Annotated in this window: 44 protein-coding genes and 1 pseudogene; 24 read left to right on the top strand and 21 right to left on the bottom strand. The window is 68.8% G+C overall.

Annotated features, from left to right (window positions below):
* Positions 1–161 precede the first annotated feature (161 nt).
* Complete coding sequence (locus tag VGC13_RS23805) at positions 162–1,565, bottom strand: hypothetical protein (protein ID WP_331127803.1); 1,404 nt, start codon at positions 1,563–1,565, stop codon at positions 162–164.
* A 415-nt stretch (positions 1,566–1,980) separates the two neighbouring features.
* Between VGC13_RS23805 and VGC13_RS23800 the strand changes: the two genes are divergently transcribed.
* The 3 genes from VGC13_RS23800 to VGC13_RS23790 are packed head-to-tail and all read left to right on the top strand — an operon-like array spanning position 1,981 to position 4,012.
* Positions 1,981–2,223, top strand: a complete 243-nt coding sequence (locus tag VGC13_RS23800) for a hypothetical protein (protein WP_331127802.1) — start codon at positions 1,981–1,983, stop codon at positions 2,221–2,223.
* Positions 2,224–2,239: 16 nt separating this feature from the next.
* Positions 2,240–3,334: a BF3164 family lipoprotein gene (locus VGC13_RS23795; RefSeq protein WP_331127801.1), complete on the top strand. Its 1,095-nt coding sequence runs from the start codon at positions 2,240–2,242 to the stop codon at positions 3,332–3,334.
* 27 nt (positions 3,335–3,361) lie between these two features.
* On the top strand, positions 3,362–4,012 hold the full coding sequence (locus VGC13_RS23790) for a DsbA family protein (protein WP_331127800.1): 651 nt from the start codon (positions 3,362–3,364) through the stop codon (positions 4,010–4,012).
* A gap of 500 nt (positions 4,013–4,512) precedes the next feature.
* Here the strand turns inward: VGC13_RS23790 and glmS are convergent, their stop codons facing one another.
* The 4 genes from glmS to VGC13_RS23770 all read right to left on the bottom strand — a co-directional run bounded on the left by glmS (position 4,513) and on the right by VGC13_RS23770 (position 9,766).
* A complete protein-coding gene (gene glmS / locus VGC13_RS23785; protein ID WP_331127799.1) occupies positions 4,513–6,366 on the bottom strand; it encodes a glutamine--fructose-6-phosphate transaminase (isomerizing) in 1,854 nt (617 codons plus the stop codon).
* A gap of 479 nt (positions 6,367–6,845) precedes the next feature.
* A complete protein-coding gene (gene glmM / locus VGC13_RS23780) occupies positions 6,846–8,213 on the bottom strand; it encodes a phosphoglucosamine mutase (RefSeq protein ID WP_331127798.1) in 1,368 nt (455 codons plus the stop codon).
* A gap of 85 nt (positions 8,214–8,298) precedes the next feature.
* Positions 8,299–9,300, bottom strand: a complete 1,002-nt coding sequence (yedA, locus tag VGC13_RS23775) for a drug/metabolite exporter YedA (RefSeq protein WP_331127797.1) — start codon at positions 9,298–9,300, stop codon at positions 8,299–8,301.
* Positions 9,293–9,766, bottom strand: coding sequence for an Lrp/AsnC family transcriptional regulator (locus VGC13_RS23770; RefSeq protein WP_331127796.1), 474 nt, complete (start codon positions 9,764–9,766; stop codon positions 9,293–9,295). Before VGC13_RS23770 ends, yedA begins: the two co-directional genes overlap by 8 nt.
* A 410-nt stretch (positions 9,767–10,176) precedes the next feature.
* Here VGC13_RS23770 and VGC13_RS23765 point away from each other — a divergent pair, with 410 nt between their 5' ends.
* Positions 10,177–11,343, top strand: a complete 1,167-nt coding sequence (locus VGC13_RS23765; protein WP_331127795.1) for a cystathionine gamma-synthase — start codon at positions 10,177–10,179, stop codon at positions 11,341–11,343.
* A gap of 77 nt (positions 11,344–11,420) precedes the next feature.
* Here VGC13_RS23765 and VGC13_RS23760 read toward each other — a convergent pair whose 3' ends face one another.
* Positions 11,421–11,789, bottom strand: coding sequence for a hypothetical protein (locus VGC13_RS23760; protein WP_331127794.1), 369 nt, complete (start codon positions 11,787–11,789; stop codon positions 11,421–11,423).
* A gap of 2 nt (positions 11,790–11,791) precedes the next feature.
* Positions 11,792–12,280, bottom strand: a complete 489-nt coding sequence (locus tag VGC13_RS23755; protein ID WP_331127793.1) for a hypothetical protein — start codon at positions 12,278–12,280, stop codon at positions 11,792–11,794.
* 337 nt (positions 12,281–12,617) lie between these two features.
* On the opposite strand from VGC13_RS23755, the gene purD reads away from it, so the two are divergent.
* The 3 genes from purD to VGC13_RS23740 all read left to right on the top strand — a co-directional run bounded on the left by purD (position 12,618) and on the right by VGC13_RS23740 (position 16,146).
* Positions 12,618–13,910, top strand: coding sequence for a phosphoribosylamine--glycine ligase (purD, locus tag VGC13_RS23750; protein ID WP_331127792.1), 1,293 nt, complete (start codon positions 12,618–12,620; stop codon positions 13,908–13,910).
* Positions 13,903–14,718, top strand: coding sequence for a bifunctional DNA-formamidopyrimidine glycosylase/DNA-(apurinic or apyrimidinic site) lyase (mutM, locus tag VGC13_RS23745; RefSeq protein ID WP_331127791.1), 816 nt, complete (start codon positions 13,903–13,905; stop codon positions 14,716–14,718). Before purD ends, mutM begins: the two co-directional genes overlap by 8 nt.
* A 135-nt stretch (positions 14,719–14,853) precedes the next feature.
* Entirely contained in the window at positions 14,854–16,146 is a 1,293-nt protein-coding gene (locus tag VGC13_RS23740) for a tetratricopeptide repeat protein (protein WP_331127790.1), read from the top strand.
* A 76-nt stretch (positions 16,147–16,222) separates the two neighbouring features.
* On the opposite strand, the gene VGC13_RS23735 is transcribed toward VGC13_RS23740, so the two are convergent.
* Complete coding sequence (locus tag VGC13_RS23735) at positions 16,223–16,435, bottom strand: hypothetical protein (protein WP_331127789.1); 213 nt, start codon at positions 16,433–16,435, stop codon at positions 16,223–16,225.
* A gap of 356 nt (positions 16,436–16,791) precedes the next feature.
* On the opposite strand from VGC13_RS23735, the gene VGC13_RS23730 reads away from it, so the two are divergent.
* Together VGC13_RS23730 and VGC13_RS23725 are read left to right on the top strand one after the other, a co-directional pair.
* Positions 16,792–17,871, top strand: coding sequence for a GIY-YIG nuclease family protein (locus VGC13_RS23730; RefSeq protein WP_331127788.1), 1,080 nt, complete (start codon positions 16,792–16,794; stop codon positions 17,869–17,871).
* A gap of 82 nt (positions 17,872–17,953) precedes the next feature.
* Positions 17,954–19,012 (top strand): metallophosphoesterase, encoded by a 1,059-nt coding sequence (locus VGC13_RS23725; protein WP_331127787.1) that lies wholly within the window; start codon positions 17,954–17,956, stop codon positions 19,010–19,012.
* A gap of 683 nt (positions 19,013–19,695) precedes the next feature.
* Here VGC13_RS23725 and VGC13_RS23720 read toward each other — a convergent pair.
* The 12 genes from VGC13_RS23720 to ubiE form a co-directional block, all read right to left on the bottom strand.
* A complete protein-coding gene (locus VGC13_RS23720) occupies positions 19,696–21,270 on the bottom strand; it encodes a M20/M25/M40 family metallo-hydrolase (protein ID WP_331127786.1) in 1,575 nt (524 codons plus the stop codon).
* Between the two features lie 131 nt (positions 21,271–21,401).
* On the bottom strand, positions 21,402–22,973 hold the full coding sequence (locus VGC13_RS23715; RefSeq protein ID WP_331127785.1) for a M20/M25/M40 family metallo-hydrolase: 1,572 nt from the start codon (positions 22,971–22,973) through the stop codon (positions 21,402–21,404).
* Between the two features lie 5 nt (positions 22,974–22,978).
* Positions 22,979–23,461: a metallophosphoesterase family protein gene (locus VGC13_RS23710; RefSeq protein WP_331127784.1), complete on the bottom strand. Its 483-nt coding sequence runs from the start codon at positions 23,459–23,461 to the stop codon at positions 22,979–22,981.
* A gap of 29 nt (positions 23,462–23,490) precedes the next feature.
* Positions 23,491–23,874, bottom strand: a complete 384-nt coding sequence (locus VGC13_RS23705; protein ID WP_331127783.1) for a hypothetical protein — start codon at positions 23,872–23,874, stop codon at positions 23,491–23,493.
* A 101-nt stretch (positions 23,875–23,975) separates the two neighbouring features.
* Entirely contained in the window at positions 23,976–24,335 is a 360-nt protein-coding gene (locus VGC13_RS23700) for a hypothetical protein (protein ID WP_331127782.1), read from the bottom strand.
* A 189-nt stretch (positions 24,336–24,524) separates the two neighbouring features.
* Positions 24,525–25,133: a flavin prenyltransferase UbiX gene (locus tag VGC13_RS23695; RefSeq protein ID WP_331127781.1), complete on the bottom strand. Its 609-nt coding sequence runs from the start codon at positions 25,131–25,133 to the stop codon at positions 24,525–24,527.
* Positions 25,130–26,035, bottom strand: a complete 906-nt coding sequence (locus VGC13_RS23690) for a UbiA-like polyprenyltransferase (RefSeq protein ID WP_331127780.1) — start codon at positions 26,033–26,035, stop codon at positions 25,130–25,132. The genes VGC13_RS23695 and VGC13_RS23690 overlap by 4 nt, the downstream gene beginning before the upstream one ends.
* Positions 26,022–26,390, bottom strand: a complete 369-nt coding sequence (locus tag VGC13_RS23685; RefSeq protein ID WP_331127779.1) for a DUF86 domain-containing protein — start codon at positions 26,388–26,390, stop codon at positions 26,022–26,024. Before VGC13_RS23685 ends, VGC13_RS23690 begins: the two co-directional genes overlap by 14 nt.
* The gene (locus tag VGC13_RS23680; RefSeq protein ID WP_331127778.1) at positions 26,377–26,688 is read right to left on the bottom strand and encodes a nucleotidyltransferase family protein; all 312 of its coding nucleotides are present in this window, start codon (positions 26,686–26,688) and stop codon (positions 26,377–26,379) included. The genes VGC13_RS23685 and VGC13_RS23680 overlap by 14 nt, the downstream gene beginning before the upstream one ends.
* A 137-nt stretch (positions 26,689–26,825) precedes the next feature.
* Complete coding sequence (locus VGC13_RS23675) at positions 26,826–28,313, bottom strand: menaquinone biosynthesis decarboxylase (RefSeq protein WP_331127777.1); 1,488 nt, start codon at positions 28,311–28,313, stop codon at positions 26,826–26,828.
* A 571-nt stretch (positions 28,314–28,884) separates the two neighbouring features.
* A complete protein-coding gene (locus VGC13_RS23670) occupies positions 28,885–29,154 on the bottom strand; it encodes a hypothetical protein (protein WP_331127776.1) in 270 nt (89 codons plus the stop codon).
* Positions 29,151–29,897, bottom strand: coding sequence for a bifunctional demethylmenaquinone methyltransferase/2-methoxy-6-polyprenyl-1,4-benzoquinol methylase UbiE (gene ubiE, locus VGC13_RS23665; RefSeq protein WP_331127775.1), 747 nt, complete (start codon positions 29,895–29,897; stop codon positions 29,151–29,153). The genes VGC13_RS23670 and ubiE overlap by 4 nt, the downstream gene beginning before the upstream one ends.
* A 153-nt stretch (positions 29,898–30,050) precedes the next feature.
* Here ubiE and VGC13_RS23660 point away from each other — a divergent pair, with 153 nt between their 5' ends.
* From VGC13_RS23660 to VGC13_RS23640, 5 genes are all read left to right on the top strand, one after another.
* Positions 30,051–30,644 (top strand): sigma-70 family RNA polymerase sigma factor, encoded by a 594-nt coding sequence (locus tag VGC13_RS23660; protein ID WP_331127774.1) that lies wholly within the window; start codon positions 30,051–30,053, stop codon positions 30,642–30,644.
* Between the two features lie 82 nt (positions 30,645–30,726).
* On the top strand, positions 30,727–31,371 hold the full coding sequence (locus tag VGC13_RS23655; RefSeq protein WP_331127773.1) for a hypothetical protein: 645 nt from the start codon (positions 30,727–30,729) through the stop codon (positions 31,369–31,371).
* Entirely contained in the window at positions 31,361–32,452 is a 1,092-nt protein-coding gene (locus VGC13_RS23650; protein ID WP_331127772.1) for a polymer-forming cytoskeletal protein, read from the top strand. The genes VGC13_RS23655 and VGC13_RS23650 overlap by 11 nt, the downstream gene beginning before the upstream one ends.
* Complete coding sequence (locus VGC13_RS23645; protein WP_331127771.1) at positions 32,442–33,293, top strand: toast rack family protein; 852 nt, start codon at positions 32,442–32,444, stop codon at positions 33,291–33,293. The genes VGC13_RS23650 and VGC13_RS23645 overlap by 11 nt, the downstream gene beginning before the upstream one ends.
* A 51-nt stretch (positions 33,294–33,344) precedes the next feature.
* Positions 33,345–33,596, top strand: a complete 252-nt coding sequence (locus VGC13_RS23640) for a hypothetical protein (protein ID WP_331127770.1) — start codon at positions 33,345–33,347, stop codon at positions 33,594–33,596.
* 573 nt (positions 33,597–34,169) lie between these two features.
* On the opposite strand, the gene VGC13_RS23635 is transcribed toward VGC13_RS23640, so the two are convergent.
* Positions 34,170–35,279, bottom strand: coding sequence for an Mrp/NBP35 family ATP-binding protein (locus VGC13_RS23635; protein WP_331127769.1), 1,110 nt, complete (start codon positions 35,277–35,279; stop codon positions 34,170–34,172).
* A 463-nt stretch (positions 35,280–35,742) separates the two neighbouring features.
* Between VGC13_RS23635 and VGC13_RS23630 the strand changes: the two genes are divergently transcribed.
* The 10 genes and pseudogenes from VGC13_RS23630 (at position 35,743) to VGC13_RS23585 (ending at position 49,081) form a co-directional block, all read left to right on the top strand.
* Positions 35,743–36,753, top strand: a complete 1,011-nt coding sequence (locus tag VGC13_RS23630; protein WP_331127768.1) for a hypothetical protein — start codon at positions 35,743–35,745, stop codon at positions 36,751–36,753.
* Entirely contained in the window at positions 36,729–37,061 is a 333-nt protein-coding gene (locus VGC13_RS23625; protein ID WP_331127767.1) for a hypothetical protein, read from the top strand. The genes VGC13_RS23630 and VGC13_RS23625 overlap by 25 nt, the downstream gene beginning before the upstream one ends.
* Positions 37,062–37,612: 551 nt before the next feature.
* Positions 37,613–37,903 (top strand): hypothetical protein, encoded by a 291-nt coding sequence (locus VGC13_RS23620; protein ID WP_331127766.1) that lies wholly within the window; start codon positions 37,613–37,615, stop codon positions 37,901–37,903.
* Between the two features lie 108 nt (positions 37,904–38,011).
* Positions 38,012–39,367: a protein kinase domain-containing protein gene (locus VGC13_RS23615; RefSeq protein WP_331127765.1), complete on the top strand. Its 1,356-nt coding sequence runs from the start codon at positions 38,012–38,014 to the stop codon at positions 39,365–39,367.
* Between the two features lie 14 nt (positions 39,368–39,381).
* Positions 39,382–40,767 carry an HD domain-containing protein gene (locus VGC13_RS23610; RefSeq protein WP_331127764.1) on the top strand — a complete coding sequence of 462 codons (1,386 nt, stop codon included), beginning with the start codon at positions 39,382–39,384 and terminating at the stop codon, positions 40,765–40,767.
* Between the two features lie 253 nt (positions 40,768–41,020).
* Entirely contained in the window at positions 41,021–42,652 is a 1,632-nt protein-coding gene (gene pruA / locus VGC13_RS23605; RefSeq protein WP_414683014.1) for an L-glutamate gamma-semialdehyde dehydrogenase, read from the top strand.
* 576 nt (positions 42,653–43,228) lie between these two features.
* Positions 43,229–45,835, top strand: a complete 2,607-nt coding sequence (locus VGC13_RS23600) for a vanadium-dependent haloperoxidase (protein WP_331127762.1) — start codon at positions 43,229–43,231, stop codon at positions 45,833–45,835.
* Between the two features lie 4 nt (positions 45,836–45,839).
* Positions 45,840–46,045: pseudogene (locus VGC13_RS33525) on the top strand (hypothetical protein); the annotation flags it as partial.
* Positions 46,046–46,255: 210 nt separating this feature from the next.
* Positions 46,256–46,459: a hypothetical protein gene (locus VGC13_RS23590; RefSeq protein WP_331127760.1), complete on the top strand. Its 204-nt coding sequence runs from the start codon at positions 46,256–46,258 to the stop codon at positions 46,457–46,459.
* Positions 46,460–46,783: 324 nt separating this feature from the next.
* Positions 46,784–49,081 carry a vanadium-dependent haloperoxidase gene (locus VGC13_RS23585; protein ID WP_331127759.1) on the top strand — a complete coding sequence of 766 codons (2,298 nt, stop codon included), beginning with the start codon at positions 46,784–46,786 and terminating at the stop codon, positions 49,079–49,081.
* The last annotated feature ends 100 nt before the right edge of the window (positions 49,082–49,181 follow it).

Genomic DNA, 49,181 nt, shown 5'->3' with positions numbered 1-49,181 from the left:
GAGAGCACGAACGCGTGTTCCGAACCGCTCCGATTGCGACAGGTGACCGTCAGCGTTTGCAACGGCTTAGGTGGTCACCTCGCGCAAATCCTGCGCAACTTGCGCAGGATTTCACTGGTCAGAGACTATTCCCTATTCCCTGTTCCCTATTCCCTCTCCCCCTATCCCTGTCCCTCAATCCATTCCAGCAGCTGATCGAACGACTGCGCACCCAGCCGGCGGTCGATCAGCTGACCGTCGCGAAAGAGCAGCGTCGCCGGGATCTGGTTGTGTGCCTCGGTAAGCAAGAGCTTCCGGGGCGCCAGGGGAATGCGGGGCAGCTGGATGGAATGCGTGCGGAGCAGCCGCGCGACGTCGTCCTCCCGGCTTCCCGGGTCGGTGGCGGTCAGCACGCCCACGTCGCGCGCGTGCCGGTTGAAGTGCTCGCGGGCGCGCTGCAGGTCGCTCAGCGCCGTGGGGCTGTGCGCGCTCCACGTGCTCCAGACCATCACCAGGTTCAGGCGATGGTCCGGCCGCGCCGTCTCCGGAAACACGTCGGACCACCCCCGGCGTTCAGGAAGGTGGACCAGCGAGCCCGGCAGGGGCCGCGCGGGCGCGTTCAGCACCCCGCTCGCGATGATGAAGCCGCGGTAGTCCGGACCGTCGTAGCGAAAGCAGAGCCTTCCATCGTCCGTCCAGCTGGGAAACAGGCTGGAGCCCGCCAGCTCGGCCACGGTGCGAACGGTGCGCTCCCGTGTGTCGACCACGTCGATCCGGTAGCCGCGCCCGTCCGCCTTGGGCGTGTGAAAGGCCACGTAGCGCCCGTCCGGCGAAAAGTCCGCCTTGGCGCCCGGCATGCCGGTCTGCACGACGTCTTCGCAGTCCGTGAGGTTCCGGATCACCAGGGTGCCCCGCACGAACACGCTGATGCGCCGCCCGTCCCTGGAAAGCAGCGGGCGCTCGCCGGTGCCGATGCCGTCGCACGGCTGCACCCGGGCGGGCGGCAGCGCGCGGTCCCCGTCCAGGTAGTAGTAGTTCCCCGTGATGGTGAGGATCAGGTCCCGCCCGTCGCGCACGCCCCAGCTGTAGTAGTCTCCCAGCCCGGGGGAAGCCACGTCGCGCGCGATGGCGCCGGTTTCGTGGGTGCGGATGCGCACGGTGGGCGCGGCCTCCGCAAAGCTCTGGTAGATCATCCGCCGCCCGTCCACCGACCAGTAGGGGTCGATGCCGGGCTCGGAAAAGAGCACCCGGCGCGTCGGCAGGTCCACCACGGTAACCGTCTGGACCAGACGTGCCGGCTGCGCCGGCGGGCGCGTTTCCGACGCGTAGGCCAGGGTGCGTCCATCGGGCGAGATGCGCGCGTACGCAAACACGCCCTCCTCCGGCTGCAGCGCGTAGACGCGCTCCAGGCGGGGCGCGGGCGCTGGCGGAGCACCGCCGTCGCACCCGCCGGCGCCCACCGAGAGCCATACGGCAAGGCCCAGCGAGAACCCCGCCCGCCGGCGCGACCGCTCCAGGCGCTCCAGGCGCGCCGGACGGCGGGCGGCCGGAACGGCGGCGGTGGTGGAGGGCCGCTGATTCCCCATGCGCTGACTGAATGTGATCTCTGTGCCACGCCACGCCACGTGTGTCCTCCTGATTTTTCGTTCACGATGAGCCGGGCCGTGGGAAATCCGGCAGCGAGGGTCCCTGGCCGCGCGCGTCACGCCACGTCCGTGGGAAGCCTGATTCCTTGCCAACCGCTTCAGATACCGTGTCCGTGGCCGTGAGGGGAACAGCCCCGCGGGTCAGCCCCGCAACCCCGAAGTTACCGGATTACGCCGAAAAAGAGAAAAGCCTTGCGTCCGCATTTTCTTGCGGGTACTGTATGCATAACACCGATTGCACGGCTCTACAACGTTTGTGTTCGCGGCAGGAATTCGCTACCGGCGGCAGCCGGAGTGAAGTGTTTCCGGTGGAACTCGCCACCGGTTTGTAGTACACCTGCACGAGGAGGCGGCGATGAAGAAGCGCGCGAAGCTCAACATGCTCCTGATGGCGGTCGTCGTGGCCGGGGCGCCGATCGCCCTGGCTCCGAGCTCGGCCTCGGCCGGGATCACCGAGCCGGGGGACGGCGAGGGAGATAATTCCGGGACGTGCTGCGAGGCCCTCTCTGGCTCCTGCTGGCTGAACCTGGACGGGGTGCTGATCCGGGAGAGCCCGGCCTATGCGCCGGGCAAGGGCAAGGCCTGCTCCGAAGCGTAGACAAGGAGATCGAAACGTGAGTCGCATCTCTGGACCTGCGCCTGCACGGCGGATCGGCGGCCGGGCCGGCCTGGCCCTGGTTGCGCTCACGGTGGCGGCCGGCGTGGGGGGCTGCGGCAACGCGGCCCCCCCGCCCCCTCCCCTCCGGGGGCACCTCCTCACCGACACGGTTTCCCTGGCGTTCCCCACGGGGCTGGCGCTCACCGCGGAGGGGCACGTGGTCGTCGTCGACCTGCGGGCGCCCGAGGCCGTGCGCGTGTTCGACAGCGCGGGCGCCCTGGTAGCGAAGCTTGGAAAAGAGGGATCGGGGCCGGGCGAGTTCGTGAACGCCCTGAGCGTCTTTGGCCGGCCGGGACACCCCGGCGAGTTGTGGATCCACGACACGCGCCTCGACCGCATCGTACCGGTCCAGGGCCAGGCGTTCCGCGGCGCGGCCCCCGGAGCCGGCGCGTTCGGCCCCGCCGTCACCCTCAAGCCCGGCATCGTCGTCGAGTCGCCGCGCTGGCTGGACGATACCACGCTGGTGGCGCTGAACCCCATGCTCAGCTCCGGCGAGCAGCGCTTCGTACGCTTTGGCGCGGACGGCGTCCGCCGGGCGACGGTGGGCGGACCGGCCCCGCAGGGAGCCGGAGGCGGGGGCAGCTCGTTCGTGCGCCAGCAGGCCTGGGGCGGCGAGATGGCCGTCCATCCCTCGCGCCCCGTGTTCGTGCTGGCGTCGCGCTACGCGGGGCGCCTGGAAGCGTTCGACCGCGACGGCGCGCTGCGGGTGAAGTTCCGCGTGCCGCACCCGTTCGACCCCGACTACGCCCCCGGCGACGACGGGATCAACATGGTGCGGGGCGAGGACTTTCGCTTCGGCTACCTGGACGTCGCGGCGACGGAGCAGCACGTGTACGCACTCTTTTCGGGAAGGCTGCACCGCGAGCACGGCGCCGAGGCCGAGGCCGCGGACCAGGTGCACGTCTTTGACTGGAAGGGGGACCTGCTCCAGGTGATCCGGCTCGACACGCCCATCGGGCGCCTCGCGGTCGACACGGCCCGCCGCACCCTGTACGGCATTCGCCACGACCCCTATCCGCAGGTGGTGGCGTTCCCCCTGCCCGCTTCCTGAAACGTTCTTCCCCCACGGGTTTTCACCATGAAGGATGCCGCCTCCAACCTGGTCACCGCCGTTCTGGCGCTCTGTGCGCTCGCGGTGAGCGGCGCCGCCGTCAAGCGAACGTTCTTCTCCGCGCCGGAGGGCGACCCCGTGGTGGAGGTGAAGAGCTGGCGGGAGCTGGCCCGCACCGGCAATCGCATGGGCCCCGCCGACGCGCCGGTCGTGATCGTGGAGTTCTCCGACTTCCAGTGCCCGTACTGCAAGCACGCGGCGGACCAGCTCAGGGAGCTGCGCGGGCGGTATCCCGGCAAGGTGGCCGTGGTGTACCGGCACCTTCCCCTGCGCGGGCACCGCTACGCCGACCGCGCCGCCCTCGCCTCGGAGTGCGCCGGCGAGCAGGGCGCGTTCGAAGCCTACCACGATGCGCTCTTCGCCCGGCCGGACTCCATCGGCGTGGCCGGATGGGACCGCTACGCCGAGCGCGCTGCGGTGCCGGACCTGGCGCGCTTCCGGGAATGCGTCGAGAGCCAGCGCCTGTCTCCCCGGGTGGAGGCCGACCTGCGCGCAGCCCGCCGGCTGGGCTTCAACGGCACCCCCACGTTCATCGTGAACGGAAAAAGCTTCACGGGCTCCGTGCCCGTGGAGGGATGGAACGCCTGGATCGAGCGGGCGCTGCGGGAGGCCCGCTGAAGACGCCGCGGCGCGGCACGAGGGCCTTGGGCCCGGAGCGGCGGACGGCCGCCGGGCCGCGCTGACGGCCCCGCGGGTCCAGCCCCGCCACCAGACCGGCCCCCCGGCCCGATTGTGCATTCCCCACAGGCCGTCTCATCCTCAGACCAGATCCTGAAAAGAATAATCGTACAGAGGAACAGAGTCAGACAGAGAAAGCGAGCTGAACATCATCCGGGTGTCCTCTGTCTGACTCTGTTCCTCTGTACTCATGAAGGTGTTGTTCTCCCGGATTCGGTATCACACGAAGGGCACGGAAGACACGGAGAAGACGAGAGGACCGGTTTCTCCTCCGTGCCTCCATGTAGGCAGGGTGCCAGTGGACTGCGGGATTCGGTCATCACCGCATTGAGCAGAATTCCTCCGCTCCTGCACCAATCACGTCCACTGAACGCGAACAAGGGTCCGGGGCATTTGCCCGGACCTTTGTCGTGCGCGCTCTGCGCTGCCGCCAGGCCGCCCTACTCCACCGTAACGCTCTTCGCCAGGTTGCGCGGCTGGTCCACGTTGGCGCCGCGGAGCACGGCGATGTGGTAGGCCAGCAGCTGCAGCGGCACGCTGGCCAGGATCGGCGTCAGCGCGTCGTGCGTGCGCGGAATGCGGATCACGTGGTCCACCACCGACTCCAGCTCGGTGTCGTCGTCGCTGATCACCGCGATGATGCAGCCGCCGCGCGCCTTTACCTCGTCGATGTTGCTGCGCACCTTGTCGTACACCGCGTCCCTGGGCGCGATCACCACCACCGGCATGTTCTCGTCGATCAGCGCGATGGGGCCGTGCTTCATCTCGGCCGCGGGGTACCCCTCGGCGTGGATGTAGCTGATCTCCTTGAGCTTCAGCGCGCCTTCCAGCGCCGCCGGGAAGTTGTAGCCGCGGCCCAGGTACAGGAAGTTGCGGCTGTCCTTGTACTGCTCCGCGAGCTTCTTGATCTCGTCGTCCATCTTCAGGATCTCGGCCACCTGCTCCGGCAGCGCCCGCAGCGCCTGCACGATCTCGCGGCCGCGCTCCTGGGTCAGCGTGCCCCGCAGCCGCCCCAGGTGAATGGTGATCATGGCCAGCACCACCACCTGCGACGTGAACGCCTTGGTGCTCGCCACGCCGATCTCCGGCCCCGCGTGCAGGTACACGCCCGCGTCCGTCTCGCGGGGGATGGTGCTGCCCACCGCGTTCACGATGCCCAGCGTGCGCGCGCCCTGCTTCTTGGCCTCGCGCATCGCCCACAGCGTGTCGGCCGTCTCGCCGCTCTGCGAGATGGGGATGGCGATGGTGCCGGGCTCCACCACCGCGCGGCGGTAGCGGAACTCCGACGCGTACTCCACCTCGCAGGGAATGCGGGCGATGTCCTCGAGCAGGTACTCGCCGATCACGCCGCTGTGCCAGCTGGTGCCGCACCCCAGGATCACCACCCGCTGCGCGTCGATGAGCTCCTGGTCCATCCCCGTCAGCCCGCCCAGCTTTACCCCGCCCTCCTGCTCCAGCAGGCGCCCGCGCATGGTCTCGCGCAGCGTCTCGGGCTGCTCCATGATCTCCTTGAGCATGAAGTGCGGATAGCCCCCGCGCTCCACCTCGCTCAGGTCCCAGTCCACCCGGTTGATGGGACGGTCGACGGGCCCCTGCTTGGGCCGGTGCACCGTGTAGCCGCCCTTGGTGATGGTGGCCATGTCGCCGTCGTCCAGGTAGATGACGTCGCGCGTGTGGGCGATGACCGCCGCCGCGTCGCTGGCCACGAAGGTCTCGCCGTTCTCGCCCACGCCGATCAGCAGCGGGCTGCCCAGGCGGGCGACCACGATCTTGCCGGGATCGCGCGTGCTGACCACCGCGATGCCGTACGTTCCCTCGATCTGCGTCAGCGCCGTCTCCACCGCGCGCTCCAGCGACTCGGTGGCGCGTCCCTCGCCGGTGGTGTACACCTCCTCGATCAGGTGCACCAGCACCTCGGTGTCGGTGTCCGAGGTAAAGACGTGCCCGCGCTCCTGCAGCACCTTCCGCAGCGTGTTGGCGTTCTCGATGATGCCGTTGTGCACCACCGCGAAGTCGCCGTTCTCCGACAGGTGCGGGTGCGCGTTCCGGGTGTTGGGCGGCCCGTGCGTGGCCCAGCGCGTGTGGCCGATGCCGTACCACCCCTCCAGGGGCTCGGCCTGGATCAGCTTCTCCAGCTCGGCGATCTTTCCCGCCTCCTTGCGCACCTGCAGGTGCCCGTTCTTGGAGACGACGATCCCCGCCGAGTCGTAGCCGCGGTACTCCAGCCGCTTCAGCCCCTGGATCAGCAGCGGGGTGACCTGCTGCTCACCGATGTATCCAACGATTCCGCACATGGCTCTCGGTCCTGCGTGGATGTGTGACTTCGTGGTCGTAACGGACTGAAAAGCAAGATCCGGGCGTGTCCCTCCGCTGCGCTCCTGGCTGGGCTGCGCGCGCACTAGGGCACGATACAACTGTGCCCAAGTGCGCCGAGCCCCCGGCGCTCACCAGCGACCACCCGTTCCCGCCGCGCCCGTGCACGCGCGCCGTGTTCTCGGCCCTGCGGGCGCGCATCCCTCACGCAACCGCCGAGGTGCTTCGCCGGCTCCGAGGAGCGCCCCCCCGCTCGCTTAGGCTCGCACCTCCCCCCAAAACTGCTGGGGGAGGTTGAACTTCGATCGCGCCCCCACCCCGGTGCCGGGTATCCCCTCTCCCGCTTGCGGGAGAGGGTGCGGCTCTCAGGCCGCGGGTGAGGGCCCCCGCGCGACGACCTGCGCCGATCCGCCCCCGTGCCCGTGCAGGCTATTCCCTATTCCCTGTTCCCTATTCCCTGCTACTCCGGCAGCGCCGCCCGCAGCGTCTCCACCAGCTCCGCCGCCTCGGCGCGCGTGGGCGCCTCGCAGATTACGCGGACGATGGGCTCCGTCCCCGACGGCCGCAGGTGCGCCCACTTCTTTTCGGCGCGCCAGTCCAGCCGCAGCCCGTCCTGCCGGTCCGCGTCCGCCTCGGGAAAGCGCGCCGCCAGCGCGTCGTACACCGCGTCCAGCGGCTGCGACGGGCGCGCCACCTTCTCCTTGACGATCTCGTAGCGGCCAATGCCGTCCGCCAGCGCCTGCAGCGACTCGCCCGTCTCGGCCAGCAGCTGCAGCACCAGCGCGGCGGCTACCGGCGCGTCGCGCGTCAGGTGCACGTCGGGAAGGATCACCCCGCCGTTCCCCTCGCCGCCGATGGTCGCGCCCTCGCTTTGCATCCGCCGCGCCACGTTGATCTCGCCCACCGCCGCGCGGACCAGGGAGACCCCCGCGCGCTCCGCCACGTCGTCCAGCAGGCGGCTCGTCGACAGGTTGGTCACCACCGCGCCGGGGCGGTGGCGAAGCACCAGCATGGAGGCCAGCGCCAGCGTGTAGTCCTCGCCGATCGCGCGCCCTTCGCCGGAGACCAGCGAGAGCCGGTCCACGTCCGGGTCCGTCGCCAGGCCGATCGCCGCGCCGGTGCTGCGGACCAGCGCCTCCAGCTCCTTCAGGTTCTCCGCCACCGGCTCCGGCTCACGCGGAAAGCGGCCGTCCGTCTCCATGTTGATGGCGTCGACGGTGCAGCCCAGCTCCTCGAGCAGGCGGGGGAAGATGGTGCCGCCCGCGCCGCGCACGCAGTCCAGCGCCACGTGAAAGCGCTTCGCCCGAATCGCCTCCACGTCCAGGAAAGGGATGGCCAGGATGCGCTTCAGGTGGCGCTCCACCGCGCCCTCGTCCTCGCTCCATCCGCCCAGCAGGTCCCAGGTGACGTGCGGCGTCTGGTCCACGAACGCGCGCATCTCCGCCCCCTCGGCCCCGTCCAGGAACATCCCGCTGGGGCCGATGAACTTGAGCGCGTTCCACTCGATGGGGTTGTGGCTGGCCGTCACCGCCAGCCCGCCGGCCGCGTGCAGGTCCTCCACCGCCAGCTGCACCGTCGGCGTGGGCACGATGCCCACGTTGACCACGCTGCACCCCACGGACTGCAGCGCCGCCGTCGCCGCACGCGCGAACATGGCGCCCGACACGCGCGAGTCGCGGCCCAGCACCACCGTGTTCCCGGGCCCGCGGCTGCGCACGTACGCGCCGAACGCCGCCGCGTAGGTCGCGATCACCTCCGGCGTAAGCCCGTCCCCCACCCGTCCCCGCACCCCGGAGACGCTCACCATCAACTTCGACGTATCGATCACGGGCAACCCGCTGGCTGGTTCGGCTTCGTCACACCGGCGTATCAGGCGGCCGGCATGGCAATGTCTGCGCCGCGCGGGGAGTGCGTCAAGCCGCGCTGCGGCGCCCCTGTCCCGCCCCGGCTCCCGCGCGTTCCCCGGCGGCCTTCGCGCTCTCCGCCGCCGCCACCGGGGCCGCCTGCGGGCGCTTTCCCATGGTGATCACCGCCACCGCCGCCACGATGATCGCCGCCGCGCCCAGCACGCGGGCGCCCAGAGGCTCGTCCAGCAGCGCCCACCCCAGCAGCACGGCCACGACCGGGTTCACGTACGCGTAGGTGCTCACCCGCGCCGGCGTGGTCACGCCCAGCAGCCAGATGTACGCCGTAAAGCCGATCAGCGAGCCAAAGACCACCAGGTACAGAAAGGCCAGCACCGACCGGGTGGTGAACGCCGAGGGGTCCACCGCGCCCCACTCGCCCAGCACCGTTGCCGCCAGCACCAGCCACACCCCGCCCCACATCATCTCCATCCCCGTCGCCAGAAAGGCGCTCTTCGGCAGCGCCGCCCCGCGCGAGTAGATGGACCCCGCCGCCCACGCCAGCGACCCCACCAGCACCAGCCCGGCGCCAAGGGGATCCACCCGGTCCCCGCCCACGAACCCGCCGGGCCCCACCAGCAGCACCATCCCCGCGAACCCGATCACCAGGCCGATGATCGTGCGCCCCGTGGGCCGGGTGCCGCCGCGGCGCAGCCACTCCAGCAGCACCATCCACATGGGCACCATGGCCACCAGCAGCGCCGCCACGCCGGACGGCACCGTGCGCTCCGCCATCACCACCGCGCCGTTGCCGAACAGCAGCAGCAGCAGGCCGATGAGCGCCGTCGACGTCCAGTGCCGGCGCTCCGGCGCGGGCACGCCGCGCAAACGCATGAATGCGTACAGCAGCGTGCCCGCAAGCAGGAATCGCGCCCCCGCCATCAGCAGCGGCGGCAGCGTTTCGATGGCGATGCGGATGGCCAGGTAGGTGCTTCCCCACACCACGTACACCGCGGCGAACGCCGCCAGGATCCTGGCGGCCGAGGGCCGTACCGCGCTCGTCTCAGGCATCTTCGTCTCCCCTGGCGGGGCGCGGCAGCACCCCGCTCTCCTTGACCGTGTCCAGCACGATGGTGGACCGCGTGGAGCGGATGGTCTCGATCGCCCCGAACTTCTTCTGCAGCAGCTCCCCCAGCGCCCGGGGGTTGGCGACGCGCACCTTGGCCAAAAAGCAGTCCTCTCCCGCCACGTGGTGCACCTCCTGCACTTCGGGGAACTCCGCCATGCGGTCCGCCGTCATGGGCGCCCCCGCCCGCTCGTCCGCGCGCACGAAGACGTACGCCGTCAGCCCCAGCCCGTACGCCTCGGGGTTGATGCGGGCCGCGTATCCCTGGATCACCCCGCGCTCCTCCAGCTTGCGGATGCGCTCCAGGATGGCGGACGGCGCCATCCCCACCTGCCGCGCGATCTCGGCGTTGGCCGTGCGGGCGTTCTGCTGAAGGATCTCTAGGATCCGGATGTCGATTTCGTCGATCATTCTTGCGTTCTCCTCTCCCGCAGACGATAATTCCCCCATGAGAGCATGTCAACGCCCTTCGTTCTCCGTATCGGTGGCGTGGCAGAACACTTGTCTCTCTCTGCCACCGTTCGCCGAAGCAGCCGCGGGGAGACGGTGGATCCGCCGCAGAGGGACACGACGCAGTTCTCCCCTCTCGGCGAGGAACGAGCGGGGAGGGGCCGGGGGGAGGGGCACCCCGCGGACGCAGTTCGAAGCGGATCGAATCCTCGTCTCCCCAATGCAGTTCGTGGGAGAGACGAAGCCCGGGAAGGAACCGGGCCAGGAAGGCCCACGTTGCTCCGCCACGAGGGGCCGGACTATCTTGCCGGCCCTGCTCCGCGGGCGTCCGCGGCCGGGCCGGAGCGCCAACACCGCACACGTACGGACCGATGAAAGACGAGACCAACACCGCCGGCCTGCGCATGGGCACCCTGGCCGTCCACGCCGGACAGCAGCCGGAGCCCGTGACCGGCGCCATCATGACGCCCGTCTTCCAGACCAGCACCTACGTGCAGCCGGAGCTGGGGCGGCACCTGGGCTACGAGTACGCGCGCACGCAGAACCCCACGCGCGAGGCGCTGGAGCGCAACGTGGCCGCGCTGGAGGGCGGCGCCTACGGCATCGCCTTCGCCAGCGGGCTGGCGGCGCACGACACCATGATCAAGATGTTCTCGGCCGACGACCACATCGTCTGCGGCGAGGGCGTGTACGGCGGCACCTTCCGGCTGTTCAGCAAGGTGATCGCGCGGATGGGGCTGCACTTCACCTTCGTCGACAGCAGCAGCTTGGACGAGATCCGCGCCGCCATCCGGCCCAACACGAAGCTGGTCCACGTCGAGACGCCCACCAACCCCATGATGGGGCTTACGGACATCGCCGCCGCGGCCGAGATCGCGCACGCCGCGGGCGCGTGGCTCAGCGTCGACAACACCTTCGCCTCGCCGTACAACCAGCAGCCGCTGGCGCTGGGCGCCGACCTGGTGCTGCACTCCACCACCAAGTACATCAACGGCCACAGCGACATGGTGGGCGGGATGGCGGTGATGAACAGCCCCGAGATCCACGAGCAGTACCGCTTTCTGCAGAACGCCGCCGGCGCCGTTCCCGGCCCGTGGGACTGCTGGCTGGCGCTGCGCGGCACCAAGACGCTGCACCTGCGCATGCAGGCCCACAACGCCAACGGCCTGCGGATCGCGCAGTGGCTCGAGACGCACGACAAGGTCGAGCGCGTCTACTATCCCGGCCTTCCCTCGCACCCGCAGCACGCGCTGGCGCAGCGGCAGATGAAGGGCTTTACAGGGATGATCTCCATCGAGACCGGCTCGCTGGAGAACGCCACGAAGCTGGTGAACAACACCCGCATCTTCGCCCTGGCCGAGTCGCTGGGCGGCGTGGAAAGCCTCATCGGCCACCCCGCCATGATGACGCACGCCTCCGTCCCCGTGGACCGGCGCCAGGCCATGGGCCTTTCCGACGGCCTGGTCCGCCTTTCCTGCGGCGTCGAAGACGTCGAAGACCTCATCGCCGACCTCGACCAGGCGCTCGCGAAGGTCTGACGCGACTGGCGACGATGAACGAAGCCGCTCCGGAGCCCGTGCTCCGGAGCGGCTTTGTCGTCTGCGGGCGCCTGGCGTTACGCCAGCGCGTGCACGTAGCCCTCCCCATACCTGCGATGCAGATCGGCAAGGATACGCTCCCCCACGGCCGGATCAGGCGGGATTTCCCGGTCGTATCGCTCCCGCATCACTCCGCGGGCTACTTCCCAGATCGGCTCTACTTCCGCGTCCGTGAGCTCGGAGAGGGGTTTTCCCGCCAGCGACTCGACCTCCTCGATCAATTGCGCGGCACAGTCCACCGACTCACGATACGTCGGGTCTCCCGGACGCAGAGGAAGCCAGCGCCGCCAATCCGGATAACGGGCTCGTTCGCGGATTCGCAGGCCAGCGAAGTAGATGGCCTCCGTCGCCACTCCACGTGGCACCTCGTTCAGCAGGTCGAACATGGTCACACCTTCAGTTCGAGCATGTCGAAGCAGTCACGCGGCAGCGGGTTTACCTTGTACTCGACGGATGACGGATGCGCACGCTCTTCGACCGGAGCCTCAACAACCGTGCCCCTGACCCGGTCGTACGGGATCAAGTACAGCACTGGCCTGAAGTCATTCAGCGGCGACGTCTCAACCGTTCGTCGTATCTGATCGAATTCGGCATCGCCAATCACCCCCTCTTTCAGGCGCGCCTCGGCTCCGCGGAGAAGCCCTTCGAGTTTACCCGCCAGAACAGAGCTGTGCTGTTCCCCCCGCTGCACCTCGTCCAGCAAGAGCCGGTAGATGTCGGCGGGACTCGAACTCGGCGGAATGTTGACGTGTGCATCGGCCTTGGCTCCATCGTACACCGGGCTGCACCAGGCGAAATGTACGCCGCCGTAGTACCGCTCCGCGATGGCGTAAGCCAGCCAGGTGTTGGTCGAATAGAGGAGGAGAGGGTCTCGCATACGCTCCTGGATGTGAGGTCCGTCATGCGTGTGCCGCCTTCGTCAACGTGAACGGAATATACAACGATCCATTCATCCCCTCCAAACCGCGACCCGCCAACACGCGTACCTGCTTTCCGACACCCTCGGCGGCGGCCCCGCATCATCGAAAATCCTTGCCGCGCCAGGGGATTGGGAACTCCGGGCACTCCGTCGGCCCTGTGTGAGACGCGCGTTTTCAGCGCCTGACGATGGGGAACCGCTCCCGACGCGCCTCGTGGCCTCTGGTTGATCCCGGATGCCTGTGCGCGTATCATCCCGGTTCCGGGCGCGTGTACCAGTGGAGACGGGGCATCGGTTGAAGATCCTGGTGGTGGGCAACGGGGGGCGCGAGCACGCGCTGCTGTGGAAGCTGCGGCGCGACGCGCCGGAGGCGGAGCTGTTCGTCACCCGCGCCAATGGGGGGATGGAGGGGCTGGCCACCTCCATCCCGCTGGCGCCCGGCGAGATCCAGGCGCTGGCCGGCTGGGCCGAGCAGAACGCCATCGACCTTACCGTGGTGGGTCCCGAGGCGCCGCTGGCCGAGGGGATCGTGGACCACTTCACCGCCCACGGCCTCTGCGCGTTCGGCCCCACCAGGGCGGCCGCGCAGATCGAGGCGTCCAAGGCGTTCGCCAAGGGGGTGATGCAGCGCCACGGCATTCCCACCGCCGCCTTCCAGGTGTTCGACGACCGCGCCGCCGCCGAAGCGTACGTCCGCGAGCTGGGCGGCCCCGTGGTGGTCAAGGCGTCGGGGCTGGCCGCCGGCAAGGGCGTGGTGGTGTGCGACGACACCGCCCAGGCCCTCGCCGCCATCGCCGGCATGATGGAGGGCGCCGCCGTGGGCACGGCGGCCGCGCAGGTGGTGGTGGAAGAGCGGATGACCGGCGAGGAGCTCTCCGTCTTCGCGCTCACGGACGGCGAGAACGTGGTGCCCATGCTCGCCGCGCAGGACCACAAGCGCATCGGCGAGGGCGAAATGGGGCCCAACACCGGCGGGATGGGCGCCTACGCCCCCGTCTCGCTGGCCACGCCGGAGCTGATGGCGCGCGTGGAGGCCGAGATCCTGCGCCCCACCGTCGCCGCCATGGCCGCCGAGGGGCACCCTTTCCGCGGCCTGCTGTACGCCGGCATCATGCTTACGCCCGACGGGCCGAAGGTGGTGGAGTTCAACTGCCGCTTCGGCGACCCCGAGACACAGGTGGTGCTCCCCCTGCTCCGCTCGTCCCTTCTGGCACCCATGCTGGCCATCGGCCGCGGCGAGTCCATCGCGGGTGTCACGCTGGAATGGGAGCCCGGCGCCGCGGCCACCGTGGTCCTGGCCTCCGCCGGCTACCCCGGCGACTACCCCACCGGCCTCCCCATCCACATCCCCCCCGAGGTGGAGGCCATGGAGGACGTGGTCGTCTTCCACGCGGGAACCCGCAGGACGGACCGGGGCGCGCTGGAGACCTCCGGGGGCCGCGTGCTGGCCGTCACCGCGCTGGCGCCCACCGTCGCGCAGGCGGCGGAACGCAACCATCTGGCCGCGGAAGGCATCCGATTCGAGGGACGGTACTACCGCCGCGACATCGGCTGGCGCGAGATCGAGCGGAGGGCCGCCCATGCCTGAGCTTCCCGAGGTCGAGACCATCGTCCGCGACCTGGCCCGCCTTCTTCCCGGCCGCACCATCAAGGGGGTCGAGGTGCTGCGCCCGGACCTGATCGAGGGCGACACGCCGGACGGGTTCGCCGGGAAACTCCGGGGCAGGAAGATCCGTAGCGTGGTCCGCCGCGCCAAGAACATCGTGATGGACCTGGGCGGCGACCGGCTGCTGGTGAACCTGGGGATGACGGGCCGCCTGCTGGTCGCGCGTACGGGCGACGAGGACGCCACGCACCTGGGCGCCCGCCTTGCGCTGGACCGCGGGCGCGAGCTGCGCTACCACGACGTGCGCCGCTTCGGCCGCCTGTGGACCCTGACGGACGGCGCGTGGACCGCGTGGGACGGCGAGCTGGGCGTGGAGCCGCTCTCCGATGACTTTACCGTCGACTGGCTGCGGGGTGCGGCCGCGCGCTCGCGGGTGGCGGTAAAGACGTGGCTGATGGACCAGGCGCGGGTGGTGGGGGTGGGAAACATCTACGCCAGCGAAGGCCTGTTCCGCGCCGGGGTGGACCCCCGCCGCCCGGCCGACACGCTCTCCGAAGCCGAGCTGGCCCGGGTGCGCGACGGCGTGCGGCAGGTGCTGGCCGAGGCCATCGAGCACCGCGGCACCACCTTCCTGGACTACCGCGACGCCCGGGGCGAAGAAGGCGCCTTTGCCGCCCGGCTCAAGGTGTACGACCGCGAGGGACAGCCGTGCGACGTGTGCGGCGGAACGGTGCAGCGGCTGGTCCAGGGTGGCCGTTCCACGTTCTTCTGCCCATCGTGCCAGCACTAGAGGAGCGGTACCGGTTGGTTTTGCGCCACCGCGAGCGAAAAAAGCTTGGCTTTTTGTCCGCCGCACCATTATAATTCCGGCAATCCACTCCCGTTCATCGTCCCTCCCCACACGCTCCCCCGAACCACGCATACCATGCAAGCACGAAAGTTTCGCGTCCCCCAGCGAAAGACCCAGCGCCGCTGGCGCGTGCCCCCGGCGCTCAAGCGCGGGGACGAGATCTTCGAGGGGCTTGGCGTTCTCGACGAGCTGACCGGCGAGCGAGGGCTGGTGCTGTGGCAGTCGCTGCGCGACGCCCTGCTCTGGGCGGATGCGCAGGAGGACGAGCGTGCCGCGCTCTTCTCGCCCGACGCCGAGCGCACCCGCATGGCCATGATCCTGGCCTCGCAGCCCGCGCCGGAGCTGGAAGAGCCGCTGTCGGTGATGGCGCGCATGCTGGGCGAGCCCACCCGCATCTCCGAAGAGATGGTGGCGCTGGCCTGCCGCCGCGTGTCGCAGTGGTCGGACGACGAGGGGCTGCTGGCCACGTCGCTGGCCTTTGCGCAGGCCGCCGCCACGGTGACCCCGGGCGACCCGGCCACCGCGTTCGCCGTGGGCAAGCTGGCCCGCCGCCGCGCCGAGTACGCGCGCGCCGAGACCTGGTTCCGCCGCACCATCGCCCTGGCACGCCAGGTGGGCGACTGGGCCACGTACGCGCAGGCGTTCAACGGCCTGGGCAACCTGTACCGGCAGCGCGGCAACCTTCCCGCCGCCCGCCGGTTCCTGGCCCGCGCCGTTCGCGCCGCCCAGCGCAACAGCCTGCACGCCATCGAGGGCGCGGCCCTGCACGACTGGTTCGTCGTCGCCACCGAGGGAGACCGGACGGAGGAGGCGCAGCAGCTCGCCCGCGCCGCGTTCGAAGCATACGGTCCGCATCACCCGCGCATCCCCATGCTTGCGCAGGACGTGGCGTACTGGTGGACCACGCAGGGCTATCACGGGCGCGCGCTTCCCGTCCTGCGGTCCACGCTCCCCCACTTCACGCAGCCGCACGAGCGGTTGAACCCGTGGGGAAGCATCGCGCGCGCGGCCGGGGGAATCGGCGACCGCGCGGCGTTCCGCGAGGCGTGGGACGCGTGCTACGATCTGCTGCCCAGCATGACCGCGCACGATGTCACGGCCCAGACGCTGCTGGACATGGCCCTGGGCGCCGCCAGCCTGGGAATATGGGACAAGGCCGAACAGGCGGCGCGAGAGGCGCTGGAGATCGGTTCCCAGCGCCAGGAAGGGCGCATCCGCCTGACCGCGGAGGCGGTGCTCGACTCCGTCCGGCACCACCGGTCGGTGGAGACGAACCGCGCCACCGCCCGCCCGGAGATGGTCGAGGCGGGAGACAGCCTGGCCGCGGAGTTCGTCCGGTCGCTGCAGTCGGGAATGGCCGCCGTGTAGCGATCCGGCTTCGGGACGGCAGAACGGGCGTGGCCTCACGGAGAGAGGCCACGCCCGTTTGCGATTTGCGAAAGGGTCAGCCTTTCGCGCAGCAGCCTGACCCACCCTGGCCCGCGCTGTTGTCCGTGGGCTCCTCCGCGGGGCTGACCACCACCGGCTCGGGCGCCGCGTTGCCGGACGCGGGAGCGCCGCCGGCGCGCACGGCCGGGTCAGGGGCGGTCACGTCACCGGAGCACCCCGCCGCGGAGAGTGCGACGGCCGCGGCGAGTAGAAGGCGATAGTTCTTCATGGCAGGATCCTCATGCATGTGGGGGCGGTTGGCCGGGGGTTGATGAAGATCAAGATAATGCCTTCCGGCCCGTTTGACTACGCCTTGAGTGCATATTAACGCTCTCTTCGCGACCTTGCACCCCCGATGCCTCTCCCTGTGCGAATTATGTAGCATGGGCGTTGCAGCTTGAAAAATGGACCGCAAACTGAATTGAACGGCGTAGGCAGATCAAAGTCATAAACATTTCACGCCAAGCTACACAAAGTAATGGATCCATAGACGCCGCCGCGGTGCAGCTCCCTTTCGCATGCCGCCGCAGGACGCTAGCTTCGCAGGTGGTTCGGCTTTTGTTCACCGCAGCGCGTCCTCCGCTCTTGAAGTCCATCTCCCCGCATCCGCTGCGCGCGGTCGCCCGCGAGGCGCGCAACATCCCCGGCGTGTACCGCATGCTGGCCCAGGACGGCGAGGTGCTGTACGTGGGCAAGTCCAAGAGCCTGCGCACGCGCCTGCTCTCGTACTTTCGCGCGCGGCGCGGCGACAAGCAGCACCGCATCGTCGAGGCGGCGCACACGCTGGCGTGGGACTACGAGCCCAGCGAGTTCGCCGCGCTGCTGCTCGAGCTGCGGATGATCAAACGGTTCCGGCCGCGGATGAACGTGCAGCACAAGCGCGACGGCCGGTACTCGTTTCTCAAGCTGGCGGCGGGCAAGGCGCCGCGCCTGTACGTGGTGACCGCCGTGTCGGACGACGCGGCGGCCTACTACGGCCCCTTCCGGGGCGGAAAGCGCATCCAGGAGGCGGTGCGCGAGCTGAACGACCTGCTGGGGCTGCGCGACTGCCCGCAGGGCACCCCCATCTTGTTCGCCGACCAGCCGGACCTGTTCTCGTTCACCCACACGCCCCGCTGCCACCGCGCCGAGCTGCGGCTGTGCCTGGGGCCGTGCGCCGCCCGGTGCAGCGAGGCGGAGTACGGCGCGCGGGTAGAGATGGCCCGGGCGTTTCTGAACGGACACGCCGACGAACCCCTGCGTTGGCTGTCGGAGCGGATGAACGCGGCGGCGGACCGCTGGGAGTTCGAGTACGCGGGGCTGCTGCGCGACCGGCTGCACCGGCTGGAGCACCTGCGCGACGAGTTTGCCCGGCTGCGCGAGGCGCTGGACAGCCTGAGCTTCGTCTACCGCGTTCCCGGCGTGGACGGCGACGACCGCGTGTACATCGTGCGCCGGGGCACCGTCCGGGCGACGGTGACGGTCCCGCGGACCACGGCCGAGCGGCGGCGCCTGTCGCGCCTGTGCGACGAGCACTTTGGCCGGCCCGAGCACCAGGGCGCGCTGGTGCAGCGGCACCAGGTGGACGAGATCCTGCTGCTGGCGCGCTGGTTTCGCGCGCGCCCCGACGAGCTGGCCAACACGACCGCCCCGGCCCGGCTGGAGGCGCTGCCGCTGAGCGCCTGACCCCGCGGCACAGCCGTTGCGCCCGAGCCGTCCATCGCGGCGCGTTCAGCCGCCACGCCAGTGACCCACGACGGAGCCGTTGATGCGGACCGCCTTCCGCTCTGCCCTTGTGATTTCGCTCTGCGCCCTGTCCGCCGCCTGCGACCAGGGTGCGCGCACCGGCCGCGCACCGGCCGATTCGGTGCAGGTGCGCGACAGCGCGCGCCTGATCTACGGCGCCACCGGCGCGGACATCGTCCGCGTGACCCCCGTGGAGATCGAGGTGGTGGGGCTTCCCGCCGGGTGGGAGGGAATGCGGGTGGCCGCGCTCTCCGACTTTCACCTGGGGATGTGGGCGGGGAACACGGCGGCGGCGCGCGCGGCGGTGGAGCGCGCGGTGGCCGAGCGGCCCGACATCTTCGTGCTGCTGGGCGACTACGTGTCGCGCGGGCAGGACTACGCGGCGCTGGACCAGGTGCTGGCGCCGCTGCGGGGAAAGCCGGTGTTCGCGGTGATGGGCGACCGCGACATGCAGGAAAGCCCCGACGAGCCCGACAGCACCGCCATCCGCACCCGCGCGGCGCTCCGCAAGAACGGCGTGCAGCTGCTGGAGAACGCCCGCGCCCGCTTCATCCGGCGCAACGACACGGCGTTCATCGCGGGGATCGACCCGTACACGGCGCGGCGGCCGGACTGGCGGCGCGCGGAGATCTTCGGCGGCATTCCCGGCGGCGGCAGCACCCCGCTGCTGCTGGGGCACATGCCGGTGGCCGCGGTCACGCTGCCCACCGACAAGTACCCGGCCATGATCTCGGGCCACACCTTCTGCGGGCAGATCGAGGTGCCCGGCACGCCGCGGCTCACCTGGCTGAACACCGAGGTCTTTCCCGGCACCGCGAACCCCGGCTCCACGCGCATCTACCGCGTGCGGGGGAGCACGCTGTTCGTCACCTGCGGGCTGGGCTTCGGCTACGTGCCTGTGCGCTTCGGCGCGCCGCCGGAGGTGGCGATGATCACGCTGCGCGGCGTGGGCGGCGCGGCGGAGGCGGACTCGGCCAAGGCGCCGGCCGGCGTCAACGTGGACTCGCTCATCCAGTCGTTCACGCCCGACACCACGGGGCGCGACGAGGCGGAGGGAGACAGCGCGGCGGGCGAGGGCTGACCTTTCGGAACAGGGAATAGGGAACAGGGAATAGGGAATAGGGAATAGGGAATAGCCGGCAACGGCGGGGCGGATGCCGCTGCTGCTGGCCCAGGTTCCGTGAGCAAAGGGTTTGCGCACCAGGTGGGGAACTGAAATGGAGTCAACGGAGTCGGCGGAGTTCTACTCTGCCGGCTCCGTTGACTCTGTGTTTTTACCCGGTCCGACGCAACTGTCATTCTGAGGGAGGCGCCGCGCAATGCTCTCCTTTCGCCCGGTAGCATGGCGCCGACCGAAGAATCTTTATCGGCAACGGCAGGATCTGTCCGCCACAATGTGTTCCCGGGCGATGCCCGGAGGGGGGTTCCGCGCGAGGGGATGGAGATTCTCCGGTCGCGCCCCTGCCTCCCTGGTTGTTCCGCCAGGTTGGGGTGGGCGCTTCCCTCATACCGGATCCGGGAAAACAACACCTTTATGGGTACAGAGGAACAGAGTCAGACAGAGGACCAAGACGATATTTCAGCCCGCTTTCTCTGTCTGACTCTGTTCCTCTGTACGATTATTCTTTTTCAGGACCTGGTATCAGAATGACAGGTGGTTCCGCCGATAGAGGTCGTGTCCTTCCTCTGGGGAGGAGAAACGCGAGAGGGCGGGGATCGCACCGGATCCCCGCCCTCTCCGCGTCCTGCATCAACCCAAGCCGGTCAGCGCGTGCTCTGGGCGGCGCTGCGGGTGGCGGGGGTGCAGGCGGGCCAGCTCCCCGGCTGGTTGGTCTGCGGGTTCACGGGAAACTCGGTGCGCCGCGCGCGCGGAAGCAGCTCCGGCTCCTGGTCGGCCAGGTAGACCAGCATGGCCACCATCAGCGCGTTCCGCCGCACGTCGTCCCACGAGATCTTGTCGTAGGTGTCGCGGTTGGTGTGCCAGGTGTACGTGCCGTAGTCCCAGCTCAGCGACCCCAGGCCAAACCCCGGCGCGCCGTGGCAGACGAACGACGCGTTGTCGGACCCGCCGCCGCTGGGGGTGCCCGGATCGTCCACGTTCACGCTGTCCGTCACGAAGGGCGGCATGGCGGCCAGCCAGCGGCGAAAGACCGGGGCCGCGCCCGTGAAGCCCTGCATGGAGATGTTGCGAATGCGGCCGGTGCCGTTGTCCTGGTTGAACAGCGCGTGCAGCCCGCGCACCACCTCCGGATGGTCCTCCGAGAACGCCCGCGATCCGTTGAGCCCCTGCTCCTCGCCGCTCCAGTGGCCCACCAGCAGGGTGCGGTTGGGGCGCGGATACACCTGCCGCAGGATGCGCATGGCCTCCATCATCACCACGGTGCCGGTGCCGTTGTCCGTGGCCCCCGACGCGCCGTCCCACGAGTCGAAGTGGGCGCTGAGCATGATGTACTCGTTCGGCTTGCGCGCCCCGCGCACCTCGGCGATGGTGTTGGAGACGGGCCGCTCCTCGCCCGTGAACTCCGCGCGCGCGTCGATGCGCAGCGCGGGGTTGTCGCCGTTGGCCGCAAGGCGGTAGACCAGGCCGTAGTCCTCGCAGCTCAGGTCCACGGTGGGAACGCGCAGGGTGCGGGCGTTGAAGATCTTGTCCACACCCCACCCCTGCGACCACAGGTTGGTCAGCACGCCCAGCGCCCCCGCCTGCTCCAGCGCCACGGGCAGGTCGCGCGTGGTGTAGCCGGTGCGGGCAATGCGCTGCGTCCACGCCTGCGCGTCGGCCGTGCGCTGCTGGCGAAAGCGCTCGAAGTCGGCCGCCACCGCCCAGCGCTGCCAGTTCTCGTCCGGACGGCAGGTGGGCGGGCTGAAGCTGATCATCACGAACTTGCCGCGCACGCTGGGCAGCCACGCGCGGAACGCCGCGGAGTCCGCCGCGTCGGGAAGGATGACGACGCCGGCCTCCACGGGCGCGGTGGTGCCGGGGCTCCACGCCAGCATCTGCGACTCCAGCGTGCGCACCCGCGGCGTCAGCAGGTCCACGTGCGTGTAGCCGCGGTTCCAGCCGCGCCAGGTGCCGTACCGCTCGTTGCGGGCGGTGATTCCCCACGTGCCGTACGTGCGCACCACCCAGTCCTGCGCCGCCTCCATCCCCGGCGACGCGGTAAGCCGCGGGCCGATGGAATCCAGCAGCCGCTGCGCCATCGGCTCCAGCTGCGAGCGCTGCGTGCCCTCTTCCCAGATGGCGCGCAGCACGGGGTCGCTGCTGGTCCACTCGGGCTGCGCGTGCGCGGGCGCGGCGGCCAGCGCGGCGGCGCCCATCGCCCACAATGCGGTTCTCTTCATCCAGTTTCTCCGGGTGTGGATGCCGGCGTGGCCCGGCCGGGGCGGGTTTGATCGCGGGAATCTACGGACGGCGGGGGTGCATCCGCTAGTTTTTTAGCAGACACGATCTCCGCCGCCGATCCTCGTCTCTCCTATCCTCCGATGCTGCGCGCGGCGGGCTGGCACTCGGGCCAGCGGCCGGGCTTGCCCTGCGCGTCCGCGGGAAGGTCCGTGCGCATGGTACGCGGGACGCGCTGCGGGTCTTCCGACGCCAGGTAGGCCAGCATCGCAAGCATGGTGGCGTTCCGGCGCAGGTCGTCGAACACCAGCTTGTCGTACGTGTCGCGCGTGGTGTGCCAGGTGTAGGTGCCGTAGTCCCACGACTTCGACAGCAGCCAGAACGCCGGCGCGCCGCGGCAGACGAACGACGAGTGATCGCTGGAGCCCGCGCTGGGATACCCCGGCGCGTCCAGCTGCACACTGTCCGCCAGCTCCGGCGGCAGCTGGTCCAGCCAGCGCCGCCAGAAGGGCCCCGCCTCGCTGAAGCCCTGCAGCGAGATGCGCTCGATGCGCCCGGTGCCCGTGTCCTGGTTCAGCAGCGCCTGCAGGCCGGCGAGCACCTCGGGATGGTCCTCGGCAAAGGCGCGCGACCCGTTGAGCCCCTGCTCTTCCCCGCTCCACAGGCCCACGACGATCGTCCGCCGGGGGTTGGGATATACGCGGCGGAGGATGCGCATGGCTTCCATCATCACCAGCGCGCCGCTGGCGTTGTCGGTGGCGCCGGAGGCCGCGTCCCACGAGTCGAAGTGGGCCGAGAGCACCACGTACTCGTCCGGCAGCCGGCGGCCGCGCACCATCGCCACCGTGTTGGCGGCCGGCGCCTCGCCCGTGTACTGCGCCTGCGCGTCCACGCGGATCGCCGGCCCCTGCGCGCGCTGGGCCAGGCGAAAGAGGAGCGCGTAGTCTTCGCAGGTCACGTTCAGCACGGGGACCACGGGCGTCATCGCCATGTGGACGTACTCCGTCCCCCATCCGCCGGACCCGTCGTTGGTCAGCACGCCGGCCGCGCCCGCCAGCCCCAGCACGTGGGTCAGCTGCTCCGGCCCCATCCCCGTGCGGGCGATGCGCCGCGTCCACGCGGTGTCGGCGCGCGCCACGTCCGCCGCCAGCCGCTGCAGCGTGGCGGGGAGCGCCCACCGCTGCCAGTTCTCCGTGGGCCGGCAGGTGACCGGGTCCGCGTCCAGCAGCACGAAGCGGCCACGGACGGTCCCCAGCCACGCCCGCAGCGCCGCCGAATCCGCCACCTCCGGGAACAACACCACGTCTCCGGTCACCGGGCCGTCCGTGCCGCGGCTGTACGCCAGCAGCCGCGCCTCCAGCGTCCGCGTCCGCGGCTGGACGAGGTCCACGTGCGCCGGCCCGCGCCGCCAGCCGATCCAGGTTCCGTACGGCTCCACCCGCGCCTCCGCGCCCCACCCCGCCAGCTGCGCCGCCGCCCACGCGTGCGCCGCCTGCTGCCCGGGCGAGCCCGTCAGCCGCGGCCCCACGGAGTCGGTAAGCGCCTGCGCCAGCGGCTCCAGCCGCGAGCGCCGCATCCCCTCGTCGTGGATGGCGCGCAGCACGCGGTCGTTCGTCCGCCACTCCTGCTGCGCCACGGCGGACGCGGCGGAGAGGGCACAAAAAGAAAGCGCGAGCAGCACGCTCGCGGGTCGGTTGAAAGCCACGTGAATCAGGAATTCCGGGGGATGAGGTCCACCAGCCGCGCCTGCACCGCGCCGTCCGCGATCTCCGCCAGGGCGACGGTCACCGGGTCCTTGAAGCGGCGCGGCCCCGCGCTCCCCGGGTTCACCGCGAGCGTGGGGCCTACCTGCTGAATGAGCGGCCGGTGCGAGTGGCCAAAGACCACGAGCCCCGCGTCCGGGTGCGCCGCCGCGGCCTTCTGCGGCGTGGGCGAGCCCAACTGCATGCCGTGCAGGATGACGATCTGCACCCCGCCCAGCTCCAGCCGCGCCACCTCGGGCACGCGGGCGCGGATCGCCATCCCGTCCACGTTCCCCCACACCGCCGTCACCGGGGCAAGGGCCTCCAGCTCGGTCAGGATGTCGGGATCGCCCACGTCGCCGGCGTGAAGGATGTGCTCCACACCCTGGAACACGTCGAACACCTGGGCGCGCAGCAGCCCGTGCGTGTCTGAGATGATGCCGATCTTCATCCGGGCGCGCTACCGCAGAAAGGGAACCATCACAGCCGCACCACCAGGTCGCCTTCGCGCAGGATGCGGTAGCTGCCCCCTGCGTCGGGCTCCGACATCCACCAGAACACGATGGCCTCCCTGTCGCCCGGCTCGTACCGCGCGATCTCCGCGTACGGAATGCGCACCGTCTCCCCGGGCGCGAGCGTGGGGCAGCCGGCGTTCTGGGGCGTGCACTTTCCCCAGAAGATGGTGCCCTCGTCCACCCGCTCGAACACCGCGTAGTGGACGGGCCGCCCGCCCAGGTTGCGGATGGCCAGCGTCGGGGCGTCCGCGTCCGCCCGGACGACGGGGCCGTAGTTGTCGATCGCGGAGGGCTCGTCGCAGGCGGCGAGGATCACCAGCGCGGCGGCGGCCATCAGGCGCGTGAGCATTCGGGGCCTCGGGGCATCAGGATGAGCAGAAGCTGATTGGAATCCCGCCCGGTGGGATGAGATCGATGACGGGTGGGTACCGTCTTCATCCCGTTCCCGGCTCACAGCTGGACCACGACGGTGCCCTGGGCCGCGGTCGTGCCGCCGTCGTCGAACACCCACCAGCTCACCGCGGCCTGCGCGTCGCCCGGCGTGTAGTTCTCGATCTGGGCGTACGGCACCCGCACCGTCTGCCCCGCCCCGATGCGCGTGCACATCGTCGGCGTGCAGCCCATCATCAGCGCCAGGACGGTGGGGTCGGAGATGAGCACGTGGACCGGCTCGTCGCCGCGGTTGGTAACGGAGAGCGTGGCCTGGCCCGCGGCGCGGGCGCGCACCCACTCGTCGGTGGGCAGGGTGGGATCGGAGCAGCCGGCAAAGGCAAGGCCCAGCGCGGCGGCGGCAACAAGGCGTGTGAGCATGATGGGGCTCCGTGGGTCCAGGGAAGACATCCGTGCAGGTCTGCTCAAAGGACGCCTGAAGGGCCGCGGATAGGACGCCTTTCGTCCCATGATTCCACCGTTCATCCCACCACCGCCCATCGGCGCCATCTCTGCCCCGCCGGACGAGGATGTTCAGCCGGAATCAGCCCCTGTTGAGCGGTGGATTCCCTACTCCGCCTCGGCTTCCCCGCTCTTCCACCGCTTGCCGATCGTGTGCTCCACGCCCAGGTGGTCCAGGATGCGCGCCGCGACGAAGTCCACCATGTCGTCGATCGACTTCGGACGATGGTAGAAGCCCGGCGCGGCGGGCATGATGGTGGCCCCCGCGCGCGTCAGCCGCGTCATGTTCTCCAGGTGGATCAGCGACAGCGGCGTCTCGCGGGGAACCAGGATGAGCGGACGCCGCTCCTTGAGCGCCACGTCCGCCGAGCGCTCCACCAGGTTGCGCGACGTTCCCGCCGCGATGGAAGCCAGCGTCCCCATGGAGCACGGGCACACCACCATCCCCGCCGAGGGCGCGGAGCCGGAGGCGGGCGTGGCGCCGCGGTCCAGCGCGTCGTAGAACTCCACGCGGCTCCAGTCGCCCGTGGCGGCGCGCAGGGCGTCCACCCCGTCGATCCCCGACTCTTCCGCCAGCAACCGCAGGCCGTAGCCGCTTACGATCAGCCGCACCGGCGTGCCGCTTTCGTTCAGCGCGCGCAGCAGCCGCACCGCGTACGGCGCCCCCGACGCCCCCGTGATGCCAAAGGTGACCGGCGCGCCGGGCGATACCCTCACGCGAACAGCCTTTCACCCAGCACGATCAGAAAAAAGAGCACGGAGATGATGCCGTTCAGCGTAAAGAACGCCGCGTCGATCTTCGACAGGTCGTCCGCCTTTACCAGGCTCTGCTCGTACACCAGCATCAGCGCGATCACCGCCGCGCCGATGAAGTAGCCGATCCCCAGCTCCGGCAGCAGCGCCCCCAGCGCGATGAACTGCGCGGCGGAAAGACCGTGCAGCACCCGCGAGAACGCCAGCGCGCCCCGCGCCCCCAGCGCCGCGGGAATGGAGTGCAGCCCCTGGCTGCGGTCGAAGTCGATGTCCTGCAGCGAGTACAGGATGTCGAACCCCGCCACCCAGCACAGCACCCCGCCCGCCAGCACCAGCAGCGCCCCCACGGGCCGGCTCCACTCCCCCGCGATGGCCAGGTACGCGCCCACCGGGGCGATGGCCAGCGCGAACCCCAGCACCAGGTGCGCGTAGCGGGTGAATCGCTTGGTGTACGAGTAGAACAGAATCCACCCCAGCGCGAACGGCGCCAGGTACAGGCACAGCCGGTTCAGCAGCGCCGCGCAGGTAAAGAAGACGACTGCCGCGATGACGACGGACACCGTCGCCTCGCCCACGGACAGCTTCCCCGCGGGAATCTCGCGCATCTGCGTCCGCGGGTTTTGCGCGTCGATGCGGCGGTCCACGATGCGGTTGAAGCCCATGGCCGCGAACCGCGCCGCCGTGAACGCCAGCAGGATCAGCAGGATGTCCAGCGCCTGCACCGGGTAGCGGTACGAGGCCAGCGTGGCGCCCACCAGCGCGAACGGCATGGCGAACACCGTGTGCGGCAGCTTTACCAGGTTGGCATAGTCCGCCAGCCTGCCCCGCCCCCCGACGTGCTGCCCTTCCAGTCTATGCGTCGTCACTGCGTCCCTGCTTCGTTTTCGATTTCTGCCAGGTGCGCTCAAACCGCGGGATCAGGTCCGGGATGGACATCGTCGCGGCCTTGTACACCTCCACCAGGTCCACGCCGCGATATCCGTGGATCAACACATCCCGCATGCCGGCGATCGTTCGCCAGCGAACATCCGGATTCGCCTGCCGGAGAGCCAGCGAGAGCTGCTTCGTAGCCTCACCCATGATCTCGAGCTGGCGGATCACGGCTGAGCTCCTCATCTGATCCGCTCGGAAGCTCTCGAGATCGATCCCTTCGATGAACTGCCGGATCAGCCGTGCCGCATTCAGAACATCGCGCAGATAGCTTTCGTCAGGATGCTGCATAGACGACGCGCGCCGTTTCCAGAATGGCCCGTTTGCGGATTGGATTCGTGCTATCTTCAACACCGCCTCGCGTCAGCAGATCGACGGGACGGCCAAAGATCTCCACGAGCTCGTCCTGCATCTCCACGTGTTCGAACAGGGACGGGGTCGCCTCGTACGAAGGAAAGCTCACCAGCACGTCCACGTCGCTGTCCGGGCGAAAGTCGTCGCGCAGCACGGAGCCGAAGAGCGCGAACTCGCTCACGTGCCACTTGCGGCAGAACTCCGCGATCTGTTCGTGCGGCAGGCTCAGCTTCACGGCAACCTCCAGATTCAGCGGTCCGGACGACGAACGATCCGGATGATGTCCCTCCGCAACGGCGGCGGATCGTCGGGATCGATCCCGGGAAACTCGGCTCGTGGCTGATCGAACCTCTTCAGCCGCGCGCAGCAGCCTCAGTCGATGGGCTTGATGCCCAGGCGCGGCCACAGCTTGTCGATCGTCGCCTTGACGTCGGGCGCCATCTCGATCATGTCGGGCCAGCGGCGCACGAAGCCCTCGGCCGCCCACTTCTTCGTCCCGTCGATCCCCATCTTGCTGCCGAACGAGGGGATCTGCGACGCGTGGTCCAGGTCGTCCACCGGGCCGCGGGTGAACTCCACGTCGCGCTGGGGATCGATGTTGCCCAGCGCGTACCACCACGCCTCCCGCGTGTTGCGCACGTCGATCCACTCGTCCACCACCACGATCACCTTGGCCAGCGACATCAGCCCCATCCCCCACAGGCCGTGCATCACCTTGTAGGCGTGGCCCGGGTACTCCTTCCTGATGCTGACGAACACCAGGTTGTGGAACACGCCCTCGGGGGGCATGTGGTAGTCGTGGATCTCCGGCATCGTCAGGCGGGCGAGCGGAAGAAAGATCCGCTCCGTGGCGCCGCCCAGGTACACGTCCTCCACCGGCGGCCGGCCCACCAGCGTCGCGGGATACACCGGGTCCGCGCGCATGGTCACCGTCGTCACGTGAAAGACGGGATACGGGTCCTCCAGCGTGTAGAACCCCGTGTGGTCGCCAAACGGGCCCTCGATGGCCAGCTCCTCGTCCGTGTCCACGTACCCCTCGAGGACGATCTCCGCCTCGGCCGGGATGGTCAGGTCGCAGGTGAGCGCCTGGCAGGTGTACACCGGCTCGCGGCGCAGAAAGCCGCCGAACAGGAACTCGTCGATCCCCGGGGGCAGCGGCGCGCTGGGCGTGTACATGGTCGCCGGGTCCCCGCCGATGGCCACCACCACGGGCATCCGCCCGCCCGGCCCGCGCTTCCACGCCCGGTAGTGCCCCGCGCCGCCCTTGTGCTGCTGCCAGTGCATTCCCGTCGTCGTGGGCCCGAACACCTGCATGCGGTACATGCCGATGTTCTGCCCCCCCGTCTCCGGGTCCGAGGTCACCACCATGGGCAGGGTGATGAAGGGCCCGCCGTCGTCCGGCCACGTCTTGAGCACCGGCAGCTTGGTCAGGTCGAACTCGCCCTCGCGCAGCACCACCTGCTGGCAGGGCGGCGGACCCTTGAACGGCCGCGGCGGCACCTTGGTGAGCTCGTACAGCTTGGGGAGCATGGCCAGCTTGCCCTTGAGCCCCTTGGGGATCTCGGGCTTGATGAGCTCCGCGATGCGGTCCGCGTGCTCCTGCACGTCGTCCACGCCCAGCGCCGCCGCCATGCGCCGCCAGCTGCCGAACACGTTGATGGCGACGGGGATGTCGCTCTCGGAGCCGTCCATCAGCACCGGCCGCTCGAAGAAGAGCGCGGGCCCGCCGCCCGGCAGCTTCATGGTGCGGTCGGCGATCTCGGCCATCTCCAGGTCCACCGCAACCGGCTCGCGCACGCGCACCAGCTGGCCGGAGCGGTCCAGGTACCGCAAAAACTCGCGCAGGTTCTGAAAGGCCATTCGTCTCGCTCTATCTTTCTCCGTCAGCCTGTTGATACGTCCAGGCTGATTGGAACTGCTTGTTTGGGCGTGTCCCTCCGCTGCGCTCCGGGCCGGGCTGCGCGCGCACTAGGGCACGATACAACTGTGCCCAAGTGCGCCGAGCCCCCGGCGCGCCCGGGATCGTCGCGTTTCCTTCACCCTCGTGCACGGCGCGCCGTGTTCTCGGCCCTGCGGGCGCGCATCCCTCACGCGGAACCCGGCGCCGCTTCGGCCGGCTCGGAACTGCGCCGGCCGGGGTGCCCCTCCCCCGGCCCCTCCCCGTTCGTTCCTCACGGAGAGGGGAGAATTCGATCGCGCTCCGGACAGTTCGGCCGCGTCACCCTCCCCCGCGCAGTTTGCGGGGGAGGGCCGGGGAGGGCGCGCCCCGGCGGACGCAGTCCGATCCCGTTCGCCAAACCTCCGCCCCCTGCCCCACACCAACCTCCCCCAGCAGTTTTGGGGGAGGTGGGCGAGTAATGCGAGCCCGGAGGGGGCGCCCGCCCCTCGCGCCACATCCCCCGAAGCGAAACCCAGGCGCCGTCGAGCGGCCTTAGTTCGCGACCGACCCCACCACGCGGCCCAGGATCACGTACGACACGAACATCACCCCGCCGGTGATCAGCAGCCAGCGCGCCAGCTTCATCTGCCGCAGGCCGACGGGATCGAAGTAGTTCTCGGGCTTCCACACGCCCACCACCGTGGGGCCCTCGCCCGGCCGCACGTGGCGCCAGGCCAGCAGCTGCAGCAGCGCCGAGGCCACGCAGCAGGCAAAGAAACCCAGCAGCAGCGACGCCGCCACCACCTTCATCACCGTGCTCATCCCGTCTTCGTCCCATGGTGCAGGGCCGAGATGCCGCCGGACAGGGTTTCCCACTGTACCCCGCTGAACCCCGCCGCCTCCATCCGCCGCGCCAGCTCCGGCGGCTCGGGAAAGTTCATCACCGACTCGGGGAGGTAGGTGTAGGCGGACGAGTGCTTCGACACCATCCGCCCCACCAGCGGCAGCACCTTGAGAAAGTAGAAGAAGTACAGCCCGCGGAACGGCTGCCACCCCGGCGTGGTGAACTCCAGGATCACCAGCCGCGCGCCCGGCTTCAGCACGCGCGCCATCTCGCGCAGCCCCGCGTCCAGGTCGGCCAGGTTGCGCACGCCGAAGCCCACCGTGGCCCCGTCGAACGACTGGTCGGGAAACGGCAGCGCCAGCGCGTCGGCGCAGGCGGGGCCGATGGGCACGCCGCGGGTCTTGCCGCCGCCCACGCCGTTCTGCAGCATCTCGTAGGTGAAGTCGCTGCCCACCACCCGGCCGCGGAACGCCTTGCGCTTCGCCAGCTCCACCGCGAGGTCCAGCGTGCCGGCGCAGTTGTCCAGGTAGGTGCCCGCGGGGGCGCGCTCCCAGCCCAGGCGGTTGACGGCCCGCTTGCGCCACAGCTTGTCGATGTTCAGCGACAGCACGTGGTTCAGCAGGTCGTAGCGCGGCGCGATGGAGCTGAACATCCGCCGTACGTGCGCCGCCTTTTCGGCGGGCGCGGGAAGCGCCGAGGGCGGCGCGTGGGTTTCTGGCATCGCGTAAAACCGTTTCTCCGCTTAGAATAACGGGCGCCAAGGTAGCCTGCCCGCCCCGGCCGGAGCAAGCCTCGTCGCCCCGCCTGAAACCCGCCGCGCCTTCGCCGCGTAGGGCACCGGGCGAGTCTGAATCAACAGACCCCAACATAAGCGGTGAAAGAAACCCCGGTCTCGGACCATGAGCTCGTCACTCGCGCCCAGCAGGGCAGCGAGAAGGCGTACCACGAGCTTCTCGGCCGTTTTCAGCGGCCCGTGTTCTCCATCATCTATCGGATGATCCGGGACCGGGAGCAGGCGGAGGACCTTGCGCAGGAGACGTTCGTGCGTGTGTTCAACCACATCGACCGGTACGATCCGCGCTACAAGTTCAGCAGCTGGATCTTCAAGATCGCCACCAACCTGACGATCGACCACATCCGGCGTAAGGAGCTGAACACCGTCTCCATCGACGGCTCGCGCAACGCCACCACGGCCGAGCAGATCGAAGCCACCAGCATCACCATCGCCTCGCCGGACGAGAACCCGGAAGAGCTGCTGGAGGCCAAGGAGCTGGGCGAGGAGATCGAGGCCGCGATCAGCAAGCTGCGGCCGGAATACCGCGCGGCCATCCTGCTGCGCCACGTGGACGGGCGCGAGTACCAGGAGATCGCCGAGATCCTTTCCCTGCCGCTGGGAACGGTGAAGACGTACATCCACCGCGGCCGCAACGAGCTGCGCGAGCAGCTGGAGCACCTGCGCGCCGCATGAAGTCTTTTCGTGACGTGAAACCCGGGAGCTCCTGCTCTCGTAGGGCACCCAATGGAACCGAACCGAGCCCCGTGAGGCACCCGTGACGGACGCAACCGGACACCTTCCGTTCTGGACGCTCGAGGCGCTGGCCGAGGATGACCTTGGCCAGGCCGAGCGCGCCCTGGCGGAGCAGCACCTGCGGGCCTGCGCCCACTGTACGGCCGAGCTGGGCTCGGCGCGTGCGGTGATCGCGGCCCTGCAGTCGCTTCCCTCCCTGTCGCCCTCGCCCGGCTTTGCCGACGCGGTGATGGCGCGGGTCGTGATGATGCCGCAGGCGGCCCCCGCCGCCGAGCCGGCACGGAGCAGCCCCAGGCGCGGCTGGCTCCCCGCCTCGGCGAGGGGCTGGGTGTGGCTGACCGCCCTGCTGACGGTGGTGATGGCGCCGCTGGCCGCGCTGGGCGTATGGCTGAGCGCCCACCCGCTGGTAAGCGTGAGCGCCCTGTGGGGCGTGGCCCGTGGATGGGGCCGCGAGGTGGTGTGGAACGCGGTGGTGCAGGGTGCCGAGGCGGTGGGCCGCAGCGGCGCCCTGGGATGGGCGGTGGACCTGCTGGCCCGCATGCCCGGCCCCGACACCGCGGGCGTTCCGCTGGCGATGCTCCTGGTCCTGGCCGCGATCCCGGTTTCGGCCTTCGTGATGATCCGCCTTTTGAGGACCCCTGCCACGGGGATGACCCATGCGTACTGACCTGATCAAGCGGGGCGCCCTGGTGATGGCGCTCCTGGCCGGAGCGCCGGCGCACGCGCAGGACTCGCTGGTGCTGGGCACGCAGCCCGCTGCGCCGGCGGCCCCCACGGCGGCCGCCCCGGCGCACCGCAGCGGCGACGTGCTCAACATCAACGGCGACCGCACCATCGGCCCCGGCGAGCTGGTCGAGGGCGACGTGGTCGTCCTCAACGGCGACCTGACCGTGGCCGGCGAGGTGCGCGGCGACGTGACCGTGGCCCGCGGCGACCTGCGCCTGGAGAACGGCGCCGTGGTCACCGGCGACGCGGTGGTCACCGCCGGCCGCCTGGTGAACCGCGGCGCCCGCGTCCAGGGCGAGATGCGGGTGGTGGACGAGGGGCGCGCCATGGAGGTGCAGAACGGCGTGCCGGTGGCCGGCCGGGTGCGGCTGGGCCGCTCGTGGTTCGCGCCGATCGGGCGCGGGCTGGTGGGGCTGATGGAGACGCTGGCGCTGGGGCTGGTGCTGGCCGGCGTGGGCGTGGGCCTGATCTTCTACGGCATGCCGCAGCTGAGCCGGCTGAGCGACACGGTGCGCGGCAGCACGGGGCGCGCGGCGGCGGTGGGGCTGGCGGCGCACTTCCTGGTGCTCCCGGCCTTTTTGCTGGGCGGCGTGGCGCTGTTCGTCACCATCATCGGCATTCCGCTGCTGCTGGTGTACGTGCCGCTGTTCGCGGTGGCGGTGCTGGCCGCGGCGGCCGTGGGGGTGGTGACGGTGGCGCACGCGCTGGGCGAGCGCACGGTGGAGCAGCGCGGCGGCTACGACACGCGGCACCGCAACGCCTACAGCTACGTGTTCACCGGGCTGGCGCTGCTGCTGGCGCCGCTGGTGGTGGCCAACCTGCTGGGGATGACCGGCTTCCTGGGCTTCGTGGGCGACTTGGTGGGGGTGTTCGCGGGGGTGCTGCTGTGGGCGGCCACCAGCGTGGGAATCGGCGCGGTGCTCATCGGCGGGTCGAGGGCGTGGCGCGAGCGGCGCTACCGCCGGATGATGGGGCTGGGCGGCCTGGACGCGGCGGACGCCGGGGGCGCGAATGCGGCCTGACCGCCGCCGCGCCCTGGCCCCGCTGGCCGTCGCCGCCGCGCTGCTGAGCGCGGCGGCGCCCGCGCAGGCGCAGCAGTGGCGCAGCGTGACCTCGGCCCGGCAGGCGCAGGGCGAGCGCGGGCTGGACGTGCAGCTGCAGTACGGCGGCGGCGACCTGACGGTGCGCCCCGCGGACGACGGCCTGCTGTACCAGCTGCAGATGCGCTACGACGAGCGGCAGATGCGCCCGGTAACGGCGTACGACCGCGCGGCCGGCCGGCTGACGCTGGGGGTGGAGAGCGTGCGCCGCAACCAGCGGACGCAGCGCGGCGGCACCGCCGCGGTGCAGCTGGCGCCCGCGGTGCCCATGGACCTGAAGCTGGAGTTTGGCGCGGGCGAGGCGAACCTGGAACTCGGCGGGCTCTCCCTCCGTAGTGTGGACCTGTCGACCGGGGCCAGCGAGACGGACGTGCGCTTCGGGACGCCCAACCGGGTGCGCGCGGGGACGGTGCGGGTGGCCGCCGGCGCCTCGCGGCTGCACATGCGGGGGCTGGGAAACGCGCGGGCCGAGCACATCGTGCTGGACGGCGGTGTAGGAGGGGCCACGCTGGAGTTCGACGGGGCGTGGGACCGCAGCGCCACCTTGAACGTGGACATGGGGCTGGGGGCGCTCACGCTGCGGTTTCCGCGGTCGCTGGGGGTGCGGATCGAAAAGGACTCGTTCCTTACGCGGTTCTCCCCCGCGGGGATGGTGCGGCGGGACGGCGCCTGGTACTCGCGCAACTGGGACCAGGCGCGGCACCGGCTGACGGTGAAGATCGACGCGGCCCTGGGCAGCATCGACGTCCAGTGGATGGACTGACGGGTTTTCGCAACCTGACGCGACGTACGCAGATAGAAGGAGAGAGAAACGATGCTCAGCGCGCTGGTGGGTCTGGTGGTGATCGCGGTGGTCGGCTTCGTGGTGCTGACGGTGCTGCTCGCCATCTTTGGAATGGTGTTCGGGCTGGCCTTTGGGCTGCTGGGGATGGCGATCGCACTGGCCGTGAAGATCCTGCCGCTGGTGCTGGTGGGCTGGCTGGTGGTGAAGCTGGTGCAGCGCGGCGAGCGCGGATCGGCGGCGGCGAGGATTCCGTCGTCGGACCAGCGCTGGCTGGACAGCTAGGGGACAGGGGACAGGTTACAGGGGACAGCCTGCGGGGGCGTTCCTGGACGGCAATCGGTTGGTGGATGGGACGACAGGGGCCGGCGATCATCGGGATCGCCGGCCCATTCGTTTGGGGGTGGATGCGCTTTGGCCGGGATTCCACTCGGGCGGGTGAACCCGCGGCTGGAAACAGCGGGAAGCCCCGCAAACTGCGCGGGGCTTCAACTGCACACTGCTGCATGCGGCACGGCACACACCCGTCGGCGAAGGCCGACATCACGTAGTCCCAGCCGCGAATTCATTCGCCTGGGCGGCGGGCGGAACAAGGGGTGTCGCCGCCGGGCTTCATTCCCGGGCGGGTGAACCCGCGGCTGGAAATGCGGGAAGCCCCGCAAACTGCGCGGGGCTCCGTGGCCGCGGGTGCGGCGCGCCGCGACCAGCGCCGCCGTCACCGAAGCGAGATCCTTGCGGTTCTTGCAGTTGAAGCCCTGCGCAGTTTGCAGGGCTTACCGCAGTTCCAGCGGCGGCTTTAGCCGCTCACGCGTGCGGGGCCGCCGATGCCTGCTCACGCGCCGCCACGGGCGATGTGCTTCACGCCGCGGCCACTGCCGCCATGCCGACGCGGGAGGCGACGGCGTCGGCGACTTCGCGCAGGGCGAGGGCGGCGGGGGACTCGGGCTGGCTGACGACGATGGGGACGCCGGCGTCGCCGCCCTCGCGCACGGGGATCTCCAGGGGGACCTCGCCCAGGAACTCCACGCCGGTCTGCTCGGCCAGGCGCCGGCCGCCCGCCCGGCCAAAGATCTCGTAGCGCTGGCCGCAGCAGGGGCAGATGAAGCCGCTCATGTTCTCGACCACGCCCAGCACGCGGGTGTTGGTGCGCTCGAACATCCTGATGCCGCGCAGCACGTCGCCGGTGGAGACGTCCTGCGGGGTGGTGACCATCACCACCCCGTCCAGGCGGATGGTCTGCACCAGCGAGAGCTGCGCGTCGCCCGTGCCCGGCGGCATGTCGACGATCAGCACGTCAAGCTCGCCCCACTCCACCTCGCTCAGGAACTGCTTCAGGATGCCGGCGATCATGGGGCCGCGCATGATGGCGGCCTGCCCTTCTTCCAGCAGGAATCCCAGGCTCATCAGCTGAACGCCGTGGGCCTCCAGCGGCTCCATCTTTTCCTTGCCCTTTTCGCCGATCACCCGCGGCTTGCGGTGCTCGCCGAACATGGTGGGCACGTTGGGCCCGTAGATGTCGGCGTCCAGCAGCCCCACGCGGCGGCCCGCCTGCGCCAGCGCGGTGGCCACGTTGACGGCCACGGTGCTCTTGCCCACGCCGCCCTTGCCGGAGCTGACGGCGATGATGTGCCGGGCGCCCGGCACCATGTTGGCGTTGGGCGTGGGCGCGGGAACGTTGCCCGCCCGCAACGGCGACTTGCTCTTGGGCTGCGGCGCGCCGGCGGCGGGAAGGGAGATGTCGATCTTTACCTTCTGCACCCCCTCCACCGTTTCGGCGGCGGCGCGGGCGTGGCGCACCAGGGTGCCGGGGTCGTCGGCCTGCAGGGCGAACTTGAAGCGGACGGTGCCGTCTTCCAGCACCTCCATCTCCCGCACGCGCCCCGACGAGACGATGTCGTCGCCGGTGACGGGGTGCAGGATGGTGGTCAGGGCGGCGGCGACGCGGCGAAGCACGGCGTCGCGCTGCATGTTATCCATAAAGTGCGAAATACGCGGTACGGAGTACGTTTGCGGGGTGCGGGTGCGGGTGTTCTGCCCGCGCGCGCCACCGGGACGGCTGAAGAATACAAGGATCGGGGCGCAGCGGCGAGCCGGTGGCCGCTATGCGGCTGCGACTCCATCCCCCGGCGCGCACCCCAGCGAACACGACGGTCCGCCGACGTGCGGCCAGATCCTGAAAAAGAATAATCGTACAGAGGAACAGAGTCAGACAGAGAAAGCGAGCTGAAATATCATCTTGATTCCTCTGTCTGACTCTGTTCCTCTGTACCCATGAAGGTGTTGTTTTCCCGATTCGGGATGAGTCCGGAGCGGGTGGTGATTTGATCGCCTGAATTGCATGATACAGGTTGCAGCGGCGGGCGGATTCCGGCAGGTTTGCTGCCTGGAGTCCGCCCGCGTCCCGTCCTTCATCCGAATCCACACTGCTGCGATGGCAGGCAAGCCCACCGGCTGGAACCGATTCGTCGCAAAGCTGCAGGGCGAGGTGCCGGCGGCGGAGCTGGAGGCGTTCCGCCGCGCCAGCGGCCCCGTGCTGGAACTGCTGGAGCAGGTGGAGCGGCGGCGGCTGGAGTGCAGAATCGACGGCCTGGACCCATGGACGGTCCCGCCCGCCACCCGCGCCGTGTTCCTGTGCGCCTGGAACGCCTTCGTGCTGCAGACGCTGCGCAACGAGTACCTGGACGCGGACTACCGCGCCGAGCCGCGCACGCCGCACTTCGTCCCGCCCGTGACGGCGGAGCAGGTGCTGCGCTTCTACGAGCCGGTGGAAGCCTGGGTAAACCGCGCCCTGCAGGCGCAGGCGAACCCCGAGTACCAGCTCGACGTCGGCGTTCCCGCCGCGCTGCCGGTGCTGCAGGTGGAGCCGCTTCCGCCCGCGCACCTGGACGCCCTGCTGCACGCCATGCGCTCCGTGCGCGACCATGCCGGCGCCGCGCTGGAGTTCCTTCCCGCCACGCCGCCCAAGGAGCGGAAGAAGCAGGTGCAGCTCAACCGCATCCGCCAGCTCTACGCGTCGGCGCAGGCCCGCGCGCGCTACGCGGAGGACCTGTGCGGCGCCGACCCGGTGCCGGAGGTGCGCGAGCGCGCCGGCGAGCACGCGCGGGCCGCCATCGCGCAGCTGTACCTGCTGGGGCAGCTGGCCTCGGACCCGGAGCTGGCGAGAGAACCGGAACGCGGGACAGCGGCGCAGCGCGAGAAGGCGCGCGGCCGGCTGGCACCGGCGACCGCGCCGCCGGCAGCGGCAGGCCACCCCGCCGCGGCGAGCGCGCCGGCCCTGCACCTGGTCACGCGCACGGGCCGGACCGAGGGCCAGACCATCATCGAGGCGGAGGAGGCGGTCGTCTTTACGGGACGCCTTCCCATCGAAATCCTCTTCTCTCTCCGCCTGTCCCAGGTGCGCACGGGGAGAACCGGGCGGTGGTGCTCCGCGTCGCGGCCTTGAGCTACGAGGCGTACCCCATGCTCACCACCGGGACGCTCACCGTTCAGACCGACGGGCAGACCAACGTCCTGAGAGCGCTCCCCGACCGCAAGCGCGGGCGGTCCCACGAAGGAAAGCAGGTTTCGTACGTGGAGGACTTTGGATTCGAGCTGCATGGCGACCTGCTGCAGAGGCTCTGCTCTGCCCGTGCCGCCGGGCTGTGCTTCAAGAACTACCGGGGACCCGCCGGGGTGGATGCCGCGACCGTGGCGCGTTTCCAGGCCTACTGCCGCAGCTTCTACGAACTCGCCGTGCAGCCCGTGGAGTAAGGCGGGGCGGGGCTGAGGGGGGAACGATTGGGCAAAAAGATACGGGCTGGGCGAATGACTCACCCAGCCCGCTGCTCACACCATTGTCCTCCGGGGAACCCGCGAGCGGGCGCGAATCCGAAGGCTCACGCAACAAATCTCATATCCAACCAGCGCCGGGTCAACCCCGCCTCCTCCTGCTATTCACTCAGCCTGCGCACCACCTCTTCCGCGCCGCGCTTGTAGAGCGTGATGCACACCAGTGCGCCCTATGGATCGAGCACCATCCAGTTGCGGTTCCGCTCCTTGATGATCCACCCGCCGGAATGAGGCAGGGCGGGCTGCTGGGCAGATGGCTTCATGCGCGGCATGGTGCGTCTCCGTGTCTGTTGACCCTTGGCGCGCAGCAGGGCTATCGTTGGTGGAGCGGGCGGCCTTCAGGTCGGTTCGCGTCGAGGCAGGTCGACACTTCTTCGCGGGAGGACGGCCAGCCTTGTTCTTTGTCCCTGCTGGTATGCAAATTAGTACCATGCCGCCCATTTGTCAAGGTGAATCATACCAAACGAAAGTGGATGATAAATTTCAAGGAAGCCACCGACGTGCTGACCTTCGCGCCCACGATGACGCTCGCGAAGGTCGCCGAAGCGTTCGGCAAGGACACGCACACGATCATGCGCGCCCGGATGGAGGGCCCGAACGCACGAACCCCGCCGCGCGATTGGCAACCGGTCGTGGCACAGCTGGCGCGCGAGCAGGCGGACGCGCTGGTAGAGTATGCGCGGGACCTGATCGCTATGGCGGATACGCTGGTGGAAAAGTCAGCCGCGGGCACCAGATCTCCTGGTACTCGCCAGCATCTCTGAAAAATTGACATATGAGGAGTGTAAGTCATATTGTACAGAGAACCGGTCATCGGTTCATCGTCTGGTTTCTCGCCGTTTTGAGCTATGCTCACCCGAACAGAGACACTCATGACCGACGATTTCACGATCAGTATTGGAGACATCCCGCCCAGTGCCCGAGCACTCACCGCTTTGGGAGATAAAACTACCAAAGCAGTCGACCGGCTTTTCCATGGAGGGCAGCAAACGCTTATTCCCCGTGATATTCCTGATCTCAAAGAGCTGTCCGAAGCACTCCGGAGTGAATGGACAGACGAGGAAGCGGCCACCTTGGTCAGCGACATCACACATCGAGTTACTCATCGGATTCCGTTTGACGTGGCTAAAGTCAGTCGTTGGGCGATGGCTCATCCGAACAACGCGGCTGCGGTTGCTGATTGCATGAGAGTAAATCCTCCCCCCGAGATCGATATAATCCGGGTTCTCTCCAGAGCAGGAAGTCAAAAGCTGGTCTTCTTGGCGACTTGGAGGCTCACGCAACAAGAGGTTGTTCTGAAGCAGTTGGTTGCTGAGCCTGAGGACGCTCAGCGGATTTTGCTTCGTGAGTTGCAGCCCCATCCGTTGAGTATGGTTCACCCGAACATCATTGAGACGCATTTCCTTAGAAACTCTGAGGGGGAAGCATTTCTGGTCGAGCAACGCCTGCCACTTGTGCTCAATGATGATTGGCAGTCGGCGGGGATGCACGAAGCCGCTAATCTGCTAGCTGATATTGGGCACGCGGTAAAATTCCTGCATGACAATGGCCTGGTGCATGGGGACATAAAACCCGACAATATCGGCAAAAAAGGAGAACGGTACGTCCTTCTTGATTTCGGGATCTGTCGGCCAAAGGAACAATTTAGTCGTGAGTCCACCCCGACCGGGAGCATCCGAACGCGAGCACCGGAACTCCTTGAGCAGCAAGGGTACATCGAAGCGGAAAAAGTGGACGTGTGGGCGCTCGGAGCAACGATATTCAATACCATGATGGGTCGGTTTCCGCTTATCAAAGCCGGGGAGAAAACTCCACGCGTTTCTTCTCCCGCAGATCGCACCAAGTTCGAAGCAGAGTTGCGAAATCGAGCGAACCATTGGGATCGCTGGGTCACTCTTGGATCGATCGCAGCACCAATGCGTGACGTACTTGCCGCAGCATTGGACCCTGATCCTCGCAACAGGCTATCCTCCAGCGAGCTTATCGAACGGGTACAGCGTGACCTGTCTGCTTTGCTCCGCTCGTCAAGCTATAGTGCAGGCTATTTCTCTCCAGCAGAGGAACTGGCCCAACTCAGTCGCCATCTGCCACAAAGGGATCTCGTAAACCTTATGCCTGCGGCGCGACGCCAAGCGCTCGAATCGCGGATTCGCGAGTTGAAGGCAATCCCGGGTTTCTCACCGCAGGAAAGAACGCAGTTGGATCACCTCGCTTCGCGATTCGAATAATGGGATATCGACGCGTGCAACGCATACAGGACCCCGTCCACGGACTCATGGAGTTCCGCGGTATGGAGGCCACCGTTATCGATCTGTTGCGTACGGCAGAGCTTCAGCGGCTTAGAAAAATTCGGCAACTTGGGCTGGTGCACCTGGTTTTTCCAGGAGCAGAGCATTCCCGCTTGGTTCACTCCTTGGGGGCAGCGTACCTGGCTATTCGTTTTGGACGGAGAATTGAGGAAGTTGCTGGACAGACACTCGTGCCCGGGCTATCCCCAGGGGAAGAAAGCATCAGAGATTTAGCGGTGGCTGCACTGTGCCATGATCTGGGCCATGGACCGCTTTCTCATGCGTGGGAACAGCAGATCGTCGGCGAAAACTTTGATCGGGAACTCTGGCAAAGTACTCTGGGCGTTCCCAACGACGGGGCACTAGCACAAGACGCCAAGTGGCACGAGATGGTCGGACATGCACTTCTCGCATGGGAGGAGGGCCAGTTGCATCGATTGCTTGAGCAACAGGAGAAGGGCTCGAGTACTCGCATCCGCCATATGCTCGGGGGAAAATACTTCTTACCCTACCTTCCTCGGCTGCTCTCGAGCGACATCGATGTGGATCGGGCGGATTTTATCCGCCGAGATACGCGTCTCACGGGAGTAGCGTATGGCCGCTACGACTTGAATTGGCTCGTCTCGACTGCGACCATCGGTGAACTCCAGTACCCCAGCGGTTCGGACCTCGTTTTTGGGTTTGATGGTCGAAAGGCGATCCGAGTTGTTGAACAATTCCTCATGGCTCGGCGCGCCCTGTACGAGACCGTCTATCAGCACAAAACGGTTCGTTGTGCTGAAGGAATGGTAGCCTTACTACTGGGGCGTTTGAAGACCATCGTACAAGCTGGCGCGGTGCTGCAAGTCGCTAGCTTTGTTGATCCTATCGTGCGCATGATTCGAGGAGATGCAGTTCCGCCCCAAGACCTTCTTAGTCTGGACGACTTTTCTTTGAGCGTTCTGATCGATGCCGTCGCGAATGATGACAAAATGGATCAGACTGCGCGAGATCTCGCGCGACGAATCGTTTCGCGCGACCTGTTCAAGATGGTTCCGGTTCCAACAGCCAAACTGAATACTTTCTTAAGGAGGGCGGACGCTTATAGCGAACTGCATCAGAAGATCAAGCCCTACGTATCAGGCGATCCGCAATCGTATCTGATCGTGGACACGGCAAGGTTCACGCTGCTTTCACCTGATCGTAAGCAGGCCGTTTACTTGATCGAGGACGGAAAGGCAACTGCGGCTCACGATCATCCCATTCTCCGCGCGCATGCGGATGCCACAACGGAGACGGTGCGTATCTACACGGTTCGAGAAGCTGTGGGAGCGGTCACCAAGCTGATCCAGGGAGCCTAATACTACAGTCGCACTTCGCATGTTTACGCCTTGCGCGACTCCGAAACGGCTCGTCTGACCCGCTGCGGAAGCTCCGGACCGTGTGGTTGGGTCAGCCTTGTTCGCCAAAACGTCGCGAGCGGAGCGTAAACGCATGTAGCCCAACTGTAGTACTAAGCCAAGCTGCTCTGTGACTCGATTTATGCGCGGGTGGCGCCCCCGCCCCCCACCCCCTAACTTCCCGGCCCTGCAACCATGAGCCGACGAGGAGAGGGTGATGAATAGCATTCCCAACGTTCCCCCGCCGATCAACGAGCCGGTGCTGTCGTACGCGCCGGGGACGCCGGAGCGCGCGCTGCTCAAGGAGACGTACGCGCGCATGCACGGCGAAGAGATCGAGATTCCGCTGATCATCGGCGGGCGCGAGGTGCGCACGGGCAACACCGAGGTGCAGGTGTCGCCGCACGAGCACGGGCACGTGCTGGCGCGCTACCACAAGGCCGGCGCGGCCGAGGTGCGGCAGGCCATCGACGCCGCCAACAAGGCGTGGAAGGACTGGAGCAACTGGCCGTGGGAAGACCGCCTGGCCGTGTTCCAGCGCGCCGCGGACCTGCTGGCCACGCGCTACCGCCCCGTCCTGAACGCCGCCACCATGCTGGGCCAGAGCAAGACGGCCCACCAGGCGGAGATCGACAGCGCCTGCGAGCTGATCGACTTTCTGCGCTTCAACACGCACTTCGCCCAGAAGCTGTACAGCGAGCAGCCGTTCAGCGGCCCGGGAATGTGGAACCGGCTGGACCACCGCCCGCTGGAGGGCTTCGTCTACGCGGTGACGCCGTTCAACTTCACCGCCATCGCGGGCAACCTGCCCACCGCGCCGGCCATGCTGGGCAACGTGGCGCTGTGGAAGCCGGCGGCCACGGCCGTCTACAGCGGCTGGTACATCATGCAGATTCTGATGGAGGCCGGGCTGCCGCCGGGCGTCATCAACTTCCTTCCGGGCGACCCCGGGCCCATGACGGAGACCATCCTGGGCGACCGCAGCCTGGCGGGGATCCACTTTACGGGCAGCACCTCCGTGTTCCAGATGATCTGGCGGCAGGTGGGCGAGCGCATCGACCAGTACCGCACCTATCCGCGGCTGGTGGGCGAGACGGGCGGCAAGGACTTCATCGTGGCCCACGCGTCGGCCGATCCGGCGGCGCTGGCGACGGCGATCGTGCGCGGCGGCTACGAGTACCAGGGGCAGAAGTGCAGCGCGGCGTCGCGCGTCTACGTCCCCCAGTCGCTGTGGCCGCAGGTGCGCGAGCTTACGCTGGGGATGATGGAAACCATCCGCGTGGGCGACGTGAGCGACTACCGCAACTTCATGGGCGCGGTGATCGACCGGAAGGCGTACGACAAGATCACCGGCTACATCAAGCACGCGCACGCGGCCGACGACGTGGAGGTGATCGCCGGCGGCACGTACGACGACTCGGTGGGCTACTTCATCCAGCCCACGCTGGTGCAGGTGCAGGACTCGGCGTACCAGCTGATGTGCGAGGAGGTGTTCGGCCCCGTGGTGTCGCTGTACCCCTACCCCGACGCGGAGTGGGAGCAGACGCTGCAGATCGTCGACCAGACCAGCCCGTACGCGCTGACGGGCGCGGTGTTCTCCAACGACCGCGCGGCGCTGCTGCAGGCGGACCGGGCGCTGCGCAACGCGGCCGGCAACTTCTACGTCAACGACAAGCCCACGGGCGCGGTGGTGGGCCAGCAGCCGTTCGGCGGGGCGCGGGGCAGCGGGACCAACGACAAGGCGGGCAGCATCCTGAACCTGGTGCGGTGGATCAGCCCGCGCACCATCAAGGAGACCTTTGCCCCGGCACGCAGCTACGAGTACCCGTTCCTGGCGGAGAAATAGGCTCCGGATCGGACGGTGAAAGGCGGCCCCGGGTGTGATGTCCGGGGCCGCTTTGCGTATCCCCTCATCCTCAAAAGAATGGGAGTCACAGAGGAAGCGGAGTGGTCTTCTCCGCTTCCTCTGCGTGAATCCAATCTTTTGCTGGGAGTGGCAATACGCATCCGCTCCGCCGGGTTGACAGGAACGCACAAGCGGGGTTATCCTCCGATCACAAGCCGCCGTTACCAGCGGCGGAACGACGGATTGAACACACGGGCTGAACCCAGGCTCCTGACCGGCACAATCGCCGGCGCGGGAGCCTTTTTTCGTCGCTACAATTCAGAGACATGGGTCCAGGAGGCCCCTTCCGGCACAGCGCCGGGCGGGGCCTCCGTCCGTTCGCGGCGGGACCGGCCCTGCGGAATGCGCGCAGGAGCGGCGACATCCACACGACGCCGCCTGACAGAGCGCAACGGACAAAACACGAGAACAGGCCGATTGCAGGCCCCGCCCGGCACAGCGCCTGGGAGCGGGGCCTTTCTGCGTTCGTGGCGCGGGAAGGTCCGATCATCCAGCCCAACGGAAGAGGAGCTTCCAATGCCCACGATCGTAACGAAGACCGTCAAGCCTTCGGGCGGGGACTACACCTCGCTCAACGCAGCCATCCAGGGCCTCAAGGCGACGTACGCCAACCTGGTGGCGCTCGACACCATCCTGCGGATCGAGTGCTACCCCATGGAGGACACCACCTGGGTGCACATCGACACCAGCTGGATCACCGACGCCACCCGCTACATCCACGTGGTGGCGCCGCCCACCGCGCGGCACCGTGGCACGTGGAGCACGCAGGCGTACCGGCTGACCTCCGACTTCCCGTATGGAACGATGCTGATCCGCACCCCCGGCGTGCGGCTGGAGGGGCTGCAGATCGAGAGCCGCCATCCCGGCGGCACCGCGATCTACCCGCCCGGCCCCACGAAGCCGCAACTATGGGTGGAGAACTGCATTATCCGGGGTTGCCATGGCACCGGAGCCGCCGGGCTGGGCGCGGCCATCCACGCCTACTATATCGGCGGGACGATCCGGATGCGCAACTCGGTGGTGTACGGCTTCGAAAACGGCATCGTGTGGGTCGGAATGCAGGCCGGATCGGAACTGGATCTCTACAACAACACCTTCTACGGCGCACGCCAGAGCAACGTTCGGACGGTCGCCAGCAGCACCGCCGGCACGCTCCGGCTCAAGAACAACCTGTGCGTGGACGCGGGGACCGGCCCCGACTACGAGATCGACAACTCACCCGCGCCAATCGCCCACCACGCCCGCAACCTCTCGTCCGACGGCTCCGCGCCGGGCGCGGACGCGATCCACGATGCGCAGGTGCGCTTCCGTGACGTACAGGCGGGCGACTTTCGCCTGGACCGCGACGATACGGCGGCGCAGCACGCGGGCGCCGACCTGCGCCAGGATGCGGCGTGGGCGTTCTCGACCGACGCGGCGGGCGAGCGTCGCACGGACGTATGGAGCGTCGGCGCGCTGGAGTACGTGCCGTCGCGGCGCGACGCGGCGTTCGGGGTGCGCCTGAAGGCGGCGGAGATCGCGCGGCACCGCCCGCACCCGCTGCACTGCGCCAACGGCGAGGAGAAGGCGTACCCGTACGTGGCCAACTTCTCCAAGGGGCTGCAGCACGACGCCAACGGCGACGTGGTCCCGGCCTCGTACCAGTCGCTGCTGAACGCGCTGGCCACACGCGACCCGGCCGACTTCGAGGCCATTGTCCTGGGCCCCGGCGGAAAGAAGCTCACGAACCCGCAGTCCGGGCTCGCGTTCACCCTGGAGGGGCCAGACCCGCAGGCGGTCACCCAGCCGCCCGCCCCGCGCATCAACTCGGCGCAGAATTCCGCGGAGATGGGCGAGCTGTACTGGATGGCGCTCTCCCGCGACGTGCACTTCAACGACTACGGCACGAACGCCGTCGTACAGGCCGCCATCACGTCGCTGCACGGCGAGTTCACCGACTTCCGTGGTCCCAAGGCGAGCGGAGCCGTCACCACGCAGACCGTCTTCCGCGGCATTTTTCCGGGCGAGACGGTGGGGCCGTACCTGTCGCAGTTCCTGCTCAAGGGCACCAGCGACCCGCGTCTTGCCGCCGGGCAGGGCCGCAGCACGGCGGACGGGCTGATCACGTACGGCGACCTGAAGATCGACCAGCGGCAGGTGACCGTGCAGCCGGGCACGGACTACCTGACGTCGTTCGCCGACTGGCTGGACGTGCAGAACGGATGGGACCGGCGCGGCCAGGACGCCATCGACACGTCGCAGCGGCGCTTCATCCGCAACCTGCGTGACCTGGGCGAGCGGGTGCACATCGACAACGTGGGCGACATGTTCTTCAACGCCTGCCTGATCCTGCTGCACGAGGTGCCGGGCGACCAGCTGACCGGCTCGGGCGTCGTTGGCCGCGACATGGAGTTCCCGTGGGACCAGGGAAACCCGTACCTGGCGTACGTGAAGCAGGCGCCGTTCGCCACGCTGGGGGCACCGCACGCGCTGTCGCTGGTGTGGGAGGCGCTCATCCGCTCGCTGCGCGCCGTGTGGTTCCAGAAGTGGTTCGTGCACCGGCGGCTGCGCCCCGAGGAGTTCGGCGGGCGCATCGACAACCACCTCACGGGGCGCCGGACGTATTCGCAGATCCATGGCGAGATCCTGAGCTCGCTGCAGTCCGGAGGGCTGGCGCCCTACTTCGGAGGGCAGTCGGGCGACACGTTCCCCAGCTACCTGCTGCCGCAGGCGTTTCCCGAGGGTGCGCCCACGCATCCGGCGTACGGCGCGGGACACGCCACGGGATCGGGCGCGTGCGCCACGGTGCTCAAGGCGTTCTTCAACGAGAGCACGCCCATCGAGAACCCGCTGGTGGTCAACGCCACGGGCACGGCGCTGGTGGCCTACACCGGCGCGGACGCGTCGCAGATGACCGTGGGCGGCGAGTTGAACAAGCTGGCCGGCAACGTCGCCATCGGCCGCAATGCGGCGGGAGTGCACTGGCGCAGCGACTACGACCAGTCTCTGCTGCTGGGCGAGCAGGTGGCCATCGGCCTGCTGCAGGAGCAGAGCCTGCTGCTGAACGAGCCGGAGTTCTACCAGCTCACCAGGTTCAACGGCACCACCATCCGCATCCACGACGGCGTCGTCAGCGTCGTGTGACGCCACGGGCGCGGTGGTGGGCCAGCAGCCGTTCGGCGGGGCGCGGGGGAGCGGACCAACGACAAGGCGGGGAGCATCCTGAACCTGGTGCGGTGGATCAGCCCGCGCACCATCAAGGAGACCTTCGCGCCGGCGCGCGGCTACGAGTACCCGTTCCTGGCGGAGAAGCAGGCGCCGGATCCGGACGGTGAAATGCGGCCCCGGGTGTGACGCCCGGGGCCGCTTTGCGAAGCCCCTGCGCCTGACCCGGCACGCGGTTGCAGGCGGCGGAACACGATGCGGCCTTGGAGACGGTACGGGGCCGCATCTCGTGCGTCCCAACCACCTCTTTGCGCCGATAAACGCTTGTAAGATCCAGGGGATGCTGTTAGCCTTGTGGGTCCCCCTTCGCTCCCGTTCCCTCCCTTGAAGGATTGAACCATGCGCCTGGACCCCAACAGCCTCGAAGTGCAGTCGTTTTCCACCTCCGCCGTCGAGATGAAGGAAGTCGCGCCGGATACGGGCCAGGGTGGCCCGAACTCGTACTGCTGGATCTGCTACCCCACGGACGAGACCGTCCCCTCGTGCGACTACCGGTGCCAGCAGCCCGACACCTTCGTGAACCCGGTCTGCACCTACGCCTGAGGCAGGACGATCGTCCGCACCTGATGCCATGTATCTTGATGCTGGGCGATTGACACGGGCGGCGCATCCGGTTATCGTCAAGCAACAAGTTGGCTGAACAGGATCGCACCGCCAGCCACACCCGAAAGATCCGGGACCCGAGAGGCCCCCGCCGGCAGAACGCCGGACGGGGGCTTTTTTGTGTCCGCATCCCCAGGAACGTCAGAACAGGAAGACCGCGAGAGAACGAGGGCCATGTCAGGCCTCCGCCGGCAGAGCGACCGGACGCGAACCCGCCGCACATCGGCGGCGGACCGGCGCAAACCCTGGCAGGAGCCTACCACCATGGCAAAGGCACACACGCTCGTCGACAACTTCAACGACGACACCCTCGACACCGGAAAGTGGTCCGCGTACGGCGCCACCAACGACCGGGTGCGCGAGGCCAACGGGCGCATCGAGATCCGCCCCTCCAGCGGAGCGGCCGGATACTCCGGCCTGGCAGCCAACACCACGTACGACCTGGCCGGCTCCGAGGTCCGCGTCGAGGTCGTCCGCACGCTCCGCAACGCGACGGGGTGCGAGACCTACCTCAGCGTGGGCACGGACACCAACAACCGCTTCATCATCACCATCGCGCAGGAAGCGATCTTCTTCGATCAGCGGATCGCCGGCACCCCGTCGACCCTGGATTCGCTGCCGTACGACCGCGTGGCGCACCGCTGGATCCGCATCCGCGAGCGCCAGGGCGCCCTCTACTGGGAAACCTCGCCCGACGGGGTGGACTGGACCGAGCGGGCCCGCAACGGCGCCCCCTTCGCCGTGGGCGCGGTGGGGGTGGAGATCGCCGCGGGATGCTTTCAGGCGGTCGCGTCGCCCGGACTGGCCGTCTTCGACAACCTGAACGTGCTGGAAACGGGCCGTGCCCGCCGCACGGACGAGCGGCGCCTGTCGGCCCGCGACATCCGCGTGGAGGCGGCGCAGCTGGCGGCGGAGCGGCACCACGAGGAGCACGTCAACAACAATGACGAGGTGAACTACCCGGGCACGCCGCTGGTGGGCAACTACTCCAAGAGCCTGCGGCACGACGCCCTGGGCGACCCCATCCCCGCCTCGTACGCCTCGCTGCTCCGCGCACTGCAGAGCGAGGATCCGCGGGACTTCGAGGAGATCATCCTGGCGGCCGGGACCCCCATCAAGCTCACCAACCCGCAGAGCGGGCTGGCCTTTGACCTGGAGGGGCCCGACGCGCAGGAGCGCACCATCCCGCCCGCGCCCCGCTTCGACAGCGACGTCACGGCACACGAGGCGGGCGAGCTGTACTGGATGGCGGTGGCGCGCGACGTCTGGTTCGGCAGCTACGCGACGGACGCGGCGGTGGCGGGGACCATCGTCAAGCGCGCCATCGATTCGCTGAACGCGGAGTTCCCGCGCTTTGGCGGCACCGTCACGGTCACGGCCCAGAACCTCTTTCGCGGCATCTTCCCGGGCGAGCAGGTGGGGCCGTACGTCAGCCAGTTCCTGCTGAAGGGGAACAACGACCCGCGCAAGCCGGACGGGATGGGGCGCGACGCCAACGAGGGCTTCATCTCGTACGGCGCGCACACCATCGACCAGCGCATCTTTCCCGCGGCGGCCAACGTGGACTACCTCACCACCTTCACGCCGTGGCTGGACGTGCAGAACGGGGTGGACAAGCGCGGGCAGGACACCTTCGACACGGCCAAGCGCTTCATCCGCAACCTGCGCGACGGGGCCACCTACGTGCACTTCGACCAGGTGGCGGACGCGTACTACAACGCCGCCTGGATCCTGATGTCGGAGCCCACGGGCAACCAGCTCACCTTCCAGTCCGGGGTCACGGGACGCCCGCAGATCGACCTGGAGTTCCCCAAGAACTCCGGGAACCCCTACGATCCGCCGGGCACGGCGATGGACAGCCGCACGCAGGTGGGCTTTGGCACCTTTGGCCCCGTCCACCTGCTGCAGGCGCTGGTGGAGGTGCTGGGGCGGGCCATCCGCGCGGTGTGGTGGCAGAAGTGGGGAGTGCACCGCCGCCTGCGGCCCGAGGAATACGGCGGCCGGGTGCACAACCAGATCACCGGCGCGCGCAGCTACCCGCTGAACACCAGCATCACCACGTCGCTCTCCAGCGGCGGGCTGGCGCCCTACTTCGGCGGCGTGGGCGAGAAGTTCCCGTCGTCGTACCTGCTGCCGCAGGCGTACCCCGAGGGCGCGCCCACGCACCCGGCCTACGGCGCGGGGCACGCCACTGGCTCCGGCGCGCTGGTCACCATCCTCAAGGCGTTCTTCAACGAGGACACGCCCATCGAGAACCCGGTGCAGGCCAGTTCGGACGGGCTGTCGCTGGTGGCGTACGCCGGCGCGGACGCGGCGCAGATGACGGTCGGGGGCGAGCTGAACAAGCTGGCGGGGAACATCGCCCTCTTCCGCAACGCGGCGGGCGTGCACTGGCGCTCGGACTACACAGAGTCCCTGCCCTTCGGCGAGTCGATCGCCATCGGGCTGCTGCAGGAGATGTCGCTGGGCTTCAACGAGGACGACGGGTTCTTCCAGCTGACGAAGTTCGACGGGCAGAAGATCCGCATCTTCGACGGCAAGGTGGTGCCGGTGATCGTCTGATCGGAGGATGACGGACGCGGCGGCGCACCCCTGCGCCGCCACGGCAGGATGAACGCAATCGAATTGATCCGGGACCCGAGAGGCCCCCGCCGGCACAGCG

The organism is Longimicrobium sp. (assembly GCF_036399255.1).
Taxonomy (GTDB): Bacteria; Gemmatimonadota; Gemmatimonadetes; order Longimicrobiales; family Longimicrobiaceae; genus Longimicrobium.
This window is presented reverse-complemented; position numbering and strand designations above follow the sequence as displayed.

Coding starts and splice junctions, on each gene's coding strand:
- VGC13_RS23805 (WP_331127803.1), bottom strand. CDS start 1,565: ATGGGGAATCAGCGGCCCTCCACCACCGCCGCCGTTCCGGCCGCCCGC.
- VGC13_RS23800 (WP_331127802.1), top strand. CDS start 1,981: ATGAAGAAGCGCGCGAAGCTCAACATGCTCCTGATGGCGGTCGTCGTG.
- VGC13_RS23790 (WP_331127800.1), top strand. CDS start 3,362: ATGAAGGATGCCGCCTCCAACCTGGTCACCGCCGTTCTGGCGCTCTGT.
- glmS (WP_331127799.1), bottom strand. CDS start 6,366: ATGTGCGGAATCGTTGGATACATCGGTGAGCAGCAGGTCACCCCGCTG.
- yedA (WP_331127797.1), bottom strand. CDS start 9,300: ATGCCTGAGACGAGCGCGGTACGGCCCTCGGCCGCCAGGATCCTGGCG.
- VGC13_RS23770 (WP_331127796.1), bottom strand. CDS start 9,766: ATGATCGACGAAATCGACATCCGGATCCTAGAGATCCTTCAGCAGAAC.
- VGC13_RS23765 (WP_331127795.1), top strand. CDS start 10,177: ATGAAAGACGAGACCAACACCGCCGGCCTGCGCATGGGCACCCTGGCC.
- VGC13_RS23760 (WP_331127794.1), bottom strand. CDS start 11,789: ATGTTCGACCTGCTGAACGAGGTGCCACGTGGAGTGGCGACGGAGGCC.
- VGC13_RS23755 (WP_331127793.1), bottom strand. CDS start 12,280: ATGCGAGACCCTCTCCTCCTCTATTCGACCAACACCTGGCTGGCTTAC.
- mutM (WP_331127791.1), top strand. CDS start 13,903: ATGCCTGAGCTTCCCGAGGTCGAGACCATCGTCCGCGACCTGGCCCGC.
- VGC13_RS23740 (WP_331127790.1), top strand. CDS start 14,854: ATGCAAGCACGAAAGTTTCGCGTCCCCCAGCGAAAGACCCAGCGCCGC.
- VGC13_RS23735 (WP_331127789.1), bottom strand. CDS start 16,435: ATGAAGAACTATCGCCTTCTACTCGCCGCGGCCGTCGCACTCTCCGCG.
- VGC13_RS23725 (WP_331127787.1), top strand. CDS start 17,954: ATGCGGACCGCCTTCCGCTCTGCCCTTGTGATTTCGCTCTGCGCCCTG.
- VGC13_RS23720 (WP_331127786.1), bottom strand. CDS start 21,270: ATGAAGAGAACCGCATTGTGGGCGATGGGCGCCGCCGCGCTGGCCGCC.
- VGC13_RS23710 (WP_331127784.1), bottom strand. CDS start 23,461: ATGAAGATCGGCATCATCTCAGACACGCACGGGCTGCTGCGCGCCCAG.
- VGC13_RS23705 (WP_331127783.1), bottom strand. CDS start 23,874: ATGCTCACGCGCCTGATGGCCGCCGCCGCGCTGGTGATCCTCGCCGCC.
- VGC13_RS23700 (WP_331127782.1), bottom strand. CDS start 24,335: ATGCTCACACGCCTTGTTGCCGCCGCCGCGCTGGGCCTTGCCTTTGCC.
- VGC13_RS23685 (WP_331127779.1), bottom strand. CDS start 26,390: ATGCAGCATCCTGACGAAAGCTATCTGCGCGATGTTCTGAATGCGGCA.
- VGC13_RS23675 (WP_331127777.1), bottom strand. CDS start 28,313: ATGGCCTTTCAGAACCTGCGCGAGTTTTTGCGGTACCTGGACCGCTCC.
- VGC13_RS23670 (WP_331127776.1), bottom strand. CDS start 29,154: ATGAGCACGGTGATGAAGGTGGTGGCGGCGTCGCTGCTGCTGGGTTTC.
- ubiE (WP_331127775.1), bottom strand. CDS start 29,897: ATGCCAGAAACCCACGCGCCGCCCTCGGCGCTTCCCGCGCCCGCCGAA.
- VGC13_RS23650 (WP_331127772.1), top strand. CDS start 31,361: ATGCGTACTGACCTGATCAAGCGGGGCGCCCTGGTGATGGCGCTCCTG.
- VGC13_RS23645 (WP_331127771.1), top strand. CDS start 32,442: ATGCGGCCTGACCGCCGCCGCGCCCTGGCCCCGCTGGCCGTCGCCGCC.
- VGC13_RS23640 (WP_331127770.1), top strand. CDS start 33,345: ATGCTCAGCGCGCTGGTGGGTCTGGTGGTGATCGCGGTGGTCGGCTTC.
- VGC13_RS23635 (WP_331127769.1), bottom strand. CDS start 35,279: ATGCAGCGCGACGCCGTGCTTCGCCGCGTCGCCGCCGCCCTGACCACC.
- VGC13_RS23630 (WP_331127768.1), top strand. CDS start 35,743: ATGGCAGGCAAGCCCACCGGCTGGAACCGATTCGTCGCAAAGCTGCAG.
- VGC13_RS23620 (WP_331127766.1), top strand. CDS start 37,613: ATGATAAATTTCAAGGAAGCCACCGACGTGCTGACCTTCGCGCCCACG.
- VGC13_RS23615 (WP_331127765.1), top strand. CDS start 38,012: ATGACCGACGATTTCACGATCAGTATTGGAGACATCCCGCCCAGTGCC.
- VGC13_RS23600 (WP_331127762.1), top strand. CDS start 43,229: ATGCCCACGATCGTAACGAAGACCGTCAAGCCTTCGGGCGGGGACTAC.
- VGC13_RS23590 (WP_331127760.1), top strand. CDS start 46,256: ATGCGCCTGGACCCCAACAGCCTCGAAGTGCAGTCGTTTTCCACCTCC.
- VGC13_RS23585 (WP_331127759.1), top strand. CDS start 46,784: ATGGCAAAGGCACACACGCTCGTCGACAACTTCAACGACGACACCCTC.